General features: G+C 56.2%; 56 protein-coding genes (1 of these 56 only partly in view). 16 read left to right on the forward strand and 40 right to left on the reverse strand.

The features are described from left to right. From sseB to trmJ, 11 genes are all read right to left on the reverse strand, one after another. Window positions 1-211, reverse strand: the 5' portion of a protein-coding gene (gene sseB / locus AC22LX_RS09275) for an enhanced serine sensitivity protein SseB (RefSeq protein ID WP_045392737.1). 566 nt of this gene lie to the left of the window's left edge; only the first 211 of its 777 coding nucleotides appear in the window; its start codon is at window positions 209-211; the stop codon falls past the left edge of the window. 91 nt (window positions 212-302) lie between these two features. Further along, window positions 303-1,589, reverse strand: coding sequence for an aminopeptidase PepB (pepB, locus tag AC22LX_RS09280; protein ID WP_487333952.1), 1,287 nt, complete (start codon window positions 1,587-1,589; stop codon window positions 303-305). Window positions 1,590-1,660: 71 nt separating this feature from the next. After that, window positions 1,661-1,861, reverse strand: coding sequence for a Fe-S cluster assembly protein IscX (gene iscX, locus AC22LX_RS09285; protein ID WP_002913954.1), 201 nt, complete (start codon window positions 1,859-1,861; stop codon window positions 1,661-1,663). Between the two features lies 1 nt (window position 1,862). Then, window positions 1,863-2,198, reverse strand: coding sequence for an ISC system 2Fe-2S type ferredoxin (gene fdx, locus AC22LX_RS09290; RefSeq protein ID WP_012540871.1), 336 nt, complete (start codon window positions 2,196-2,198; stop codon window positions 1,863-1,865). Window position 2,199: 1 nt separating this feature from the next. Continuing rightward, the gene (gene hscA, locus AC22LX_RS09295) at window positions 2,200-4,050 is read right to left on the reverse strand and encodes a Fe-S protein assembly chaperone HscA (protein ID WP_487333953.1); all 1,851 of its coding nucleotides are present in this window, start codon (window positions 4,048-4,050) and stop codon (window positions 2,200-2,202) included. Between the two features lie 15 nt (window positions 4,051-4,065). After that, the gene (gene hscB / locus AC22LX_RS09300) at window positions 4,066-4,581 is read right to left on the reverse strand and encodes a co-chaperone HscB (protein ID WP_045392744.1); all 516 of its coding nucleotides are present in this window, start codon (window positions 4,579-4,581) and stop codon (window positions 4,066-4,068) included. A gap of 74 nt (window positions 4,582-4,655) precedes the next feature. Further along, on the reverse strand, window positions 4,656-4,979 hold the full coding sequence (gene iscA, locus AC22LX_RS09305) for an iron-sulfur cluster assembly protein IscA (protein WP_012540868.1): 324 nt from the start codon (window positions 4,977-4,979) through the stop codon (window positions 4,656-4,658). A gap of 19 nt (window positions 4,980-4,998) precedes the next feature. After that, window positions 4,999-5,385, reverse strand: coding sequence for a Fe-S cluster assembly scaffold IscU (iscU, locus tag AC22LX_RS09310; RefSeq protein ID WP_004866383.1), 387 nt, complete (start codon window positions 5,383-5,385; stop codon window positions 4,999-5,001). 26 nt (window positions 5,386-5,411) lie between these two features. Beyond that, entirely contained in the window at window positions 5,412-6,626 is a 1,215-nt protein-coding gene (gene iscS / locus AC22LX_RS09315; RefSeq protein ID WP_015703173.1) for a cysteine desulfurase, read from the reverse strand. Between the two features lie 177 nt (window positions 6,627-6,803). Continuing rightward, window positions 6,804-7,295: a Fe-S cluster assembly transcriptional regulator IscR gene (gene iscR, locus AC22LX_RS09320; protein WP_015370314.1), complete on the reverse strand. Its 492-nt coding sequence runs from the start codon at window positions 7,293-7,295 to the stop codon at window positions 6,804-6,806. 229 nt (window positions 7,296-7,524) lie between these two features. Further along, window positions 7,525-8,259: a tRNA (cytosine(32)/uridine(32)-2'-O)-methyltransferase TrmJ gene (gene trmJ, locus AC22LX_RS09325; RefSeq protein ID WP_015370313.1), complete on the reverse strand. Its 735-nt coding sequence runs from the start codon at window positions 8,257-8,259 to the stop codon at window positions 7,525-7,527. Between the two features lie 120 nt (window positions 8,260-8,379). On the opposite strand from trmJ, the gene suhB reads away from it, so the two are divergent. After that, complete coding sequence (gene suhB, locus AC22LX_RS09330; protein ID WP_015370312.1) at window positions 8,380-9,183, forward strand: inositol-1-monophosphatase; 804 nt, start codon at window positions 8,380-8,382, stop codon at window positions 9,181-9,183. A gap of 48 nt (window positions 9,184-9,231) precedes the next feature. Here suhB and AC22LX_RS09335 read toward each other — a convergent pair whose 3' ends face one another. Both AC22LX_RS09335 and AC22LX_RS09340 read right to left on the reverse strand, forming a co-directional pair. Further along, on the reverse strand, window positions 9,232-10,212 hold the full coding sequence (locus AC22LX_RS09335) for a nickel/cobalt transporter (protein ID WP_045392746.1): 981 nt from the start codon (window positions 10,210-10,212) through the stop codon (window positions 9,232-9,234). Next, window positions 10,203-10,841, reverse strand: a complete 639-nt coding sequence (locus AC22LX_RS09340; protein WP_045392748.1) for a DUF1007 family protein — start codon at window positions 10,839-10,841, stop codon at window positions 10,203-10,205. The genes AC22LX_RS09335 and AC22LX_RS09340 overlap by 10 nt, the downstream gene beginning before the upstream one ends. A 124-nt stretch (window positions 10,842-10,965) precedes the next feature. On the opposite strand from AC22LX_RS09340, the gene csiE reads away from it, so the two are divergent. After that, complete coding sequence (gene csiE, locus AC22LX_RS09345; RefSeq protein ID WP_045392750.1) at window positions 10,966-12,243, forward strand: stationary phase inducible protein CsiE; 1,278 nt, start codon at window positions 10,966-10,968, stop codon at window positions 12,241-12,243. Here csiE and AC22LX_RS09350 read toward each other — a convergent pair. Beyond that, complete coding sequence (locus AC22LX_RS09350; protein WP_045392752.1) at window positions 12,240-13,376, reverse strand: 3-phenylpropionate MFS transporter; 1,137 nt, start codon at window positions 13,374-13,376, stop codon at window positions 12,240-12,242. The genes csiE and AC22LX_RS09350 overlap by 4 nt on opposite strands. A gap of 299 nt (window positions 13,377-13,675) precedes the next feature. Here AC22LX_RS09350 and AC22LX_RS09355 point away from each other — a divergent pair, with 299 nt between their 5' ends. After that, window positions 13,676-14,098 (forward strand): DoxX family protein, encoded by a 423-nt coding sequence (locus tag AC22LX_RS09355; RefSeq protein WP_045392754.1) that lies wholly within the window; start codon window positions 13,676-13,678, stop codon window positions 14,096-14,098. A 56-nt stretch (window positions 14,099-14,154) separates the two neighbouring features. Here AC22LX_RS09355 and glyA read toward each other — a convergent pair whose 3' ends face one another. Continuing rightward, window positions 14,155-15,408: a serine hydroxymethyltransferase gene (glyA, locus tag AC22LX_RS09360; protein ID WP_015370305.1), complete on the reverse strand. Its 1,254-nt coding sequence runs from the start codon at window positions 15,406-15,408 to the stop codon at window positions 14,155-14,157. 324 nt (window positions 15,409-15,732) lie between these two features. Between glyA and hmpA the strand changes: the two genes are divergently transcribed. Beyond that, a complete protein-coding gene (gene hmpA / locus AC22LX_RS09365; RefSeq protein ID WP_487333954.1) occupies window positions 15,733-16,923 on the forward strand; it encodes an NO-inducible flavohemoprotein in 1,191 nt (396 codons plus the stop codon). A gap of 73 nt (window positions 16,924-16,996) precedes the next feature. On the opposite strand, the gene glnB is transcribed toward hmpA, so the two are convergent. The 5 genes from glnB to purL all read right to left on the reverse strand — a co-directional run bounded on the left by glnB (window position 16,997) and on the right by purL (window position 25,328). Further along, the gene (gene glnB / locus AC22LX_RS09370) at window positions 16,997-17,335 is read right to left on the reverse strand and encodes a nitrogen regulatory protein P-II (RefSeq protein WP_002914032.1); all 339 of its coding nucleotides are present in this window, start codon (window positions 17,333-17,335) and stop codon (window positions 16,997-16,999) included. A gap of 65 nt (window positions 17,336-17,400) precedes the next feature. Next, window positions 17,401-18,738 carry a two-component system response regulator GlrR gene (gene glrR, locus AC22LX_RS09375; protein ID WP_042893091.1) on the reverse strand — a complete coding sequence of 446 codons (1,338 nt, stop codon included), beginning with the start codon at window positions 18,736-18,738 and terminating at the stop codon, window positions 17,401-17,403. Next, window positions 18,725-19,417: a two-component system QseEF-associated lipoprotein QseG gene (gene qseG, locus AC22LX_RS09380; protein WP_045392809.1), complete on the reverse strand. Its 693-nt coding sequence runs from the start codon at window positions 19,415-19,417 to the stop codon at window positions 18,725-18,727. The genes glrR and qseG overlap by 14 nt, the downstream gene beginning before the upstream one ends. Before the next feature lie 17 nt (window positions 19,418-19,434). Beyond that, entirely contained in the window at window positions 19,435-20,871 is a 1,437-nt protein-coding gene (locus AC22LX_RS09385) for a sensor histidine kinase (RefSeq protein ID WP_074165839.1), read from the reverse strand. Window positions 20,872-21,440: 569 nt separating this feature from the next. Then, entirely contained in the window at window positions 21,441-25,328 is a 3,888-nt protein-coding gene (gene purL / locus AC22LX_RS09390; protein WP_487333955.1) for a phosphoribosylformylglycinamidine synthase, read from the reverse strand. Window positions 25,329-25,501: 173 nt separating this feature from the next. Here purL and mltF point away from each other — a divergent pair, with 173 nt between their 5' ends. Beyond that, entirely contained in the window at window positions 25,502-27,121 is a 1,620-nt protein-coding gene (gene mltF / locus AC22LX_RS09395; protein ID WP_063447724.1) for a membrane-bound lytic murein transglycosylase MltF, read from the forward strand. On the opposite strand, the gene tadA is transcribed toward mltF, so the two are convergent. Together tadA and yfhb are read right to left on the reverse strand one after the other, a co-directional pair. Then, the gene (gene tadA / locus AC22LX_RS09400; RefSeq protein WP_045392764.1) at window positions 27,118-27,621 is read right to left on the reverse strand and encodes a tRNA adenosine(34) deaminase TadA; all 504 of its coding nucleotides are present in this window, start codon (window positions 27,619-27,621) and stop codon (window positions 27,118-27,120) included. The genes mltF and tadA overlap by 4 nt on opposite strands. A gap of 79 nt (window positions 27,622-27,700) precedes the next feature. Then, window positions 27,701-28,336, reverse strand: a complete 636-nt coding sequence (gene yfhb / locus AC22LX_RS09405; protein WP_045392766.1) for a phosphatidylglycerophosphatase C — start codon at window positions 28,334-28,336, stop codon at window positions 27,701-27,703. Between the two features lie 214 nt (window positions 28,337-28,550). Here yfhb and AC22LX_RS09410 point away from each other — a divergent pair, with 214 nt between their 5' ends. Then, complete coding sequence (locus tag AC22LX_RS09410) at window positions 28,551-29,399, forward strand: MurR/RpiR family transcriptional regulator (protein ID WP_487333956.1); 849 nt, start codon at window positions 28,551-28,553, stop codon at window positions 29,397-29,399. Window positions 29,400-29,433: 34 nt separating this feature from the next. Here the strand turns inward: AC22LX_RS09410 and nadS are convergent, their stop codons facing one another. Both nadS and AC22LX_RS09420 read right to left on the reverse strand, forming a co-directional pair. After that, complete coding sequence (nadS, locus tag AC22LX_RS09415; RefSeq protein ID WP_045392770.1) at window positions 29,434-29,730, reverse strand: NadS family protein; 297 nt, start codon at window positions 29,728-29,730, stop codon at window positions 29,434-29,436. Between the two features lie 66 nt (window positions 29,731-29,796). Then, the gene (locus AC22LX_RS09420) at window positions 29,797-30,114 is read right to left on the reverse strand and encodes a type II toxin-antitoxin system RelE/ParE family toxin (protein WP_045392772.1); all 318 of its coding nucleotides are present in this window, start codon (window positions 30,112-30,114) and stop codon (window positions 29,797-29,799) included. Window positions 30,115-30,317: 203 nt separating this feature from the next. Between AC22LX_RS09420 and AC22LX_RS09425 the strand changes: the two genes are divergently transcribed. Next, entirely contained in the window at window positions 30,318-30,578 is a 261-nt protein-coding gene (locus AC22LX_RS09425) for a YfhL family 4Fe-4S dicluster ferredoxin (protein WP_015370294.1), read from the forward strand. Window positions 30,579-30,586: 8 nt separating this feature from the next. Here the strand turns inward: AC22LX_RS09425 and acpS are convergent, their stop codons facing one another. The 12 genes from acpS to rseD form a co-directional block, all read right to left on the reverse strand. Next, window positions 30,587-30,967 carry a holo-ACP synthase gene (gene acpS / locus AC22LX_RS09430; protein ID WP_045392774.1) on the reverse strand — a complete coding sequence of 127 codons (381 nt, stop codon included), beginning with the start codon at window positions 30,965-30,967 and terminating at the stop codon, window positions 30,587-30,589. After that, window positions 30,967-31,698: a pyridoxine 5'-phosphate synthase gene (gene pdxJ / locus AC22LX_RS09435; RefSeq protein ID WP_045392776.1), complete on the reverse strand. Its 732-nt coding sequence runs from the start codon at window positions 31,696-31,698 to the stop codon at window positions 30,967-30,969. Before pdxJ ends, acpS begins: the two co-directional genes overlap by 1 nt. Before the next feature lie 11 nt (window positions 31,699-31,709). Continuing rightward, window positions 31,710-32,447, reverse strand: coding sequence for a DNA repair protein RecO (gene recO, locus AC22LX_RS09440; RefSeq protein WP_015370291.1), 738 nt, complete (start codon window positions 32,445-32,447; stop codon window positions 31,710-31,712). An 11-nt stretch (window positions 32,448-32,458) separates the two neighbouring features. Beyond that, the gene (era, locus tag AC22LX_RS09445; RefSeq protein ID WP_015370290.1) at window positions 32,459-33,364 is read right to left on the reverse strand and encodes a GTPase Era; all 906 of its coding nucleotides are present in this window, start codon (window positions 33,362-33,364) and stop codon (window positions 32,459-32,461) included. Next, window positions 33,361-34,041 carry a ribonuclease III gene (gene rnc, locus AC22LX_RS09450; protein ID WP_020078171.1) on the reverse strand — a complete coding sequence of 227 codons (681 nt, stop codon included), beginning with the start codon at window positions 34,039-34,041 and terminating at the stop codon, window positions 33,361-33,363. The genes era and rnc overlap by 4 nt, the downstream gene beginning before the upstream one ends. Window positions 34,042-34,294: 253 nt before the next feature. Continuing rightward, window positions 34,295-35,269, reverse strand: a complete 975-nt coding sequence (gene lepB, locus AC22LX_RS09455; RefSeq protein WP_045392778.1) for a signal peptidase I — start codon at window positions 35,267-35,269, stop codon at window positions 34,295-34,297. Window positions 35,270-35,283: 14 nt separating this feature from the next. Then, on the reverse strand, window positions 35,284-37,083 hold the full coding sequence (lepA, locus tag AC22LX_RS09460; RefSeq protein WP_008803765.1) for a translation elongation factor 4: 1,800 nt from the start codon (window positions 37,081-37,083) through the stop codon (window positions 35,284-35,286). A 184-nt stretch (window positions 37,084-37,267) separates the two neighbouring features. Next, entirely contained in the window at window positions 37,268-37,747 is a 480-nt protein-coding gene (rseC, locus tag AC22LX_RS09465; RefSeq protein WP_045392781.1) for a SoxR-reducing system protein RseC, read from the reverse strand. Continuing rightward, complete coding sequence (gene rseB / locus AC22LX_RS09470; protein WP_045392783.1) at window positions 37,744-38,700, reverse strand: sigma-E factor regulatory protein RseB; 957 nt, start codon at window positions 38,698-38,700, stop codon at window positions 37,744-37,746. The genes rseC and rseB overlap by 4 nt, the downstream gene beginning before the upstream one ends. After that, on the reverse strand, window positions 38,700-39,350 hold the full coding sequence (gene rseA / locus AC22LX_RS09475; protein ID WP_015370285.1) for an anti-sigma-E factor RseA: 651 nt from the start codon (window positions 39,348-39,350) through the stop codon (window positions 38,700-38,702). The genes rseB and rseA overlap by 1 nt, the downstream gene beginning before the upstream one ends. Before the next feature lie 32 nt (window positions 39,351-39,382). After that, window positions 39,383-39,958, reverse strand: coding sequence for an RNA polymerase sigma factor RpoE (gene rpoE / locus AC22LX_RS09480; protein WP_002914074.1), 576 nt, complete (start codon window positions 39,956-39,958; stop codon window positions 39,383-39,385). Next, window positions 39,955-40,056 carry a rpoE leader peptide RseD gene (rseD, locus tag AC22LX_RS09485; protein ID WP_157195214.1) on the reverse strand — a complete coding sequence of 34 codons (102 nt, stop codon included), beginning with the start codon at window positions 40,054-40,056 and terminating at the stop codon, window positions 39,955-39,957. Before rseD ends, rpoE begins: the two co-directional genes overlap by 4 nt. Before the next feature lie 324 nt (window positions 40,057-40,380). On the opposite strand from rseD, the gene nadB reads away from it, so the two are divergent. Beyond that, on the forward strand, window positions 40,381-42,000 hold the full coding sequence (gene nadB / locus AC22LX_RS09490; protein ID WP_047078048.1) for an L-aspartate oxidase: 1,620 nt from the start codon (window positions 40,381-40,383) through the stop codon (window positions 41,998-42,000). On the opposite strand, the gene trmN is transcribed toward nadB, so the two are convergent. Beyond that, window positions 41,985-42,722 carry a tRNA(1)(Val) (adenine(37)-N(6))-methyltransferase TrmN gene (trmN, locus tag AC22LX_RS09495; RefSeq protein ID WP_045392787.1) on the reverse strand — a complete coding sequence of 246 codons (738 nt, stop codon included), beginning with the start codon at window positions 42,720-42,722 and terminating at the stop codon, window positions 41,985-41,987. The genes nadB and trmN overlap by 16 nt on opposite strands. A 130-nt stretch (window positions 42,723-42,852) precedes the next feature. Between trmN and srmB the strand changes: the two genes are divergently transcribed. Continuing rightward, a complete protein-coding gene (gene srmB / locus AC22LX_RS09500) occupies window positions 42,853-44,184 on the forward strand; it encodes an ATP-dependent RNA helicase SrmB (RefSeq protein WP_045392789.1) in 1,332 nt (443 codons plus the stop codon). A 45-nt stretch (window positions 44,185-44,229) separates the two neighbouring features. Here srmB and grcA read toward each other — a convergent pair whose 3' ends face one another. After that, the gene (gene grcA / locus AC22LX_RS09505; protein WP_002914084.1) at window positions 44,230-44,613 is read right to left on the reverse strand and encodes an autonomous glycyl radical cofactor GrcA; all 384 of its coding nucleotides are present in this window, start codon (window positions 44,611-44,613) and stop codon (window positions 44,230-44,232) included. 312 nt (window positions 44,614-44,925) lie between these two features. Between grcA and ung the strand changes: the two genes are divergently transcribed. Further along, window positions 44,926-45,615 (forward strand): uracil-DNA glycosylase, encoded by a 690-nt coding sequence (gene ung / locus AC22LX_RS09510; protein ID WP_045392791.1) that lies wholly within the window; start codon window positions 44,926-44,928, stop codon window positions 45,613-45,615. Window positions 45,616-45,670: 55 nt separating this feature from the next. Here the strand turns inward: ung and AC22LX_RS09515 are convergent, their stop codons facing one another. Next, a complete protein-coding gene (locus AC22LX_RS09515) occupies window positions 45,671-46,741 on the reverse strand; it encodes a tRNA/rRNA methyltransferase (RefSeq protein ID WP_015703188.1) in 1,071 nt (356 codons plus the stop codon). 204 nt (window positions 46,742-46,945) lie between these two features. On the opposite strand from AC22LX_RS09515, the gene trxC reads away from it, so the two are divergent. The 5 genes from trxC to AC22LX_RS09540 all read left to right on the forward strand — a co-directional run bounded on the left by trxC (window position 46,946) and on the right by AC22LX_RS09540 (window position 52,666). Further along, a complete protein-coding gene (trxC, locus tag AC22LX_RS09520; protein ID WP_487333957.1) occupies window positions 46,946-47,371 on the forward strand; it encodes a thioredoxin TrxC in 426 nt (141 codons plus the stop codon). A gap of 69 nt (window positions 47,372-47,440) precedes the next feature. After that, the gene (tapT, locus tag AC22LX_RS09525; protein WP_045392793.1) at window positions 47,441-48,139 is read left to right on the forward strand and encodes a tRNA-uridine aminocarboxypropyltransferase; all 699 of its coding nucleotides are present in this window, start codon (window positions 47,441-47,443) and stop codon (window positions 48,137-48,139) included. Window positions 48,140-48,174: 35 nt separating this feature from the next. Further along, window positions 48,175-50,850, forward strand: a complete 2,676-nt coding sequence (locus AC22LX_RS09530; protein WP_063447722.1) for a bifunctional acetate--CoA ligase family protein/GNAT family N-acetyltransferase — start codon at window positions 48,175-48,177, stop codon at window positions 50,848-50,850. Between the two features lie 96 nt (window positions 50,851-50,946). Next, complete coding sequence (gene pssA, locus AC22LX_RS09535) at window positions 50,947-52,302, forward strand: CDP-diacylglycerol--serine O-phosphatidyltransferase (RefSeq protein ID WP_045392797.1); 1,356 nt, start codon at window positions 50,947-50,949, stop codon at window positions 52,300-52,302. A gap of 40 nt (window positions 52,303-52,342) precedes the next feature. Further along, complete coding sequence (locus AC22LX_RS09540) at window positions 52,343-52,666, forward strand: YfiM family lipoprotein (RefSeq protein ID WP_045392800.1); 324 nt, start codon at window positions 52,343-52,345, stop codon at window positions 52,664-52,666. 2 nt (window positions 52,667-52,668) lie between these two features. On the opposite strand, the gene AC22LX_RS09545 is transcribed toward AC22LX_RS09540, so the two are convergent. Continuing rightward, window positions 52,669-53,967, reverse strand: a complete 1,299-nt coding sequence (locus AC22LX_RS09545) for an MFS transporter (RefSeq protein WP_045392803.1) — start codon at window positions 53,965-53,967, stop codon at window positions 52,669-52,671. Window positions 53,968-54,131: 164 nt separating this feature from the next. Between AC22LX_RS09545 and AC22LX_RS09550 the strand changes: the two genes are divergently transcribed. After that, on the forward strand, window positions 54,132-54,338 hold the full coding sequence (locus AC22LX_RS09550; protein WP_213293157.1) for a hypothetical protein: 207 nt from the start codon (window positions 54,132-54,134) through the stop codon (window positions 54,336-54,338). Window positions 54,339-54,818: the final 480 nt, after the last annotated feature.

The raw sequence follows: 54,818 nt of genomic DNA on the forward strand, positions 1-54,818 counted from the left end.
AGGTGAAGAACGGAATGACCGACGTGCCGTCATCTTTTTCCCAATGCTGGAGATCGAGGGCGCTATCTTCGACAACCTGCTCACTGTCCGCCGCGCTACCCGGCACCCACACGGTTGCCTCAAGCAGTGCGGTGAAAAATGCCGGACGATGAGCAGGCTCGGTCGCCGCCTTCTCCAGCAATGTTTCTAATTCATTTTTAGTATCAGACATAGATTCGCTACTTCAAAATCGCCCGGCGGCGCTACGTCCGCGCGGGCCTACGGTTTTCCAGGCCGGGTAAGCGTAACGCCCGGCAAGGCCATCACTCAGCCGTCAGCAGATTAGCGATAGTACGCACGCCAAGACCCGTCGCGCCCGCCGACCACTGCTCTACCGCGGCTTTGCGGTACGTCGCGGAGCAGTCGATGTGCAGCCAGCCCTGGTGGTAGTTTTCCACGAAGTGGGACAGGAAGCCCGCCGCAGTGCTGGCGCCGGCCGGATACGCCGCGCTACCGGTGTTGTTCAGTTCCGCGAAGTTAGACAGCAGCTGGTTGCGGTGAAATTCGGCCAGCGGCAGACGCCAGAAGGCTTCATTTTCCGCCTGCGCGCTCGCCAGCAGGCGATTCGCCAACGCGTCGTCAAAACTGAACAGCGCGTGGTAGTCGTTACCCAACGCGGTTTTCGCCGCGCCGGTCAGGGTGGCGGCATCGATGATCAGCTGCGGCTTCTGCGCCGAGGCATCGATCAGGCCATCCGCCAGCACCAGGCGGCCTTCGGCGTCGGTATTCATGATTTCAACGGTTTTACCGTTGCGGTAATGAATGATATCGCCAAGCTTGAAGGCGTTGCCGCTAATCAGGTTATCCGCGCAGCACAGATACAGCTTCACACGTTTGTTCAGACCGCGGGTAATAGCGAAAGCCAGCGCGCCGGTCACGGTGGCCGCGCCGCCCATGTCGGATTTCATCGAGTCCATAAAGGCGCTTTGCTTGATGCTGTAGCCGCCGGAGTCGAAGGTGATGCCCTTGCCAACCAGACAGGCGTATACCGGCGCGTCTTTATCGCCGGTCGGGTTATAGTCCAGCGCCAGCAGGACCGGCGGGCGCTCGGAGCCGCGGCCAACGGTATGCAGGCCAAGATAGTTCTGCTCACGCAGATCTTCGCCTTTGGTGATGCGATAGCTGACCTTTTCGCCCGCCACGCCGCACAGCAGATCGACGGCGCGCTGGGCCAGCTGTTCTGGCCCCAGCTCTTCTGCCGGCGCGTTGATGGTGTCGCGAACCCAATCGATAATCGTCAGGCGGTTATCCAGCTCGCTGCGCTGCGCATCGTCAAGGGTTGGCCATTCGACCTGGCGCTGACCTTTCGGCCCTTTATAGCCGGCCCAAAAGGCCCAGGCGCGATCGGTATTCCAGCCTTCGCCGCTCAGGGCGACGTGCTTGATACCCATGCCGTCAATTTTGCGCGCCGCGCGCTGGATTAATCCCAGGTCGTCTTTACCGTTGAGATGTAAGGCGATACCGTCGTTATTGATACTCCAGGTCGCTTTTTCTCCCCAGCGCGCATCGGCAGGCAGAGTAGAAAGCGTAATCTTCATGGCTTCGGTCATTATCTTTATCCTTATTAACAAACGGGCCACCCTATGGCAGCCCGTTAAAATTTTTCCGCTTGAGGCGAAAATTATTCTGCTTCGTCTAACCAGACTAGCAGAATCGCCTCCAGAATTTTTTCATTGGATGCGTTTGGGTCGTCATCGAACTCTTCCAGATCGCAAATCCACTGATGCATATCGGTAAAGCGAACGGTTTTCGGGTCGAGGTCCGGGTAAGCGTCATACAAGGCTTCGCCGATTTCGCGACTGTCGGTCCATTTCAGTGCCATATTAGTGCTCGCGTGCGTGGTTGATGGTATAACGCGGGATCTCAACGACCAGATCTTCGTCAGTGACGCGCGCCTGGCAGCTCAGACGGCTGTCAGGTTCCAGCCCCCAGGCTTTGTCCAGCATGTCGTCTTCATCTTCGCTACTTTCCGCCAGCGAGTCAAAACCTTCACGCACGATGCAGTGGCAGGTGGTGCAGGCACAGGATTTTTCACAGGCGTGTTCAATCTCGATACCGCTACGCAGCGCCGCATCCAGAATGGTTTCACCGCTCTCAGCTTCCACAACTACGCCATCCGGACATAGGTCCTGGTGGGGCAGAAAAACAATTTTTGGCATTTTAAACCTCGTCCACGGATTGGCCTTTCAGCGCAGCGCGGACCGACTGGTCCATGCGGCGTGCGGCGAATTCCTGGGTTTGTGTGTCGATATTTTTAATGGCTTCTTTAATCGCGTCTGCATCTTCGCCTGCCGCGGCGGCGCGAACTTGCTCCGCGGCGGCATCGATAGCCTGACGCTCTGCGGCGCTTAACAGCGCGGCGTCGGCGGCCAGCGCGCTTTCCAGGCTCTCCAGTACGCGAGCGGCTTCGACTTTCTGTTCAGCCAGCATACGCGCCTGGATATCCTGTTCGGCGTAGCTCATCGAATCTTTAATCATGTTGGCGATTTCGCCGTCCGTCAGGCCATAAGACGGTTTCACCTGGATTGAGGCTTCCACGCCGGTCGATTTTTCCATCGCCGTGACGCTCAGCAGACCGTCGGCATCAACCTGGAAGGTCACGCGAATATGCGCCCCGCCCGCCGGCAGCGCCGGGATACCGCGCAGCGCAAAACGCGCCAGCGAGCGGCAATCCTGCACCAGCTCACGCTCGCCCTGCATCACGTGAATAGACATCGCCGTTTGACCATCTTTGAAAGTGGTAAACTCCTGCGCGCGGGCCACCGGAATGGTGGTATTACGCGGGATCACTTTCTCTACCAGGCCGCCCATGGTTTCCAGCCCAAGCGACAGCGGGATAACATCAAGCAGCAGCAGTTCGCTGTCCGGTTTGTTGCCGACCAGAATATCCGCCTGTATCGCCGCGCCGATGGCGACAACTTTGTCCGGGTCGATAGAGGTCAGCGGGGTACGGCCAAAAAATTCGCCAACGCGCTCACGCACCAGCGGCACGCGGGTGGAGCCGCCGACCATTACCACTTCCAGCACCTCTTGCGCTTCAACGCCGGCGTCTTTCAGCGCGCGACGGCAGGCCATCAGGGTACGTTTTACCAGTGGGGCAATCAGATCGTTAAACTGGCTACGGCTGATATCGCCCCGCCAGCCGCCTACCGCAACGTGCGCCACATCGGCATCGCTCAGGGCGATTTTCGCCGCAATGGCGGCATCCAGCAGCTCACGCTGCAGACGGTTATCGCTACGGTCGCTGAGGCCCGCCCGCTCACGCAGATAGTCGGCCAGCAGATGGTCGAAATCATCGCCGCCGAGAGCGGAATCACCGCCGGTCGCCAGCACTTCAAACACCCCGCGGCTTAAGCGCAGAATGGAGATATCAAAGGTGCCGCCGCCGAGATCGTAGACCGCAATCACCCCTTCCTGACCGGAATCGAGGCCGTAGGCGATAGCCGCCGCGGTCGGCTCATTGAGCAAACGCAGCACGTGCAGGCCCGCCAGACGCGCCGCGTCTTTGGTTCCCTGACGCTGAGCATCATCGAAATAGGCCGGAACGGTAATGACCACGCCGTCGAGATCGCCTGCCAGCGCTTCAGTGGCGCGAGCGGCAAGGGCTTTCAGGATATCGGCGGAGACCCGTACCGGGTTCAGCAGGCCGCCGGCGGTTTGAATCATCGGCAGTCCATTTTCACTGGCCTGCAGCTGGTACGGTAGATGCGGATAGCGGGTTTGAATATCGGCGAGGGAACGCCCCATCATTCGCTTCACCGAGCTGATGGTGTTCACCGGATCCTGAGCGGCATTGAGCCGGGCTTCATAGCCGACGGTCAGCCCCGAGGCGTGGTAGTTCACGACCGACGGCAGCAGGTAGCGGCCTTGATGATCGGGCAGAGTTTCGGCCTGGCCGCTACGCACGGTAGCAACCAGAGAATTGGTGGTGCCAAGGTCGATACCTGCCGCCAATCGACGCTGATGCGGCGCGGCGCTCAGACCAGGCTCACTAATTTGTAATAGGGCCATAATTGCTTCCGAAAATTAAAAATCGAGCAGTTTTTCTTCGAGTTCTTCAGCACTGCTGCGCAGTTTATCGAGAAAACGGAGCTTGCGTACAGTATCAGCCGCCGCATCCCAGGTCTCGTTTTGCAATTGTTCAACCATCAGTTGATGGCGGGTATCAAACAGCGCTTTTACCCCTTTGATAAAGGTTTCCAGCCGCGCTTCGTCTTTCGCCTGGCCGATATCATCGAGCTCTTCGCGCAGTTCCAGCTGTTCCATCAGGAACGCGGTGTCGCGTACGGTGTGCTGCTCGCTGGCGAGGTCAAAGCCGTGTAGCGAGAGGAGATATTCCGCACGGGTCAGCGGATGGCGCAGAGTCTGCCATGCCTGGTTAATGGTGGCGGAGTGCTGAACCGCAGCCAGCTGTTCCGCAGCGGGCGCGCTGGCGAATTTATCCGGATGGTACTGGCGCTGCAGATCCTGATACCGGACAGCCAGTTGTTCGAGCGAGAGGGTATAGCTGGCTGGTAACCCGAAGAGGGTGAAATAGTCCATAGTAACCTCAGGGTCATGCATCTAAACTAAAACCCCACGCGCGGCGTAACCGCGGTGGGGTTGGGGATTACCGATTATACGTTAAAGCTTTCGCCGCAACCGCACTCATCTTTCACGTTCGGGTTGGTAAATTTGAACCCTTCGTTGAGACCTTCTTTGACGAAGTCCAGTTGAGTGCCATCGAGGAATTGCAGGCTCTTGCCGTCGATCACGACTTTCACGCCTTTGTCTTCAAACACGGTGTCTTCTGCCGCCGGCTCGTCAACAAATTCCAGTACATAAGCCATGCCTGAACAGCCGGAGGTTCTTACCCCCAGACGCAGGCCAAAGCCTTTACCGCGGTTCGCCAGGAAGGAATTGACTCGCGCTGCTGCACTGTCGCTTAAGGTAATCGACATAACAAACCTCAACTCTTAATTATTTTGCTTCACGTTTGCTTTTGTAATCCGCAATCGCGGCTTTAATCGCGTCTTCCGCCAGGATAGAGCAGTGAATTTTCACCGGCGGCAGTTCCAGTTCATCGGCGATATCGGTGTTCTTGATAGCCTGCGCTTCGTCCAGCGATTTACCTTTCACCCACTCGGTGACCAGGGAGCTGGAAGCGATAGCGGAACCGCAGCCATAGGTCTTGAAGCGCGCGTCTTCAATGATACCTTCATTGTTGACTTTAATCTGCAACTTCATGACGTCGCCGCACGCCGGCGCGCCAACCATACCGCTACCGACGCTGTCGTCGCTGTTGTCGAAAGAGCCGACGTTGCGCGGGTTTTCGTAATGATCGATGACTTTTTCGCTGTATGCCATGATGAATTCTCCTTATCGGTGCCGAATTAGTGATGTGACCATTCAATGCTGTTCAGATCCACGCCCTGCTTGAACATTTCCCACAGCGGAGAAAGGTCGCGCAGACGGCCGATGGAGTTACGAACCAGCTTGATGGTGTAGTCAATCTCTTCTTCGGTAGTGAAACGACCTAAAGAGAAACGAATAGAACTGTGCGCCAGTTCATCAGTCATGCCTAATGCGCGCAGCACGTAGGATGGCTCAAGGCTCGCGGAAGTACAGGCTGAACCGGAGGAAACCGCCAGGTCTTTCAGAGCCATAATCAGCGACTCGCCTTCAACATAGTTGAAGCTGACGTTGAGAATGTTCGGCGCGCCCTGCTCGAGGTCGCCATTCAGATAGACTTCTTCCATATCTTTCACGCCGTTCCACAGACGGTCACGCAGGCCGCGCAGGCGCGCCATTTCGCTTTCCATCTCTTCTTTCGCGATACGATAAGCTTCGCCCATACCGACGATCTGGTGGACAGGCAGGGTACCAGAACGCATGCCGCGCTCGTGACCGCCGCCGTGCATCTGCGCTTCGATGCGAATACGCGGCTTACGGCGTACATACAGCGCGCCGATACCTTTCGGGCCGTAAATTTTGTGACCGGAGAAGGACATCAGGTCAACTTTCAGCTGGCTCAGATCGATAGGCAGCTTGCCCACGCTCTGGGTGGCGTCAACGTGGTAAATGATACCGCGGGCGCGGCACATCTCGCCGATGGTAGCGATATCCTGCACCACGCCGATTTCGTTGTTTACGTGCATGATGGAAACCAAGATGGTGTCGTCACGCATCGCCGCTTCCAGTTCTTTCAGATCGATAATACCGTTGCTCTGCGGAGCAAGGTAGGTCACTTCAAAACCTTCGCGTTCGAGCTGACGGCAGGTATCCAGTACCGCTTTATGCTCGGTTTTGCTGGTGATGATGTGCTTGCCTTTTTTCTGATAAAAGTTGGCTGCACCTTTAATCGCCAGGTTATCGGATTCCGTTGCGCCGGAGGTAAAGACGATTTCGCGCGGATCGGCGCCGACCAGTTCGGCAATCTGATTACGGGCGATATCTACCGCCTCTTCAGCCTGCCAACCGAAACGGTGAGAACGTGAGGCCGGGTTACCAAAGGTCCCGTCCAGGGTCAGGAACTGCATCATTTTCTCGGCAACACGCGGGTCCACCGGCGTTGTTGCGGAGTAATCGAGGTAAATCGGTAATTTCATTGCTCTTAAACTCCGTACATCACTCAATGCAAGGAACCAGGCAACCGGCTTGATGTACGACCGAGTACACGAGATGTCTTAACATCCCGGCCTGATTCTGAAAATCTTTATTATTGCTATCTACCCTGCCGTTTCACCTTGCAGCCCGTAAGCCGCAAGCTGAAACTAAGCCTCGTGCTAGGCGCGCAGTTTTACGTCAATGGCGTCCTGAGAACGCGTAGTACGCTGAGATTCATGATTGTGCTGACGACCGGAAACATCGAGGATTTCCTGGTTATTCACCAGTTCGCCCAGGGTGATGTTGTTCAGGAAACCGGTCAAACGTTCGCTCAGATCGCGCCACAGCGCGTGAGTCAGACACTTATCGCCACCCTGGCAGCCGCCTTTACCCTGACAACGGGTGGCGTCAACGGATTCGTCTACGGCGCTGATCACTTCGCCTACGGCGATGCTGCCAGCTTCTTTACCTAACAGGTAACCGCCGCCTGGTCCACGAACGCTGGATACCAGACCATTTTTACGCAGGCGAGAGAACAGCTGTTCCAGATAGGAAAGCGAAATTCCCTGACGCTCTGAAATATCTGCCAACGGAACCGGACCCGTTTCAGAGTTGAGCGCAACGTCAAGCATTGCGGTCACGGCATAACGCCCTTTAGATGTCAGTCTCATGTCTTACTTAACCTCAAACTCGCCCCTGCCCGGGCTTTTTATTAATATGGGTATTGCATAGCAGGGCCAAGTCTGACATTCCCGAGTAAATTGGTCAACTATTTACTTGACTGTTTTAGTCAGGTATTTGGCTTTCCGTGCCGTTATTGATTTCGAGCCGCTCCCGGGCTACAGCAGAGATGTCGATTCGTAGGCCGGATAAGCGAAGCGCCATCCGGCGTTAACACGCTTACTTACCTTTATTCTGCTGCTCAATAGACGCCAGCATCCCGCGCAGAATGTTCAGCTCCTGGCTTTCCGGACGCGCGCGGGTGAACAGACGACGCAGCTTGTTCATCACCTGCCCCGGATGATTCGGACGGATAAAACCGGTCGCCAGCAGCGTCTGCTCAAGGTGGCCGTAAAAACGTTCTAAATCATCGACCAGCGGATACGGCGTCTCTTCATGTTCAACCGCCGGCTGCGCCTGCTCCTGCGTCGCCAGCCAGGCCATTCGCACTTCATAGGCGATAACCTGCACCGCCATTGCCAGGTTCAGCGAGCTGTACTCCGGGTTGGCGGCGATCGCCACGTGATAGTGGCACTTCTGCAGTTCGTCGTTGGTCAGGCCAACGCGCTCGCGGCCAAAGACCAGCGCGACCGGCGCATGCTGTCCTTCGGCGACGCTTTTCAGACCGCATTCGCGCGGATCCAGCATCGGCCACGGCAGCGTGCGGGAGCGCGCGCTGGTGCCAACCACCAGGCTACAGCCCGCCAGCGCTTCATCAAGGGTATCGACGATCTGCGCGTTGCCAATCACATCGCTGGCGCCAGCGGCCAGCGCGATGGCCTGGGAATCAGGTTTCACCAGCGGGTTGACCAGCCACAGGTTAGTTAAGCCCATGGTTTTCATCGCGCGGGCAACGGAGCCCATATTGCCGGTGTGTGAGGTTTCTACCAGTACGATTCGAATATTTTGCAGCATTATGGTTCTTCGGCTAAAGATTATTCGTGCATGCTAACATAAAACGGAGACATAAGCAGAATTCGCTGTTACTATATGCGCCGTTTTTTCCCGTTCTTTAACATCCAGTGAGAGATACCGATGCATCCGATGCTGAACATTGCCGTGCGCGCAGCGCGCAAGGCGGGTAATTTAATTGCCAAGCACTACGAAACGCCAGATTCCGTAGAAACCAGCCAGAAAGGCAGCAATGACTTTGTGACTAACGTCGATAAAGCCGCAGAAGCGATTATTATCGAAACCATTCGCAAGTCTTACCCACAGCACACCATCATCACCGAAGAAAGCGGCGAGCACGCTGGTGAAGATCAGGATATTCAATGGGTTATCGATCCACTGGATGGCACCACCAACTTCGTTAAACGTCTGCCACACTTCTCCGTTTCCATCGCCGTACGCATTAAAGGCCGTACTGAAGTCGCGGTGGTTTACGATCCGATGCGTAATGAACTGTTCACCGCCACCCGCGGTCAGGGCGCGCAGCTGAACGGCTACCGTCTGCGCGGCAGCAACGCTCGCGATCTCGACGGCACCATCATCGCCACCGGTTTCCCGTTCAAAGCCAAGCAGCACGCTACCGCTTACATGAACATCCTCGGCAATATGTTCACCGAGTGCGCTGACTTCCGTCGCACCGGTTCCGCCGCACTGGATCTGGCCTACGTTGCCGCTGGCCGCGTTGATGGTTACTTTGAAATCGCCCTCAAACCGTGGGATTTCGCCGCAGGCGAGCTGATCGCTCGTGAAGCAGGCGCCATCGTTTGCGACTTCACCGGTGGTCATAACTATATGCTGACCGGCAACATCGTAGCCGGTAACCCGCGCGTCGTGAAAGCGATGCTGGCGAACATGCGCGAGCAGCTGAGCGAAGCGCTGAAGCGTTAATTTCTCACTGAATGTAAAAAGGAAGCCGCGGCTTCCTTTTTTTATCCCCTAAAACGGCCGCAAGCCGCCGCCCGGCGGGATCGCGCTACTCCACATCACGACGGCCGCCGTCAACAGCGCCACGCCGCCGGCCAGCGCCAGCGTCGCCCAGCCAACCTGTTTCCACATCGCTGGTGCCTGATGGCGACTCAGGCGGATAGCCAACTGGCGGAATCCATGCACCAACAGCGCCAGCCCGCTTATGGTCAGCGACGTTCCCGCCGCCATCACCAGCGCGGCTGCCATGCCCCAGCCAAAGACGTCGATCACCTTACTGAACAGCAGCACCATAATCGCTCCCGAGCAGGGACGCATGCCCATCGACAGCACAATCGCCAGCCTGGCGCGCCAGTCGTCGCCACTCTGTAGTTGATCCGGCGCCGGAAGGTGCTGATGGCCGCAGCCGCAATGTTCATCATGGACGTGCTGCAGGGTAAAAGCGGTAAACGTTGGCCGCCGTAGCAAGACTCGCAGTTTTTTCAATGCCCGCCAGCACAGTAAAAGCCCCAATGCGCCGACCAGCAGATAACTGCCCTTCTCCAGCCAGAAGCTGCTGAGATGCAGTTGACGCGCCGGGAGCTGCAGCAGCGTCAATACCACCACCACCAGCGCTATCGCCACCATTCCCTGCAACAGCGATGCCGCCAGCGTCAGCGTAATACTCGATTTCAGCTTTGAGGGATGGGTGGCAAGCCAGGTGGTAATCACGATTTTACCGTGGCCAGGGCCTAAGGCATGTAGCACACCGTAGACAAAGCTGAACCCGAGCAGCGATAGCCCCGCCGCTGAAGGGTTATCCGCCACCGCCTGCAGCAGTTGGCTGAGCTCAAGATTCAGTGAACGCTGCCAGACCGCGCTTTGCAACAGTACCTGCGGCCAGGCGAGCCACAACCAGATACCGCCCACGACGGTCAGCATCAGAAACAGCGCCAGCGGCCAGAGTGATTTCCAGCGCGGCGCCCGCGCTCGCGGCGTAAAGACTACTGACATGTCAAGGTCACCTTCTGGGCGAAGTAGTTACCCAGTTCCATGTCTTCCGGCGGCGCGTCCTCTTTATCGAGCGACTGCGCATAAGACAGCATTTTGTCGTTGGGTTTCGGCGTCATTACCGTGGTCTTACAGGAGGCCCGCAGCGCGGCAGGCAGTGAAAAATCGCTATCCTGCTCATAAAACATATCGACATAGTAGGTCGGATCGAAGGTGGATAAAGTGAAGGTTTGTCCGGCAATGGGCTGCGGCGTCGCCAGCGGCAAGGTGAAGGTAAGTACCGCCTGCATCCCGCTACGCGCAAGGCCGTAACCATCCGGGCGGTTAGCAAACTTCACCCGCTGGCCGTTATGCCACAGCTCGCTGAAGTAGTGCTGGCCGAGCACATTGGCCATCACCTCCGCTGCCAGTTTTTTCCATACTTCGCTGCCCGGCTTGGCATTTCCGGCATCATAGAGCAGATCCGCTGAGGTTATTTCGTCCATCGTCCAGCGCATATTGAAACCGGTCAACTGACCGTCTTTCACCACGGCCTCACTCTGCAAATTAATGAAGCTGTGCGGATGCGCAACGGCTGACAATGATAAAACCATGAAAAATGCCGCACTGACGCAGTGTTTCACTCTCTTCATCTGTTCCTCGCGTGAAAAATTCTGTGAACCTCGCCAGCAATCCTGATCTAAAGGCCGCGGCCCGTCCTGCTCAACCCGCATCCTTTGGCTATTCTTAGCTGAAACCCTAACTGGAACTTACCAGATGATGACAGTGATTGAACCACCATCTGCGCTTTCCAGTCCACAGCGCCGTAGCCAGGTGCTCCTGATGTTCTATCTTCCGGGACAATCCGTCACGCCGCAACAGCTGGTCAGGCTCAACCAGGTGGATGAGGCGACGGCCCAACAGGATATCGCGGAGACGGGGCGCGAAATTCAGCGTTATCATCGACTGACTCTCGCGTCGCAGATGGACGGCAGCTATCGGATTGAAGGCGCCGCGCTCGATCAACGCCTGTGCCTGCTGCACGCTCTCCGGCGCGGGCTGCGCCTGTGCCCGCATTTCGTTCACCACCATTTTACCCCGGCGTTAAAAACGCAGCTTAAACAGCAGGGTATCGCGCGAACCTTATATGATGATACCAATCTTCAGGCGCTGGTGAATCGCTGCGCGCGCGCGCTCAATCGGCAGTTTGACTGTCGGGACGGGCAGTTCCTGCGCCTGTATCTTCAGTACTGCCTGCTACAACATCATCTGGGCCAGTCGCCGGATTTCACCCACCAGCAGCGCAGCTGGGCCCAGGCGGCGGCGGAATTTGACCTCGCCGCCGAAATCGTTCGCCACTGGCAGCGTCGGGTCAGCGCCACGCCCCACGCCGGCGAACAACATTTCCTGACCCTGCTTTTTATGTTGCTGAAAACGCCGGATCCGATTCATGACGGCCATCAACAGGACAGACGCCTGCATCTGGCGATCTCCCGCTTGATCCATCGTTTCCAGGATCTGGCGGGACGGCCGTTTAGCGATGAACAGGGGTTAAGCGACCAGCTCTATATTCATCTTTCGCAGGCGTTGAACCGCAGCGTATTCGCTATCGGTATCGATAACGCCTTACCTGAGGAGATCGGACGCCTGTATCCGCGCCTGATGCGTACCACTCAGGACGCATTGCGCGATTTCGAAACGGCCTATCATATTCAATTTAATCAGGAAGAGGTCAGTTTAATTGCGGTGATTTTCGGCGCATGGTTGATGCAAAAAGCCGACCTGCATGAAAAGCAGGTGGTGTTGCTGACGCGGGAAAATAGCGAGCTGGAACAGGCGCTGGAAATGCAATTGCGGGAATTGACGCTGCTGCCGCTGAATATTAAATACTTAAGCGTGACGCAGTTTCAGCAACAAGGCGCGCCGAAGGATGTGACCTTAGTAGTCACGCCTTACACCACCGCGCTACCACTGTTTTCGCCACCGCTGTTTCATGCTGAAGAGAATTTCAGCGATCACCAGCGGCAGCAGATTTGCAAAATGCTTGAGAGCTAGGCGGTTACCGCCTTCGGCCGCACGATCAGCGCCGGAAGCGCTACCAGCGCCATCACCCAGAAGACGCCCTGATGCAGGTGCTGATAGAGGAAGCCGGCAAATACCGTCATCACCGCAATGCTGCCGCCCATCGCCACCGCCGAGTAAACGGCCTGCAGGCGGATGACCTCACTTCCCTGCCGCGCGGCGATATAGCGCATGGCCGCCAGGTGGCAGACGGTGAACGTTCCACAATGCAAGATCTGCGCAACCAGTAGCCATGGCAACGCGGTCGTCCAGCCCATAATCGTCCAGCGCGCCACGCCGCACACCGCCGAAAGCAGCAGTAGGTCGCGGGCGCTAAAGCGACGGAAGACTTTTTTACTCAGGGCAAAAATCACTACTTCGGCGACGACGCCGAGCGACCACAAATAGCCGACGGCGGAAGCTGAATAACCGGCCTGCTGCCAGTACAGCGCGCTGAAACCGTAGTAGGCGGCGTGCGCCCCCTGCAACAGACAGACGCAGGCAAGAAAACGCCAGCTTTGCCGCACCAGGCTAAGCCACGCCGATAGTCCGGCCGCCTCCTGATGTCGGCTCTCCCCCTGCGGCATCACTGAAGGTTTCAGTAACATGCCCAACAGCATCGAAGCGGTGCCCAGGCTTAACAACAGCAGGATCGCCCGGTAATCATACAAACTCACCAGTTTGCCGGTCAGCGCAGAACCGATGACGAAAGCAATCGATCCCCACAACCGCACCCGACCGTAATCCATGGTGATCTGCTTTTGCCAGGTGTTGGCCAGTGCATCGGTTAGCGGCACCAGCGGCGAGAAAAAGAGGTTGAATCCGACGATGACTACCATCAGCCAGGCCACCTGCCCGCCGGCCCAGAAGGCGAGAGCAAACAGCAGCGTCAGTAATGCCAGGATTCGCAAGGCGCTAATCAAACGAGAAGGATCGCTAACCCGCGGCGCAATCAGCAGACTGCCCAGAAAACGCGCCACCAGCCCGGCGCCGAGCAGCACGCCGATGGTTTCCGGCGTCAGGCCAACGCCTGCCAGCCAGACGCTCCAGAATGGCAGAAAAATACCGTAGCTAAAAAAATAGGTGAAGTAACTTAGCGCCAGCCAGCGCGTGGAGTGCAAGACCATGATTCCCTCCCGAATGGAAGCTCTAGTCTGGCGATAAAGCGCATACTGAGCAAACCCATGTCTCACTATCTGCATGGTCATTAACTACATTTCTCTTAAAATCGTGAGCATCGTCACGCAAGGGTTTTACGAAATGGCAGGCAGTATGAAAAAAAATCCGATAACCGGGCATCAAAGCGCTTTCTGCATATCGACTCAATCGCCGCTAAACGAAGCGCAACAATATTAGTTTCCCAGCGTGGCGGGGAGTAAAAATGTGTATTACGTTTAGATCACACGCCTGTGATAAAGGACTGATTATGAACACGCTACGCTATTTTGACTTTGGCTCTTCCCGCCCTGTTCTGCTGTTAATCGCACGTATTGCGATCGTGCTGCTGTTCATTATTTTTGGTTATCCGAAACTGATGGGATTTAGCGGAACGGTACAATATATGGCTTCTTCCGGCGCGCCGCTGCCGACGCTGGCGGCGATTATCGCGGTCATCATGGAGGTTCCCGCCGCTATTCTGATTATTTTAGGTTTCTTTACCCGCCCGCTGGCGGTGATCTTTATTTTTTACACCCTGGGTACCGCGGTTATCGGCCACCATTACTGGGATATGACCGGCGATGCGGTATTGCCGAATATGATTAACTTCTATAAGAACGTCAGTATTGCCGGGGCCTTCCTGCTGCTGGCAATAACCGGACCGGGTTCAATTTCGCTGGACCGCCGCTAATCATCAGACACAAAAAAGGCCGCAATCGCGGCCTTTTTTATCTTAACGCGGCAAGATTATGCGTAAACCGGGAAACGTGCGCAGATATCCAGCACTTTTCCTTTGACGCGCTCAATAACAGCTTCGTCGTTGATATTGTCGAGAACGTCGCACATCCAGCCAGCCAGCTCCTTCACTTCCGCTTCTTTAAAGCCGCGGCGAGTCACAGCCGGAGAACCGATACGGATACCGGAAGTCACGAACGGGCTCTTCGGATCGTTCGGCACGCTGTTTTTGTTAACGGTGATGTTGGCGCGGCCCAGGGCGGCGTCAGCTTCTTTACCGGTCAGGTTTTTATCAACCAGATCCAGCAGGAACAGGTGGTTTTCAGTACCGCCAGAAACCACTTTGTAACCGCGGTTCAGGAACACTTCCACCATCGCTTTGGCGTTTTTAGCAACCTGCTGCTGGTAAACTTTGAACTCTGGCTCCATCGCTTCTTTCAGCGCCACCGCTTTCGCGGCGATAACGTGCATCAGCGGGCCGCCCTGCGCGCTTGGGAACACGGCGGAGTTCAGTTTCTTGTACAGCTCTTCGCTACCGCCTTTCGCCAGGATCAGGCCGCCGCGCGGACCCGCCAGGGTTTTGTGGGTGGTAGTAGTAACAACGTGGGCATGCGGAACCGGGTTCGGATAAACGCCGGCAGCAATCAGGCCCGCTACGTGCGCCATATCGACGAACAGGTAAGCGCCGATGCTGTCAGCGATTTCACGCATTTTCGCCCAGTCAACGATACCGGAGTAAGCGGAGAAGCCACCGATGATCATCTTCGGTTTGTGCTCCTGAGCCTGCTTCGCCATGTCTTCGTAGTCAATTTTACCGGACTCATCGATACCGTAAGGAATGATGTTGTACAGTTTACCGGAGAAGTTAACCGGGGAACCGTGGGTCAGGTGGCCGCCTTGCGCCAGGTTCATACCCAGCACGGTATCGCCTGGCTGCAGCAGAGCGGTGTAGACGGCAAAGTTAGCCTGCGAGCCGGAGTGCGGCTGCACGTTAGCGTAGTCGGCGCCGAACAGTTCTTTCGCGCGGTCGATAGCCAGTTGCTCAACGATATCCACGTACTCGCAGCCACCGTAGTAGCGCTTGCCCGGATAACCTTCAGCATATTTGTTAGTCAGCTGGGAACCCTGAGCCTGCATCACGCGCGGACTGGTGTAGTTCTCGGAGGCGATCAGTTCGATGTGCTCTTCCTGACGTACTTTTTCCTGCTCCATAGCCTGCCACAGTTCGGCATCATAATCGGCAATGTTCATTTCACGCTTTAACATCCGCATCTCCTGACTCAGCTAACGATAAAATTTTGGCCTAAAAAGGCGGTCCTGATGGACAACGGCCCACAGTATAACCGAATCATTCTGTGATAACAGGTCTTGACAAAGGATTTTACGCAAACGATTGGCTCCACAGCACACAAGGCTTTGAGCAATAACGCATCAAACATTATCAACGGATTTCTTTTCAGGTTTGTGATGCAAATTCTTCATGTTGTAACGGCTTTGCGGCAAAGTGATAAAGAACCATTTACATAGCAGGGTTATTTATATAAGATGCATTTGAAATGCATCAATAGGATAATATTTAAGGAAGCTGCTATGCTCGACGCTCAAACCATCGCCACGGTCAAAGCTACCATTCCCCTGCTTGTAGAGACCGGCCCAAAGTTAACCGCACATTTTTATGACCGCATGTTTACTCATAATCCGGAGCTCAAAGAGATCTTCAATATGAGTAACCAGCGTAACGGCGATCAGCGCGAAGCGCTGTTCAACGCTATTGCCGCCTACGCCAGCAATATCGACAACCTGCCGGCCCTGCTGCCGGCGGTCGAAAAAATCGCCCAGAAACATACCAGCTTCCAGATTAAACCGGAGCAGTACAATATCGTCGGCAGCCATCTGCTGGCGACCCTCGACGAAATGTTTAGCCCGGGCCAGGAAGTACTCGACGCCTGGGGCAAAGCCTATGGCGTGCTGGCGAACGTCTTCATCAATCGCGAAGCGGAAATCTATCAGGATAACGCCAGTAAAAATGGCGGTTGGGAAGGTACCCGTGCGTTTCGCATTGTTAAGAAGACCCCGCGCAGCCAGCTTATTACCAGCTTTGAACTGGAGCCTGTCGACGGTCAGCCGGTCGCCGATTACCTGCCGGGACAGTATCTGGCTATCTGGCTGAAGCCGGAAGCCTTCGAATATCAGGAAATTCGTCAATACTCTCTGACCCGCAAAGCGGACGGTAAGGGCTATCGCATCGCGGTGAAGCGCGAGAATGGCGGCCAGGTGTCCAACTGGCTGCATAACCACGCCAGCGAAGGCGACGTGGTCTATTTAGCCGCACCGGCAGGCGACTTCTTCCTTAACGTGGAAGCGCAGACGCCGGTGACCCTGCTCTCCGGCGGCGTCGGCCAAACGCCAATGCTGGCGATGCTGGATACGCTGGCGAAAAGCCATCATCAGGGCCAGGTGAACTGGTTCCACGCGGCGGAAAACGGTGACGTTCACGCTTTTGCGGACGAAGTGAAGGCGCTTGGCGCGACGCTACCGAAATTTACCTCACACGTCTGGTACCGCAGCCCGAGCGAAGCCGACCGTCAGGCAGGACGTTTTAATAGCGAAGGTTTGATGGATTTAGCGCCGCTGGCGGAAAATATTCGCGACCCGCAGATGCAATTCTATCTCTGCGGCCCGGTAGCGTTTATGCAATTTGCAGCGAAGCAGCTGGTAGAATTAGGGGTCAATAAAGACAACATTCATTACGAATGTTTCGGCCCGCATAAGGTTCTGTAAGCCCAACGACGCGGGGATTTGTAGGCCGGGTAAGCGCAGCGCCACCCGGCAATACTGCAGCGAGCGGCGAGGATTAAATCGCCGCGTCGTCTTCTTCACCGGTACGGATACGAATCACCCGCGCCACGTCGAAGACAAAGATTTTACCGTCGCCGATTTTACCGGTCTGGGCGGTACGAATGATGGTATCGACGCAGGTATCGACGATATCGTCAGTCACCACGATTTCGATTTTCACCTTCGGCAGAAAGTCCACCATATATTCCGCGCCGCGGTACAGCTCGGTATGCCCTTTCTGACGACCAAACCCTTTGACTTCCGTCACCGTCATGCCGGTGATCCCGACTTCCGCCAGCGCTTCACGCACGTCATCCAATTTGAACGGTTTAATAATCGCATCAATCTTTTTCATGGTTTTCCTGTCTTTGTCGCGTAACCGGTTGCTTACCGTATCATAGCTTGCGCTATGCCGCGGGGCTACTCTTTAAAGTCGTTGGCGTCGAGCTCGTGGCGCGACAGCAGTTTGTAAAATTCGGTGCGGTTGCGCCCGGCCATCCGCGCGGCATGCGTCACGTTACCTTTGGTTATCTGTAAAAGCTTACGCAGGTAGTTGAGCTCAAACTGATTACGCGCCTCAACGAAGGTCGGTAGCGCGGTATTCTCACCCTCCAGCGCCTGCTCCACCAGCGCATCGCTGATCACCGGCGATGAGGTCAGCGCCACGCACTGTTCAATCACGTTAACCAGCTGGCGCACGTTGCCCGGCCATTTGGCGGCCATCAGCCGCTTCATCGCATCGGTGGAGAAGGCGCGCACGAAAGGTTTGTGACGGTCGGCGGACTGGCGCAATAGATGATTGGCCAGTAGCGGGATATCCTCCGCGCGCTCGGAAAGCGGCGGGATCTTCAGGTTAACCACATTGAGCCGATAGAACAGATCTTCACGGAATTCGCCGCGCGCCATCGCCTTCGGCAGATCGCGGTGGGTCGCCGAAACAATGCGCACGTCGATGTCGATATCACGGTTGCTGCCCAGCGGGCGCACCTTACGCTCCTGCAGGACGCGCAGTAGTTTCACCTGCAGCGCGACGGGCATATCGCCGATTTCATCAAGAAATAGCGTACCGCCCTCGGCGGCCTGAAAAAGCCCTTCGCGGTTGCTGACCGCGCCGGTAAAGGCGCCGCGCGCGTGGCCGAACAGTTCGGATTCCAGTAATTGTTCCGGCAACGCGCCGCAGTTAATCGCGATAAACGGTTTTTCGTGGCGCGGACTGGCGTTGTGGATCGCCTGGGCGACAATCTCTTTCCCGGTACCGCTCTGGCCGATAATCAGCACGCTAACGTCCGACTGCGCCACCATCCCGGCCTGCTCCAGCAGCCGCAGCATCTGTGGGCTACGGGTGACAATCGCCTGTCGCCAGCGCTCGTCGGTGGCCGGCGAGCTCTGCTCGAGAGCATCATCAATCGCTTTATACAGCGCGTCTTTATCGACCGGTTTAGTCAGAAAACTAAACACCCCTTGCTGGGTAGCGGCAACGGCGTCAGGAATGGAGCCGTGGGCGGTCAGGATGATGACCGGCATACCGGGCTGCGCCTTCTGGATTTCAGCAAACAGCTGCAGGCCGTCCATTTCATCCATGCGTAAATCGCTCACCACCAGGTCCACCCGTTCGCGCGTCAGCACGCGTAGCGCCTCGGGCCCGCTTTCCGCCGTGACCACGCTGTAGCCTTCGCTGACCAGACGCATCCCCAGCAGCTTTAACAACCCCGGATCGTCGTCCACCAGCAGCAGGTGGGCGGGCTTACGGATCGTCATGGATCACCTCCGGTACCTTGTCGCTACCGCTATTAAAATTGCCGCCGGGCTTACGGCTGGAGAGCTGACGCTCAATATCGGTAAGGTTTTCCAGCTTGCGGGTGGTCAAATCCAGCTGGCTACGCAGCTGTTGCTCCTGCTGGCGCAAGGTTTCCAGTTCAGCATCGCTCGATTGCTGAAGTTTGCCGTAGCGGGAGCGCTCCTCAAATAACTGCAATTGCCGGGCCTGGCCGTCGCGCCACAGCCGGTACAGCGGGCGGACCTGCGCGGCGATTTGCGGGCTAAAGCTGTCGATGCGGGCAACCATTTCGCGACGCTCGTCGGGGGTGATTTTGGCGTCGGCCAGCAGAATGCCGCGTTTGAAAGCATCCTGCCAGTTATCATCGGTATGCAATTTGGCTTCGGCGCGGGCCTGTACCGGCGCCAGGCGATCCGCACAGTCAATACCACGCAGCCAGTACAGCGGGTTTTTATCACTGGCATCGTTTTCCAGCGACCAGATATTGGCGCAATCTACGGAGAGAAAATCCGCCACCTGATGTTCCGGCAGCTCGGGCGGCGCATTGCCGTCAGCGGCGCGCGGCGACATAGCGGCGGAACAGCCCGCCAGCGTCAGGCAGCATAGGCCCGACAGCAGCCATCCCCGTAAAGGACGGCGCAATGCGAAAAAGTGGGACATATTCACCCAATGTTGATTCATGTGTTGGTTTTTCCCGGCTCAGCGGCGGGGAGCGAGATGCGAAAACAGATGAACCCGGGATTGTCATCGACCAGGCTCAGCTCTCCCTGCATTTGCCGTACGCAGTCGCGGGCGATACTCAGCCCCAGACCACTGCCTTTTACTGCCCCTTTACGCAGGTGGCTTCCCTGATAAAAAGGCTCGAAAATCATGTTTCTTTCGGCGGCGGGGATCGGCTCGCCGCTATTGGCGACATCGATACGAACCTGCTCGCCGTGGCGGTAACTATGAATACGAATGTTACCGGATTCAGCGCCATAGTGCACCGCATTGGAGTACAGATTATCAAGCACGCTGGTCAGCAACGTCGGCTCCGCCAGGCAGAAGCGTTCATCCAGCGCTAGCTCGGTAGACATCATCTTGGCCCTTGCCGGTAAACTATGCGCGGAAACGACGGTCTGCGCCAGTTCGGCAATATCCACCTTCTGCCGCTCGACCGGGCCATCGGCCAGTTTACGGTTATAGTCGAGCAGTTGTTCGATTAGCTTTTGCAGATTACGGCTGCTGTTATCGAGGATCTCAACGATTTCTTGCTGCTCCGTCGTCAGCGGCCCCGCTACCCGGTCCGCCAGCAGTTCCGTTCCTTCACGCATGCTGGCGAGCGGTGTTTTCAGTTCATGTGACAGATGACGAAGAAACTGGTGGCGTTGGGACTCCAGCCACGCCAGACGTTCGCTCAACCAGATAATCCGTTTACCGACCGATCGCAGTTCGCGCGGGCCGGTGAACAGCGCCGCATCATCCAGCGACTTCCCCTCCCCCAGGCGGTTAATCATCTTCTCGATGCCCTTCACCGGGCCGATGATCATGCGGGTAAACAGCAAGACCAGCGTCAGGCTCAGCAGAAACAGAACCAGCGCCTGCCAGCCGAAAAACTGCCCGCGCTCGGCAATCTCCTGCTGTAGCTGCTGGCCGCGGGAGAAGATTACCGTTCGGGTCGCCTGTACCATTTCATTGTTAGCATCGGCAAAGGCTTCGAGGCTCGCCGCGGCTTTGGCGTCCGGCGCGCTATTATGGCAACGTAGTTGGGCCAGGTCGGCGAGGTTTTGCCGCAGGGTCTGCCAGATGTCAGCATCCGGCAACACGCCAGAGAGCGCCTCAAGCATTTCGCTATAACGCTTACGTTGATTTTGATAGACCCGCTCAAGGGTAGGATCGTCCAGCACGCAATACTGGAGATAGCTACGCTCCATTTCCAGCGAGGCGTTGACCATCGCTTCGCTACGCCGCGCATCCGTCAAGGTGGTGCGGTTAATATGCGCGGCCTGGGCGCTGAGCGCGTTCAGGCTTTGCCAGGCCTGCCATGCCAGGACAAGCAGCGGCAACATGATCAGCACAAAGGAAAGCGTCACCAGTTGGCGCAAGGAACGGGGGAAAAGAGAGAATCGCTTCAAAGATATAGCCTCAACCATTAGCTCCTGAAGATGCTAACTGAGGATGGCGGAAACATCCACGGCAGAAACAATAAAGGCAGGCTCTAAAGCCTGCCTTTATTAAGGAATGAGGCGGTGCCTTACTCGACGTTTCGCCCGATGACTGATAAAGCAGAGCTGTTATCAGGAGTTGGACGGCAGGCACCTGTTTGTGCGTCATTCGAAGTTTATGTAGCGCTTCCCGAAGGGGCTGACATAAGAAGGTGAATGAGCCACTGCCAATTATTATGCATGAAGTGTGCCACCTTTCAAAACAAATTATTAACAGCATGATATATAAAGAATTACATGTAATTCCGCTTCAAAAGCCTATCGCACAACATTCGGCCTTGGTGTCGCTAATTAGCAACACCAAATAAGCATATATATAGAATCTTTTAAAATCAGTATATTAAGTGTCGCCTTTTGGAGACACCCCAAAACCGCGTTTGTCGGTAATTCCCGACACCGTCACGCGGCCCCGATCACAAATAAAAAAGCCCCCTGATGACCAGGGGGCTCATTATCAACAACGCGTTACGTAAACGGTATTAACCCAGTTGCTTACGCGCGTTGCGGAAGATGCGCATCCATGGGCTGTCTTCACCCCAGTTTTCCGGGTGCCAGGAGTTGCTGACGGTACGGAAGACGCGTTCCGGGTGCGGCATCATGATCGTCGCGCGACCGCTTTCGCTGGTCACTGCGGTAATGCCGTTCACCGAGCCGTTCGGGTTCGCCGGATAGGTTTGCGTCACTTTGCCGAAGTTATCGACGAAGCGCAGCGCCACCAGGCCTTTGCTTTCAAGCTGAGCCAGATGCGCGCTATCACGAACTTCCACCTGCCCTTCGCCGTGCGAAACGGCAATCGGCATCATCGAACCGGCCATCCCCTGCAACAGCAGCGATGGGCTTTGGGTAACTTCAACCAGGCTGAAACGCGCTTCAAAGCGGTCAGAGTGGTTGCGTACGAAGCGCGGCCACAGGTCGCTGCCAGGGATCAGTTCACGCAGATTGGACATCATCTGACAACCGTTACACACGCCCAGCGCCAGCGTCTGCGGGCGGTGGAAGAAAGTGGCGAACTCATCGCGTACGCGTTCGTTGAACAGAATCGATTTTGCCCAACCTTCACCTGCCCCCAGTACGTCACCGTAGGAGAAGCCGCCGCAGGCCACCAGCGCATGGAAGTCGCCAAGACCGGTACGACCCGCCAGTAGATCGCTCATATGCACGTCAATGGCGTCGAAGCCGGCGCGATGGAAAGCGGCGGCCATTTCAACATGGGAGTTAACCCCCTGCTCGCGCAGCACGGCCACTTTCGGGCGCGCGCCGGTCGCAATATACGGCGCGGCAACATCTTCATTGATATCAAACGACAGCTTAACGTTAAGACCCGGGTCGCTATCGTTAGACTTCGCCTGGTGCTCCTGATCGGCGCACTCCGGATTATCGCGCAGACGCTGCATCTGCCAGGTGGTTTCCGCCCACCACATACGCAGCGTGGTGCGGCTTTCGCTGAACAGCGGCTGACCGTCGGCGGTGATAACAAAACGATCCCCCGCCGTCGCCTGGCCTAAGTAGTGCACGCAATCTGCCAGACCATTCATCGCCAGCAGCGCTTCTACCGCTTCGCGATCCGCGGCGCGAACCTGAATCACCGCGCCCAATTCTTCGTTGAACAACGCAGCCAGACGGTCGTCGCCCAGCGCGGCGATATCGGCAGTTACGCCGCAGTGACCGGCAAAAGCCATTTCCGCCAGCGTCACTAACAAGCCGCCATCGGAGCGGTCGTGGTAAGCCAGCAGCTTACGCTGCGCCACCAGCGCCTGCATCGCGTCCCAGAAGCCTTTCAGCTGCACGACATCACGCACGTCGGCCGGCTGGTCGCCTAACTGACGATAGACCTGCGCCAGCGCGGTGGCGCCCAGCGCGTTACGCCCTTTGCCGAGATCGATCAGCAGCAGGGCGTTATCTTCCGTAGAGAGCTGCGGGGTCACGGTGCCGCGCACGTCTTCAACGCGGGCAAACGCGGAGATCACCAGCGACAACGGCGAGGTCATTTCGCGCTGCTCGCTGCCTTCCTGCCAGCGGGTTTTCATCGACATTGAGTCTTTACCCACCGGGATAGTCAGGCCCAGCGCTGGACACAGCTCTTCACCGACCGCTTTTACCGCCTCATACAGACCGGCGTCTTCACCCGGGTGACCGGCTGCCGCCATCCAGTTTGCCGACAGTTTGACGCGGTTGAGTTCGCCAATCTGCGTAGCGGCGATGTTTGTCAACGCCTCGCCGACCGCCAGACGGGCCGAGGCGGCAAAGTCGAGCAGCGCAACCGGCGCGCGTTCGCCCATCGCCATCGCTTCGCCGTAGTAGCTATCGAGGCTGGCAGTGGTCACCGCGCAGTTAGCGACCGGGATCTGCCACGGTCCTACCATCTGATCGCGCGCTACCATACCGGTCACGGTGCGGTCGCCGATGGTCACGAGGAAGGTTTTCTCGGCCACCGTCGGCAGATGCAGCACGCGGTTAACCGCATCGGCAATCGTCATTGGTTGACGATCCAGCTCACTGCCCTGTGCTTTCAGCGTTTGCACGTCACGTGTCATTTTCGGCGTTTTGCCGAGCAGGACGTCCAGCGGCAGGTCGATCGGCCGATCGTTAAAGTGGCTGTCGCTCAGGCTAAGGTGTTGCTCCGCCGTGGCTTCGCCGATCACCGCGTAAGGCGCGCGCTCGCGGCGGCACAGCTCTTCAAACAGCGGCAGCTGTTCCGGCGCGACCGCCAGAACATAACGTTCCTGGGATTCGTTACACCAGATCTCCAGCGGACTCATTCCCGGCTCATCGCTGAGGATATCGCGCAGCTGGAAATTCCCGCCGCGGCCGCCATCGCTCACCAGCTCCGGCATGGCGTTAGAGAGACCGCCCGCGCCAACGTCGTGGATAAACAGAATCGGGTTCGCATCGCCCAGCTGCCAGCAGCGGTCGATCACTTCCTGACAGCGGCGCTCCATTTCCGGGTTGTCGCGCTGTACGGAGGCAAAATCCAGATCGGCATCAGACTGGCCGGAAGCCATGGATGACGCCGCGCCGCCGCCGAGACCGATATTCATCGCCGGGCCACCCAGCACGATAAGCTTGGCGCCAACGGTGATTTCGCCCTTCTGGACGTGCTCGCCGCGGATGTTGCCAATGCCGCCCGCCAGCATGATCGGTTTGTGATAGCCGCGCAGCTCTTCGCCATTGTGGCTGGTCACTTTCTCTTCATAGGTACGGAAGTAGCCATTCAGCGCCGGACGACCAAATTCGTTGTTAAACGCCGCGCCGCCTAGTGGGCCTTCGGTCATGATATCCAGCGCGGTCACGATACGCTCAGGTTTACCGAAATCCTCTTCCCACGGCTGCTCAAAGCCCGGAATACGCAGGTTAGAAACCGAGAAGCCGACCAGACCCGCTTTCGGCTTCGCGCCGCGTCCGGTTGCGCCTTCGTCGCGGATCTCGCCGCCGGAACCGGTCGCGGCCCCTGGCCACGGCGAAATTGCCGTCGGGTGGTTGTGGGTTTCAACTTTCATCAGAATGTGCGCCGGCTCCTGATGGAAGTCATAGCGCCCGGTCTGATAGTCGGCGAAATAGCGGCCGACTTCGGAACCTTCCATTACCGCAGCGTTGTCTTTATAGGCAGACAGCACATATTCCGGGTTTTTCTCGAAGGTGTTTTTGATCATTTTAAACAGCGACTTCGGCTGTTTTTGGCCGTCGATAATCCAGTCGGCGTTAAAAATTTTGTGGCGGCAATGTTCCGAGTTGGCCTGCGCGAACATATACAGCTCGATGTCGTTCGGATTGCGGCCAAGTTTAACGAATGCGTCCTGCAGGTAGTCGATTTCGTCATCGGCCAGCGCCAGCCCCAGACGGAGGTTGGCGTCAATCAGCGCCTGACGTCCCTGGCCCAGCAGGTCGACGCTGGTCACTGGCGTCGGCTGATGGTGAACAAACAGCTTCTCTCCCTCTTCCAGCTCAGTGAAAACGCTCTCCATCATGCGATCGTGCAGTTCCGCCGCAACGGCGTCCCACTGCGCATCGCTCAGACCCTGTGCTTCAACGTAGTACGCCACGCCGCGTTCCAAACGCACGACCTGCGATAAACCGCAGTTATGGGCGATGTCGGTAGCTTTGGAGGACCAGGGAGAGATAGTGCCGGGGCGAGGGGTGACGAGCAGTAATTTACCGGTTGGCGTATGGCTGCTGAGGCTTGGGCCATATTTGAGCAGTCTGACCAGTCTTTCGCGCTCCTCATCGCTTAGCGGGGCGCTCAGGTCGGCAAAGTGAACATACTCCGCGTATAAGGTGCTAACCGGCAGGTTGGCCGCCTGAAAACGTGCCAGCAGTTTGTTGATACGGAATGCCGACAGTGCAGGTGAACCACGCAAAATATCCATCATAAGTCTCTCGTCTTCGAAGCTTTCAAGGTGAGCCAGGGGGAAACGGCCGCCATTATAGAGAATCCTGAGCCCCGACGAAACCGTTTGCGTAGAAATAAAATGATTCATCAGTTTTATCAATAAATGTGACATGAATCGCGAATAAGTTGCCAACTGGCGCATTCTTAAGCAAAATGCCGCTCAACTTACGGCAACCTTTTACTTTTTCCGGATATACCCAGCTGAGGAACTCCACGCTGCAGAAAATTAACTATTTGAAAAAATTAAAGATTAATTATCTGCTGATCGGCGTCGTCACCCTTTTGTTGGCGGCGGCGCTGTGGCCGTCTTTGCCGTGGATGGGAAAACCGGAGAACCGCGTGGCCGGGATCATTGCCCGCGGCGAACTGCGCGTGAGTACCATTAACTCGCCGCTGACCTATGCCGCCATCAACAACAAAGACTACGGTCTCGATTACGAGCTGGCGAAACGCTTCGCCGATTACCTTGGGGTGAAGCTGAAAGTCACCGTGCGGCAGAATATCAGCCAGCTGTTCGACGATCTCGATGCCGGTAAAACCGATATGCTGGCCGCCGGGCTGGTCTATAACACCGAGCGGGTGAAGAACTATCAGGCAGGCCCTACCTATTATTCCGTTTCGCAGCAGCTGGTCTATCGCGTTGGCGGTAATCGCCCGCGCACGCTGGCCGGGATTAACGCCGAACAGCTCGCCATCGCCCCAGGCCACGTCGCCCTCAACGACCTGCAGGCGCTGAAGGAGAGCAAATACCCGGACCTCAACTGGCGCGTCGATGAAAAACGCGGCACCACCGCCCTGATGCAGGCGGTCATCGACGGTACGCTGGAATATACCGTCGCCGATTCCGTCGCCGTCAGCCTGTTCCAGCGCGTGCATCCGGAGCTGGCTGTGGCGCTCGATATCAGCGATGAACAGCCGGTCACCTGGTTTAGCGAAAAAAGCGAAGACAATTCACTATCGGCAGCCATGCTCGATTTCTTTAATAGTATGAACGAAGACGGCACTCTCGCCCGCCTGGAAGAGAAGTATCTCGGCCACGGCAACGACTTCGACTATGTTGATACCCGCACCTTCCTGCGCGCGGTGCAAAATACGCTGCCGGATCTGAAGCCGCTGTTTGAGAAATACGCCCGGCAGATCGACTGGCGACTGCTGGCGGCGATTGCCTGGCAGGAGTCGCACTGGGACCCGCAGGCCACCTCGCCGACCGGGGTGCGCGGCATGATGATGCTAACCCGCAATACCGCCCAGAGTTTAGGTCTGACCGACCGTACCGATGCCGAACAGAGCCTAGACGGCGGTATGCGCTATCTGCAGGATATGATGGCCAAAGTGCCGGAGGCGATCCCGAAAGACGAGCGGATCTGGTTTGCGCTGGCGGCCTATAATATGGGCTACGCGCATATGCTTGACGCAATGGCGCTGACTAAAAAACAAAAAGGCAACCCGAACAGCTGGTCCGATGTTAAGCAGCGTCTGCCATTGCTGAGCCAGAAGCCCTACTACAGCCGCTTAAAATATGGCTACGCCCGCGGCCATGAGGCTTACGCCTACGTGGAAAATATTCGTAAGTACCATATCAGCCTGGTTGGATATTTGTCTGAACAGGAAAGGAAAGCGGCGCAGGAGATGGCGATTGCTGAAGATTATCCAGCCGTCACGCCGGAAGAACTCGATGGCGAGCATAAAGAGTATGCGATGCCCTTCTTTAGATTCCGCGGCGAAAAGCTTGTCGACAACGTTAAACTAAAGTTGCCGACAGCAGGACGTTAGCCCTCGTCCTGCCGCGCTCTTTTCAACGCTTTTTTCTCTTCCCGCCGCCAGCGGAAGAAATCGCTCAGCATCGTAGAGCAAGATTCAGCCAGAATTCCCTCGGTAATTTCAACCCGGTGGTTCATCCCCGGATGATGCAGCACATCGATTAACGACCCGGCCGCGCCGGTTTTAGCATCGCGGGCGCCGAACACCAGCCGCGAGATGCGGCTATGCACCATCGCCCCGGCGCACATCACACAGGGCTCCAGCGTGACGTACAGCGTGGCATCAATTAAACGATAGTTCTGCAGAACCAGTCCACCCTGACGCAGCGCCATTATTTCGGCATGGGCTGTGGGGTCGTGACGGCCAATCGGCCGGTTCCATCCCTCGCCGATGACCTGATTGTTATGTACCAGCACGGCGCCCACCGGCACCTCGCCCTCTTCCCAGGCGCGTTTCGCCAGCGTCAGCGCATGGCGCATCCAGTATTCATCGTTAAATTCGTGGTCAGACACAGCGGCACTCCTGCAGAAAAAGCGGGGCGCATTATACATGGGCGCTATATATCGCCCAAATAATTCGCCTGCAGCAGAATTATTCGAGCTGCTGGAGATCGCCCTGCGGCGTCACCCGCCAGCGGTGCTGGCAAAAACAGAGTAGCGGGTTATCCTGCTCGCTATCGCTATAGCCGCTGTATAAACGTAGCGGCGCGCCGATCCGCTGTTCCAGCTGCGCTACTTTCTCATGGCCCAGGCAACGCAGCGTCAGCACCCAGCCGCCGCGACGGCGGCTCATACGGCTGGCGATAAGTTTTACGCGCGGCAGCCAAAGCGTATCGGCATAGACCTGTTCCACCAGCGACTGCGGTGAGCCGGTAATCAGCCAGACGTCGGCATCAGTACTGGTTAAATAGTCGTTTAGCCGGCCCTGCACCACCGGAAAGGCGGTCACGTGCTGGCGAAACCAGCTAACGAACGCCGCCTCCAGACGCTTAAGATGGCTTTCACGCCGCCCGCAGGTAGCAGCCCACAGCAGCAGGCTCATCGGCCAGCGCGCCGCGCGACCGTTAACCAACAGCCCCAGCAGTACTACTGGCGACAAGGCCGCCACTGCCAGCACGTTGAGCGGCTGACGACGTAAAAGATAACGAATAAAGCTGCCAAACATATCCTGCTGGTGCAAGGTGCCATCAAGATCGAAAAACACGACTCGTCGCGCGTTACTGTTCAAACCGAACTCCTTTCTGGTACGGATTTTCCTGGCGATGTCGATAGCTTAACAGGCTTGCCGCGACGAGCGCGAAATTGTCTGCCGTGGTTGAGGTAAGATTCAGAATCTGACCCGTTCGCATAATTCTTCACAGCAGAATTTTTAATTCGTATTATTCCACTTATAATCGAATACAAAATTCTTTCAGCCGCTAACGCCCTCCTTCGGAGAAGCCATGAACTGTTTAATCCGCATCCGCCAACGTTACCCGTCGCTGGCGGCGAGCGACAAAAAACTTGCCGACTTTATTCTGGCTCAGCCGGACCAAACCCGCCATCTCAGCTCGCAGCAGCTGGCGGGCGAAGCGGGTGTAAGCCAGTCCAGCGTGGTGAAGTTCGCGCAAAAAATGGGGTTCAAAGGCTTTCCGGCATTAAAACTGGCGCTCAGCGAAGCGCTGGCTAGCAGCCCGGATCCGCACTCTGTACCGGTACATAACCAAATTCGCGGCGACGATCCGCTGCGTCTGGTGGGCGAAAAGTTGATCAAAGATAACATCGCGGCGATGCACGCCTCGCTGGACGTCAACAGCGAAGAGAAACTCCTGGAGGCGGTGACTCTGCTGCGCGATGCTCGCCGGATAATCATTACCGGTATCGGCGCCTCCGGACTGGTGGCGCGCAATTTTAGCTGGAAGTTGATGAAAATTGGCATCAACGCCGTCGCCGAGCAAGATATGCATGCGCTGCTGGCAACGGTGCAAGCGATGTCGGCGGACGATCTGCTGCTGGCTATCTCCTACTCCGGCGAACGCCGCGAGATCAATATGGCGACCGCTGAAGCGCTACGCGTCGGCAGCAAGATCCTCGCGATCACCGGGTTTACTCCCAATGCCTTACAGCAGCAGGCCTCGCAGTGTCTCTACACTATTGCTGAAGAGCAGGCGACGCGCAGCGCGGCGATCTCCTCCACCAGCGCGCAAATGATGCTCACCGATCTCCTCTTTATGGCGCTGGTGCAGCAAGATCTCGAACACGCGCCGGAACGGATACGACATAGCGAAGCGCTGGTGAAAAAGCTGGTCTGAGTAGAAAATGGGCATCTGGCGATGCCCACAAACATTAGATTGTTTTGAGCTGATTGATAATAAAAGGATTGAGCTGTAATAAAAGCAGCAATTTTCGCGGCGCCCCGGTTGGCTGACGCCGTTTAGTTTCCCAGCTTTTAACTAAGTCATAGCTAACGCCTACGGCGAGAGCAAAATCCTGCTGTTTTAACCCCGTCGCTTCGCGAATCGCTTTCACATCGATCGGGCTAAAAGTGTGAACATGCTGCGGCTCAGGGGTTTGCTCACCTTTTTCAATTCTCACCATTTCTTCTGCACTGGCCAGCAGATCGGCAAATAATTCGTCTTTCATCTGTACCTCATCGCCCTCGTGGGCACCACTGACAACGTGGTCCCGTGGAGTGATAGAAACTCAGCGTTATTCCAGCATAGCGGATAACTGTTTCAGCATCTTCTTTTGTTCTTCCGTTAAATCATCCAGCTCATTTTTGGGATAGACCAATGCCAGGTAAATTCGCCCTTTACGCGTCACATTGTAATAAATAATTCTCACCCCGCCACGCTTGCCCATCCCCGGTCGGCTCCAGCGAATTTTTCGAAATCCCCCTGTCCCTGCGATGGTATCGCCAGCCTCAGGATCCTCAATCAACACCTCCTGAAAAACGCGAAACTCGTCATCCGGTAGAAGCGCCTGACGCCGTTTACTGAAACCCTGCAGCTCAATAAAAGTGTACATACCGCATCCTGCGTATCATGATTATAAAATCATCATAAGTGTACGGGGTACAACAAGCAAGTTAATAAATGTACCAGGTACATATTCAGGCTCAACGTGGTTATAAATATAGACGCTAGCGAAGCGCTGGTGAAAAAGCTGGTCTGAGTAGAAAATGGGCGTATAATGCCCGCCCTGTTTGTGTTGTTTCTGAGATTTTCCTGATGGCGCTGTTAATCACCAAAAAATGCATCAATTGCGATATGTGCGAGCCGGAGTGCCCGAATGAGGCCATTTCGATGGGCGAGAGCATTTATGAGATTAACAGCGACCGCTGCACCGAGTGCGTGGGTCACTACGACACGCCAACCTGCCAGAAAGTGTGCCCGATCCCGAATACTATTCTCAAAGATCCGGCGCACGTCGAGAATGAAGAACAGTTGTGGGATAAATTCGTGCTCATGCATCACGCGGATAAGCTTTAACCGCGGGTTTAGCTTTCGACGATCACCGTGGCGCAGGCATAGTGGCGTTCATCGGCGAGAGTGACGTGAATAACGCTTACCCCCATCCGTTCAGCCAATAGCTTTGCTTCGCCCCATAGCCGCAGTTTCGGCTTGCCTAATTCATCGTTGAAAACTTCGAACTGATTAAACGCCAGGCCGTTGCGAATACCGGTTCCGAGCGCTTTCGCCGCCGCTTCTTTGACCGCAAAGCGTTTTGCCAGAAAACGCACCGGCTGCTGATGCTGCTCCCAAATGCTCCATTCGTGATCGCTCAGCACCCGGCGCGCCAGGCGATCGCCGCTACGGGCGATCACCGCTTCGATGCGGGCGATTTCGACGATGTCGGTACCCAGCCCGAGAATCGCCATTAGCCGCGCGCTTCCAGCATCAGGCGTTTCATTTCCGCGACAGCCTCTTTCAGACCGCTCATCACTGCGCGACCAATAATGGCATGGCCGATATTCAGTTCGTGCATTTCCGGCAAGGCGGCAATGGCTTTCACGTTGTGATAGGTCAGACCGTGACCGGCGTTCACCTTCAGTCCAAGGGTGGCGGCATAGGTCGCCGCTTTGGCGATACGCTCAAGCTCTTTAGCCTGTTCGGCATCGGTTTTGGCATCGGCATAGCAGCCGGTATGGATTTCAATATACGGCGCGCCCACGTCGGCAGCCGCTTTGATCTGCTCATCATCGGCGTCAATAAACAGGGAGACCAGAATACCGGCATCCGCCAGGCGCTTACAGGCATCGCGCATCTTATCGCGCTGCCCGGCAACATCCAGTCCACCCTCGGTGGTCACTTCCTGACGCTTCTCCGGCACCAGACAGCAAAAGTGCGGTTTTGTCTCGCAGGCAATCGCCAGCATCTCTTCGGTGACCGCCATTTCGAGATTCATTCGGGTGTGCAACGTCTGGCGCAGAATGCGCACGTCACGATCGGTGATATGGCGGCGGTCTTCGCGCAGGTGCACGGTAATACCATCGGCGCCGGCCTGTTCTGCAATAAAAGCCGCCTGCACCGGATCCGGATAAGCGGTACCGCGCGCGTTACGCAATGTCGCAATGTGGTCAATATTGACCCCTAACAGTAATTCAGCCATGACAATCCTCGTTAATCATTATTCGTATTATCGGCTCGCGCCTTTCGCGCGGGCATAAACTGGCGAAACAATTCCCGGCTCTTGAGCGGTTTCCCTCCAAGATACGGCTTCAGGGCGATGCGGGTAAAGCGCTTCGCGGCGCGCAGCGTATCTACATCCGGAAACTCGCGGCTAGCCAACGCTTTCAAATGGTGCCCGGTAAACGTGCTGTTATCAATCACCAGGCTGGCGATAAAGCCTTTTTCTTCGCGATAGCGGTAGGTCATGGTGTCATCCACCGGGTCGCCGCTGCCGGCACAGTGGAGGAAATCCACGCCATAGCCCAGGTGCCCGAGCAGCGCCAGCTCAAAGCGCCGCAGCGCGGGCTCCGGCGAACCGCTGGCCCCGGCAAGCGCCTGGATGCAGTGCAGGTAGTCGAAAAAGAGTTCGGAGAAGCGCGTTTCGTGCTCAAGCACGCGGGAGATGAGCTCGTTTACGTAAAGACCGCTGTAGAGCGTGATGCCGCTAAGCGGCAGCGCCAGCGAGACGGCTTCCGCACTGCGAAGGGTTTTGACTTCGCCGCGGCCGCCGAAGCGAACCAGTAAGGGGGTGAAGGGCTGTAAAGCGCCCTTGAGATTAGAACGTTTGGAGCGTGCGCCTTTGGCAACCAGGCGCACGCGACCGGACTCTTCCGTGAAGACGTCCAGCATCAGACTGGTTTCGCTCCACGGTCGGCTATGCAGGACAAAGGCGCGCTGCCATCCATCCACGTTGCGTTAACTCAGAGGTCGTCAACGTAACCGAGACTGCGCAGCGCGCGCTCGTCATCGGCCCAGCCGGATTTCACTTTGACCCACAGTTCGAGGTGCACCGGCGCTTCAAACATCTCTTGCATGTCTTTACGCGCTTCGATGCCGATGGTTTTGATTTTGGCGCCTTTGTTGCCAATTACCATCTTCTTCTGCCCTTCACGCTCGACGAGGATCAGGCCGTTGATGTCGTAGCCGCCGCGTTCGTTGCTCACGAAACGTTCAATTTCGACGGTCACGGAGTACGGCAGTTCAGCGCCCAGGAAACGCATCAGCTTTTCGCGGATGATCTCGGAAGCCATGAAACGCTGGGAACGGTCGGTAATGTAATCTTCCGGGAAGTGATGAATCGCTTCCGGCAGATGTTTACGTACGATCGACGCGATAGTATCAACGTTGGTGCCGGTTTCCGCAGAAATCGGCACGATGTCGAGGAAGTTCATCTGGCTGGCAAGGAACTGCAAATGCGGCAGCAGATCCGCTTTTTCCTGCACGTTATCAACTTTGTTGACGGCCAGAATCACCGGCGCGCGCGCATCGCGCAGCTTGTTCAGCACCATCTCGTCATCTTGCGTCCAGCGGGTACCTTCAACGACAAAGATAACCAGTTCCACGTCGCCAATCGAGCTGCTGGCCGCTTTGTTCATTAAGCGGTTAATCGCGCGCTTCTCTTCCATATGCAGGCCCGGGGTATCAACATAAATCGCCTGATACGGCCCTTCGGTATGGATACCGACGATGCGGTGACGGGTAGTCTGCGCTTTACGGGAAGTGATCGAAATCTTCTGCCCAAGCAGCTTGTTCAACAGCGTGGATTTGCCAACGTTTGGACGACCAACGATGGCGACAAATCCGCAATAACTTTTTTCTTCGCTCATTCCAGCTCCAGTTTTTTCAGCGCCTGTTCGGCGGCAGCCTGCTCCGCCTTGCGACGGCTGGAACCTGTGCCAACCACCGGTTCACTCAGGCCACTGACCTGGCAGTGGATAGTAAATTCCTGATCGTGCGCTTCGCCGCGAACCTGGACGACCAGGTAGGACGGCAGCGGCAGATGACGCCCCTGCAGATACTCCTGCAGACGAGTCTTCGGATCCTTTTGCTTATCGCCCGGGCTGATTTCATCCAGACGAGTCTGGTACCAGGAGAGGATTAAGCGTTCAACATTTTGAATATCGCTGTCGAGGAAAACCCCGCCGATTAAGGCTTCTACGGTGTCAGCCAGAATCGATTCGCGACGAAAACCGCCGCTCTTCAGCTCGCCAGGCCCAAGGCGCAGGCACTCGCCCAGTTCAAATTCGCGGGCGATTTCCGCCAGCGTATTGCCTCGCACCAGCGTCGCGCGCATACGGCTCATATCCCCTTCGTCTACCCGCGGGAAACGATGATAGAGCGCATTGGCGATCACGAAACTTAAAATAGAGTCGCCTAAAAACTCGAGACGCTCGTTGTGTTTGCTGCTGGCACTGCGGTGAGTTAATGCCTGTTGCAACAGCTCCTGATGAACAAAAGTGTAGCCCAGCTTTCGTTGAAGCCGATTAATTACGATGGGGTTCATGCGTTACCAATAAATGAATGCGTCAAAGATGCAGCACACGAAACCGACCTGAGCATACATACCCTTGATATATAAGGGCAGAAACTAACCAACGCGGTTTCGTGTGCAGTGTCACTCTTTCGAGAGACAACCAAAAACTTCGGGGGGATATTCTATACGCAACGACAAGGGATGTCGTTAGTTTGGATGGATTTAAATACTAAATAATTCGCGCTGCCATTATTGCACCGGCAGCGCGAATTAAGACGAGGAATTAGTGGATGCCGCCGATGCGCGATAAACGTACGCCGGTTGGCCACTCACCTTCCTGTTTTTCGAAGCTCATCCAGATGGCGGTGGCTTTACCCACCAGGTTCGCTTCCGGCACGAAGCCCCAGTAACGGCTGTCGGCGCTGTTGTCGCGGTTGTCGCCCATCATGAAGTATTCACCCGGCGGAACGACCCATGTCGCCAGCGGCTGACCGGACTGACGATAGTACATCCCCACCTGATCCTGAGCGATAGGTACCGTCAGAATACGGTGGGTCACTTCGCCCAGCGTCTCTTTGCGCTCGGTCAGACGAATACCGTCGGCTTTGGTTTCGCCTTTCGGCAGCTGCCAGAAACCGCTGGTGGCTTCACCGCCGTTGCGACGGGAGAAGGTCTGAACGAAATCGCTCGGCTCAACGTTTGAGTAGGTGATCGGCAAGGCGCTCCCGCATGCCTGGCCCGACGCGCAGCCAGGCTCAATCGTCACCTGTTTAGCCACCGGATCGTAAGTGACTTTATCCCCCGGCAGACCAACCGCACGCTTGATGTAGTCAAGGCGCGGATCTTCCGGATATTTAAACACCACGATGTCGCCACGCTTCGGATGGCCGGTTTCGATCAGCGTTTTCTGGTAGATCGGATCTTTAATACCGTAGGCGAATTTCTCCACCAGGATAAAATCGCCAATCAGCAGGGTCGGCATCATCGAACCTGACGGGATCTGGAACGGCTCATAGATAAACGAACGCACAATCAGCACAATCGCCAGCACCGGGAAGATCGAGGCGCCGGTTTCCAGCCAGCCCGGCTTTGGGCCAACCTTCTTCAGCGTTTTCTTGTCCAGCTGATCGCCAGTCGCTGCCTGAGCAGCGGCCTGACGTTCACGACGTTTTGGTGCGAATATGAACTTATCCAGACACCACAACAGCCCTGTCACAAGGGTCGCAATGACCAGAATCAGGGCAAACATGTTCGCCATGCCAACTCCTTAGATTATTTGCCGTCTTTACCAACGTGCAGAATGGCGAGGAACGCTTCCTGCGGCAGTTCAACGTTACCAACCTGTTTCATACGCTTCTTACCTTCTTTCTGCTTCTGCAGCAGCTTTTTCTTACGGCTGACGTCGCCGCCGTAGCATTTCGCCAGGACGTTTTTACGCAGCTGTTTCACGGTAGAGCGCGCGATGATGTGGTTACCGATGGCCGCCTGAATCGCGATATCGAACTGCTGACGCGGGATCAGCTCTTTCATCTTCTCGACCAGCTCGCGGCCACGATACGGCGCGTTGTCGTTGTGCGTAATTAACGCCAGCGCATCGACGCGCTCACCGTTGATCAGCACATCGACACGCACCATGTTGGAAGCCTGGAAGCGCTTGAAGTTGTAATCCAGCGACGCATAGCCGCGGGAGGTGGACTTCAGACGGTCGAAGAAATCGAGGACCACTTCCGCCATCGGGATTTCATAGGTCAGCGCAACCTGTTTGCCGTGGTAAACCATGTTGGTTTGCACGCCGCGTTTCTCGATACACAAGGTAATCACGTTGCCGAGGAACTCTTGCGGCAGCAGCATGTGACATTCGGCGATCGGCTCACGCAGTTCCTGAATATTATTCAGCGGCGGCAGCTTCGATGGACTATCGACGTAGATAACCTCTTTAGAGGTGGTTTCTACTTCATAGACTACCGTCGGCGCGGTGGTAATCAGATCCAGATCGTATTCACGCTCCAGACGCTCCTGAATGATTTCCATGTGCAGCAGACCGAGGAAGCCGCAGCGGAAGCCAAAGCCCAGTGCCGTTGAACTTTCCGGCTCGTAGAACAAGGAAGCATCGTTCAGACTCAGTTTACCCAGCGCATCGCGGAAGTTCTCATAGTCATCAGAGCTCACCGGGAACAGACCGGCATAGACCTGCGGCTTCACTTTTTTGAAGCCCGGCAGCGCTTTATCCGCTGGATTACGCGCCGCGGTCAGGGTATCGCCCACCGGCGCGCCGAGGATGTCTTTAATGGCGCAAACCAACCAGCCCACCTCGCCGCATTTCAGTTCGGTACGGTCAACCTGTTTCGGGGTGAAGATGCCCAGACGGTCGGCGTTATAGACCTGACCGGTGCTCATCACCTTAATTTTGTCGCCTTTGCGCATGGTGCCGTTTTTAATACGCACCAGCGACACGACGCCTAAATAGTTATCGAACCAGGAGTCGATAATCAGCGCCTGCAGCGGCGCGTCCGGATCGCCTTCCGGCGGCGGAATATCGCGTACCAGACGTTCCAGCACATCCGGCACGCCAACACCGGTTTTCGCCGAGCAGCGAACCGCGTCGTGAGCGTCGATACCGACGATATCTTCAATCTCGTCCGCTACGCGCTCAGGGTCGGCGGCAGGCAGGTCGATCTTGTTAAGAACCGGGACGACTTCGAGGTCCATTTCCATCGCGGTATAGCAGTTCGCCAGAGTCTGGGCTTCTACGCCCTGCCCGGCGTCAACCACCAGCAGCGCGCCTTCGCACGCCGCCAGGGAGCGCGATACTTCATAGGAGAAGTCAACGTGGCCCGGGGTGTCGATAAAGTTGAGCTGATAGGTTTCGCCATCGCTGGCTTTGTAATCCAGGGTGACGCTCTGCGCCTTGATGGTAATGCCACGCTCACGTTCAAGGTCCATGGAGTCCAGAACCTGGGCCGCCATTTCGCGATCAGAAAGGCCACCGCAAATCTGGATGATACGGTCAGACAGCGTCGACTTACCGTGGTCGATGTGAGCGATGATCGAAAAGTTACGTATATTCTTCATATTTAGAGTTAATTATGCCTTACGAGTCTCATGAGGCCGCTGTTCTGTGCCTGACGTTTTTTAATCCGAAAACGCCGCATTCTACACTACATCCGCGAAACCAGGAAATGCTGTTAGATCCAGCATAACGGCAGAATTGTGGCGTTGTATCAGGAAGCGTAAATAAAGATGAGGGACAGTGAAATCACTGCCCCATTTCAGAGGAAGGCGTATCAACGCGCAGCAGATCCGGTGGTAAACCGACGCTTAAAATCACCGGCTGCCACGACTGGCGAGCAGCCAGCTTTGGCGACAGCCCGCGCGCCACCAGGAACCCGCCGACGCCGCCAAGCAACGCGCCGCACAGCGAAGCAATGTCGCTGGCAAACAGCACCTGGAAAATCGACGCCATCACAAACAGCCCGAACAGCGGCGCCATGTATACCAGCAGCGCCGAACCCAGCAGGCTGCTTTCAGCAATGCCCAGTTCCACTTTTTGCCCGGCCGTCAGCGGCTGGTCGCAGGGAACGCTTATGGTATGGCTGGTTTGCGGCCCCAGTTTATTGAGCACCCGGCTACCGCAGCCAGCGCGCGAGGCGCAGCTGCTGCAAGAGGCTTTAACATCGCAGTGAACCTGCGCCACGCCGTTGTGCCAGGAGACGACAGTCGCCCACTCTTTGATCATTGCGCGGCCCTGAACTTAATGCTGTCTGAGATACGTTTTGCCGTTTGCGGCGGTAATTCGCCAACCACCGAGATTTCGGCGTTATCGCGTACCGAAGTGCTGACGGTACGGCGACCGGTGCGCAGCAGCTGATCGCTGCTGTTAGCCGTCGCGCGATTAACGTTAACGGAGAAGCTAAACAGACCGTCGGAATAGAGACGAGACTCGACCGGACCGTCGAAGGTCGGTAAACGACGCTGGCTGCTGGAAACTTCCGTCACGCCCTGCGGCAGCCAGGTTGGCGCCCAGTTAAAGTTGGCTTTATTGCCGCTTTCCGGAACCGACAGCTGCGGCGGCAGGCTGGCTTTCGACAGCGCTTCCATACTCGAGCTTACGTTATCACCGATATTGAATGAGACCACCCGAAACTGCTCCAGGGTTTCACCATCACGGTCGAGCAAGTCGACGCGCAGCGGCAGCTTGGTCTCGGCATCCAGCCACGCAATGTAGCTGTAGCGCGTGCCGTCGCGGGCCACCACGCGCACTACATCGCACAGGCGATCGGCGATACGCGTCCGGCCAACGGAGATGAAATCATAATACGAGGCCAGCTTTTTGAAATCGGTGTACACCAGAGACGGCAAGGAATCGACGATATAGTCGCCGTTCAGGGTGAAGGGATCGAGACCGGGTTCAAAATAGCTGATTTCAGTACCGCGCAGCACCACTTCCCGACGCGGACCGTCGAGCTGCAGCAACTGAGCAAGGGGCTGGTTGTTCAACCGCACGTGACGATAGCGCAGCGACTCAACGCCCTGTTTGTTGATACTGACAAAAGACAGCTCGTAATTGAGGGACTGGCTGGCCAGGTTCATCTGCTGCAACAACGCCCCGGACGATGTATCAGCCGAGGCGTTGGTGGAGAAGAACAGGCTGCCTGCCATGAGCGACATGGCACACCAAAGTTGCTTCATTACTGCGATTGCGTTCCTAAAGTTTGATAACCCGGCACCTGAACAGCGGCTTGCTGAGTCTGGGCCTGGCCAAACTGAAGCTGCTCAGCGTGCAGGCGACGCTGCAATTCATAGTCCTGCAGCATAGCATTAATACGACGACGTTGCTCCTGAACCTGCGCCTGCTGACCGCTACCGGCGGAGGCATCGGCCGGAACGCCCAGGCTAACCGGGCTGGCTTTGCCCATCATCGGCATGGTGTTGAAGACTGGCGCTTCCGGCTGCTGGGAAGCATCGGAGTGCCCATTGTATTGTTGAACACCGACGATCACCGCCAGAGACACGCACGCTGCCACGCCCATTTGGGTAAGCGAGCTGGCCCACGGGCGCACTTTCTGCCAGAAAGGCATCTGACGCCACTGGTGTGGAGCGGGTTGAGATTCAGGAATAAGCGGCGCAACCTGACGAGCAGGTTCGTTCTCGATGGCGGCCATTACGCGAGCTGAGATATCGAATTGGAGCATCTCGGCGGTATCGCCTCGCAGCGTGTCGCGGATGAGATGGTAGCTCTCCCAGGTTTTTTGCATTTCAGAAGAACGACTCAGCTCATTGAGCAGCTCGTTATCCAGCGTTTCACCATCCATTAAGGCCGAAAGTTTTTCTTTCTGCATGCCTGATACCCTTTTCCAGTATTCCGCTATCGTCAACGCCTGATTAGCGGTTGAACTTTATTATCAATAGCTTCACGTGCCCGGAAGATACGCGAACGTACCGTGCCAACCGGACAATCCATGATGGCGGCTATTTCTTCATAGCTCAGGCCATCCAGCTCCCGTAACGTAATTGCCATGCGTAAATCTTCCGGGAGCGATTCAATGGTACGAAAAACTATTTGTCTCAGCTCTTCTGACAACATTAAGTTCTCAGGGTTCGAAATTTCTTTCAATGCCCCGCCGCTTTCGAAATTTTCCGCCTCGTTGGCGTCTACATCGCTTGATGGCGGACGGCGTCCCTGAGCAACCAGATAATTCTTTGCCGTGTTTACGGCGATACGATACAACCAGGTATAAAAAGCGCTATCCCCCCGGAAAGAATCCAGCGCACGCCACGCCTTCACGAACGATTCCTGAACAACGTCAGCGATATCGCCCGGCGGTACATAGCGGGAGACCAGGCTTGCCACCTTGTGCTGATAGCGTACTACCAGTAGGTTAAAGGCTTTCTGATCTCCTTTCTGGACCCGTTCAACAAGGACCTGATCCGTTAACTGCTCGCTCATCCGAGGTAATGTCTCCCCAAACCCAATTCCCATGCGTATTCAGAACACCACCCAAGCACTGCATTATGAGCAAGCAGTCGTTTGGAGTGTCTGAACACAATAAAGTTCCGTTACGCTTTTGATTTTTGTCTGACAACGGTGGACTGATTGTTATCTCTCATTATAAGTCCCGTTGTTCAACGCCAGGTAAGCTAATGAAGAAAAAGCGCAAGGCCCGCCTGAAGGGTAACGTAACCCAACTTATTTTTCACTATAAAATCTGAAGGTAACGGCCTGCTTCGCAAATATTTTCTTTCGTTTACATATTTTCTTTTCCGCCAGCTTTGTTTAGCCCGCACAACTATTCACGAAAATAATTGTACGATTTGGCCCCATCAGGTGCTATGGTGACGCCATTGTGTTTAGTAAATTAAACAGAAGCTATGAAGACGACTCCTGACTTTTCCTGTGATGTGTTGATTATCGGCAGCGGCGCTGCCGGATTGTCTCTGGCGCTGCGCCTGGCGGAACGCCACGCGGTAACCGTACTAAGCAAAGGGCCGGTTAGCGAAGGCTCGACGTTCTACGCCCAGGGTGGGATTGCCGCCGTTTTCGATGAAACCGATAGCATTGAATCCCACGTCGAAGATACGCTCATCGCCGGGGCCGGTCTTTGTGACCGCCATGCCGTCTCCTTTGTCGCCAGCAACGCCAAACCCTGCGTACAGTGGCTTATCGATCAAGGGGTACTGTTTGATACCCAGGTTCAGGCCAACGGTGAAGAGAGCTACCATCTGACGCGTGAAGGCGGCCATAGCCATCGGCGGATCCTGCATGCCGCCGATGCCACCGGTAAAGAGGTTGAGACGACGCTGGTCGGCAAAGCGCTGGCGCATCCGAATATCACCATTCTGGAGCGTAGCAACGCGGTTGACCTGATTATCTCCGATAAGATTGGTCTGCCGGGTACCCGGCGGGTCGTCGGCGCATGGATCTGGAATCGTAATAAGGAAAAGGTAGAAACCTGCAGCGCAAAAGCCGTGGTGCTGGCGACCGGCGGCGCCGCGAAAGTCTATCAATACACCACCAACCCTGATGTCTCCTCCGGCGACGGCATCGCCATGGCCTGGCGCGCGGGGTGCCGTGTGGCCAATCTCGAATTTAACCAGTTCCACCCTACCGCGCTGTTTCATCCACAGGCGCGAAACTTCCTCTTAACGGAAGCCCTACGCGGTGAAGGCGCGCTGCTAAAACGGCCCGACGGTAGCCGCTTTATGCCGGACTTCGACGAGCGTGGCGAACTGGCTCCGCGCGATATCGTCGCCCGCGCCATCGACCATGAGATGAAACGCCTCGGCGTCGACTGCATGTATCTGGATATTAGCCATAAGCCCGAAGCGTTTATTCGCCAGCATTTCCCGATGATTTATGAAAAGCTACTCGGCCTTGGTATTGATTTAACCAAAGAGCCGGTGCCTATCGTCCCCGCCGCCCACTACACCTGCGGCGGCGTGATGGTGGATGATAACGGACGTACCGACGTCGACGGTCTGTACGCCATCGGCGAGGTAAGCTACACCGGGCTGCACGGCGCCAACCGCATGGCCTCGAACTCATTGTTGGAGTGTCTGGTGTACGGCTGGTCGGCAGCCGAGGACATAGCGAAACGCCTGCCGCTGGCGCAAGCGGCGGAACAACTGCCGCCGTGGGATGAAAGCCAGGTTGAGATCCCGGATGAACTGGTGGTGATTCAACATAACTGGCACGAACTGCGCCTGCTGATGTGGGATTATGTCGGAATCGTGCGTACCACCCGCCGGCTGGAAAGGGCCCTGCGGCGCATTACTATGCTGCAGCAGGAGCTGGATGAGTATTACGCGCGTTTTCGCGTCTCCAATAATTTACTGGAGCTGCGCAATCTGGTGCAGGTGGCCGAGCTTATCGTGCGTTGCGCCATGCAGCGTAAAGAGAGCCGCGGCCTGCACTATACGCTCGACTACCCGGACACGCTGGCCGAGAGCGGCCCGTCAATCCTCTCGCCGCTCACTCACATAAAAAGATAGAAGTCGCGGGTCAGCGCGGTAAAGCCTTCAGAGTACTGCTGCTCTGGCCCACGAACCACCAGCCGATCGCTGAAACACTCGCCGGAGCTGGGAGAGAATGCCAGCAGGACGCGATGCGGCGGACGCATTTCTGTTTCCGCCACGTCGGTGCGTAAGCGCAAATGCCATCCCATCGCTTTTGCCCGTTCGACAAACGCATTACCAATATCCACCGGCAGCACTACGCAGAAAAAGCCCTCCTCGGTAATCAGATCCGCAGCGCAGGCGAGCAGCGTCGTATGATCGAGCGAGGTGGTGTAACGCGCCTGTTCGCGCTGCGACGTCGCGCAAGGGACGCCTTCGGCAAAAAACGGCGGATTGCTGACAATGAGCTCATAGCGCCGCGGCGGCTGCGGCTGCCACTGCTGAATCGGCGCCTGAAATACCGCGATACGTCCAGACCAGCTGCTGGCCGCCACGTTATCCCGCGCCTGCGCCGCGGCCTCTTCATCCAACTCCACCGCATCCAGTTGTACCGGCTCCGCGGTACGCTGGGCTAACATTAATGCCAGTAAACCGCTACCGGCGCCGATATCCAGCACGTGCTTCACCTGAGCAATCGGCGCCCAGGCGCCCAGCAGAATACCGTCGGTACCGACTTTCATGGCGCAGCGATCGTGGGCGACGAAAAATTGTTTAAAGGTAAAACCATTGCGCGGCAGCGCAAACTTCGACTGAGACATCCTCAAAACCTTGCTGGCGAAAACGGCTGTGCTTAAGGCTATGCACAATACCGGAGAACAGATAGCCTTACAAACAGATGAACATTACGTCAGTAACGTCTATAATCGGCGGCCCACTCAGAGGTAGAACATGACTGTAACGACTTTTTCCGAACTTGAACTCGACGAAAACCTACTGGAAGCGCTCCAGGATAAAGGTTTCACACGCCCGACAGCCATTCAGGCCGCCGCTATTCCGCCTGCGCTTGATGGCCGTGATATTCTCGGTTCTGCGCCGACAGGCACCGGTAAAACTGCGGCATATTTGCTGCCAGCGTTGCAGCATCTGCTTGATTTCCCGCGTAAGAAATCGGGGCCGCCGCGGATCCTTATCCTGACGCCGACCCGCGAGCTGGCGATGCAGGTTGCCGATCACGCCCGCGAACTGGCGAAGCATACCCATCTGGATATTGCCACCATTACCGGCGGCGTTGCGTACATGAACCACGCGGAAGTGTTCAGCGAAAACCAGGATATCGTGGTCGCCACCACCGGTCGCCTGCTGCAGTATATTAAAGAAGAGAACTTCGACTGCCGCGCGGTAGAAACGCTGATCCTTGATGAAGCGGACCGCATGCTGGACATGGGCTTTGCCCAGGATATCGAAACCATCGCCGGTGAAACCCGCTGGCGCAAGCAGACCATGCTGTTTTCCGCCACGCTGGAAGGCGATGCGATTAAAGACTTTGCCGAACGCCTGCTGGAAGAGCCGGTTGAGGTTTCCGCGAATCCGTCGACCCGCGAACGTAAAAAAATCCACCAGTGGTACTATCGCGCCGATGATATCGAGCATAAAACCGCGCTGCTGGTTAATCTGCTGAAGCAGCCGGAAGCAACCCGCTCTATCGTGTTCGTGCGTAAACGCGAGCGCGTTCATGAACTGGCGGCCAAGCTGCACGAAGCAGGCATCACCACCTGCTGGCTGGAAGGCGAAATGGTGCAGATCAAACGTAACGAAGCGATTAAACGCCTGACCGATGGTCGCGTGAACGTGCTGATTGCCACCGACGTCGCCGCGCGCGGTATTGATATTCCGGATGTCAGCCACGTGTTTAACTTCGATATGCCGCGCACCGCCGATATCTATCTGCACCGTATTGGCCGTACCGGCCGTGCTGGTAAGAAAGGCACCGCTATTTCGCTGGTTGAAGCGCACGATCATCTGCTGCTGGGCAAAATCGGCCGCTACGTTGAAGAACCGCTGAAAGCTCGCGTGATTGATGAATTGCGACCGAAAACCCGCGCGCCGAGCGAGAAGTTAACCGGTAAGCCATCGAAGAAAGTGCTGGCGAAACGCGCCGAGAAAAAAGAGAAAGAAAAAGAGAAGCCGCGGGTGAAGAAACGCCACCGCGATACAAAAAACATCGGTAAGCGCCGTAAGCCAAGCGCTGCCGGGACGCCGTCAACGTCCAACGAAGAGTAAAAAAAACGCCGGGATATCCCGGCGTTTTCACATCTGGCTTTAGCCTTACAGGCTTTCGGTAAAGGTACGAGCGATAACGTCGCGCTGCTGTTCCGGAGTCAGAGAGTTAAAACGTACCGCGTAGCCGGAAACACGAATGGTCAGCTGCGGGTATTTTTCCGGGTGCTCAACGGCATCCAGCAGGGTTTCGCGACGCAGCACGTTCACGTTCAGGTGCTGACCGCCTTCCACACGGACTTCCGGTTTCACGTCTACCGGGATTTCACGGTATTCGATTTCACCCAGTTTGCTCACCGCAACCACGTCATCTTCCGCAAAACCACCTTTGGCGCACAGGCAGCGCGCTTCGCCTTTTTCGCTATCCAGCAGCCAGAAAGAGTTCAGCAGGTCGTCGTTTGCCGCTTTAGTAATTTGGATACCAGTAATCATTTGATGCCTCCCAGGCAGTGTTTATTCGATTTTGGCCTCTTTGCGGCCAATTGGTAAAACCATTGTTGTATGAGTGTATATATATCAGCCACACACCCGGCATTCATTGATTTAAATCAACAAAAACCACTCACTCAAAGTGGGTATATGAGGATAGTATTGTTTTACATCAAGTTACGCCAGTAGGTGCCATAAAAAATTTTGTAAATTTTCAATTTTTTTTATGTACAACCAGTCAGGAATGACGTCGCGATTTTGTTATGCAGAAAGAAGCAGTTAAGCTATGGGCATGACACTTTGCAGGAGAGCGAGATGACCACCCCATTAACCTGGCACGACGTGCTGGCGGAAGAGAAGCAGCAGCCCTATTTTCTCAACACCCTCAAGACCGTCGCCGAAGAGCGTCAGTCCGGCATGACTATCTATCCGCCGCAGAAAGATGTCTTTAACGCCTTTCGCTATACCGAACTGAGCGAGGTCAAAGTGGTCATCTTAGGTCAGGATCCCTATCACGGCCCGGGACAGGCGCACGGTCTGGCCTTTTCTGTTTTACCGGGAGTACAGATACCGCCGTCGCTGCTGAACATGTATAAAGAGCTGGAAGGCACCATCCCCGGCTTTCAGCGCCCGGCGCATGGTTATCTGAAAAGCTGGGCGCGCCAGGGCGTGCTCCTGCTTAATACCGTGTTAACGGTGCGCGCCGGTCAGGCGCATTCACACGCCAGTCTCGGCTGGGAAACCTTTACCGATAAAGTGATAGCGCTGATTAACCAGCATTGTGAAGGAGTGGTATTTCTGCTGTGGGGTGCGCACGCGCAGAAGAAAGGCGCCATTATCGATCGCCAGCGCCATTGCGTCCTGAAGGCGCCGCACCCGTCACCGCTGTCGGCGCACCGCGGTTTCTTCGGCTGCAATCACTTTGTGCAAACCAACCAGTGGCTGGCAGAACGCGGCGAGGCGCCCATTGACTGGATGCCGGTGCTGCCCGCTGAAAGCGAGTGAGCGACGACAATAAAAAAGCCAGCATCAGCTGGCTTTTTGCATTCAGAGACCGTTATCAGGCCTTATTCTGACGCCACCATTCCGCCAGCAGCACGCCGGTCGCCACGGAGACGTTAAGACTTTCGACATTGCCGGTGCCGTCGATGGCGACGTTGAGGTCAGAGCTGGAGATCGCCGCATCGGACAGACCGTCACGCTCCTGGCCTAATACCAGCACCATTTTTTTCGGCAGCTCGGCCTTAAACAGCGGCGTACCGTTATGGCTGGAGGTCGAGACGATGGCGTAGCCAGCCTGACGGAACTGCGTCAGGGTATCGATAAAGCTGTCGCCGGTGATCGGCTCAACATGTTCCGCGCCGCCTTCTGCAGTGCGGATCGCCGCGCCAGACTCCAGCACGCCGGCATCCTGTACTACCACGCCTTTCACGCCAAAGTGCGCGCAGCTACGCATAATCGCGCCGAGGTTGTGCGGGTTGCCAACATCTTCCAGCGCCAGTACGCAATCTTCGGCTTCTGCTTTCGCCACCCACTGGGCCACGGAAGTACCATGACGTTTTTTGATCAGGAAGCAGACGCCGCCGTGGTGTTCGGTACCAGACGCTTTCGCCAGCTCGGCTTCGTCCACTACGTGGTAGGCCTTACGGTTGGCTGCCATCCAGCGCAGCGCCTCTTTAAAGCGCGGGGTAACGCTCTGGATAAACCAGGCGCGTACGATGGCTTCCGGACGGCTCTGGAACAGCGCCTGACAGGCGTTCTCGCCGTAGACGCGGGTCTCTTCCGCGCGCTGACGACGCAGCACTTCCGGATCGATAAAGCTCTTACCGCTAATGCCGCCGTGATCTTCTTTTACCGGCGTCTCATCGCCCGGAGCGCGGGAAACGGTGCGCCACGGGGACGCATCATCGCGATTAAAATCATTACGCTTGCGATCGTCGCGTTTGCGATCGTCGCCGCGGCTGTTACGTTCATCGCGCGCAGGGCGGCTGCGGCCGTCAACACGTGATTTTCCTGGACGCCCTCCCCCTTTCCCGGTACGCGGGTTATGGGTACGTTTGTCAGAATCATCATCACTGCGGACATACATCACTTTGACCTTGCCGCTTTTATTTTTCAGTTCGTCGCTCATCTATTTTCTCCACCTGCGCTGCGCGAAGCGCGAAGATTACCCGATGTATCTTCACTTAGCCATTATTTCATTTAAAAGCCTTGGTCTATTGTAACCATCGAACAAAAGACATTGTCCTTTATTCGCGCCTAATCGATAATATGTAACATTACAGAAACAAATCGGCCACGTGCCGCGCTGCAACCCCATAACCAGAGGTTAGTTATGAATACCGTTTGTGCCAGTTGTCAGGCTCTTAACCGCATCCCCGAAGACCGTAGCGCCGATGGCGCCAAGTGCGGACGCTGCGGCCACGATCTCTTTGACGGCGATGTCATCAACGCGACCGGGGCAACGCTGGATAAACTATTAAAGGACGATCTGCCAGTCGTGATTGATTTCTGGGCCCCGTGGTGCGGTCCATGCCGTAGCTTCGCGCCGATCTTTGAAGATGTGGCTGAAGAGCGCAGCGGCGAAATGCGTTTTGTGAAAGTGAACACCGAAGCCGAACGCGAACTGAGCACTCGCTTCCGCATCCGTAGCATTCCAACCATTATGATGTTCAAAAATGGTGAAATGGTCGACATGCTGAATGGCGCCGTCCCCAAAGCGCCGTTCGATAGCTGGTTGAACGAAGCCAACCAACAGTAAAGCCGCCGGGGCACCGCTTGTGCCCCGATTTCTCCTCTGCGACAATAGCGTTTTTCATTAGCGACTCCCATGATTGATAACGCTGTCCTTCGGCTACGCGCCGAACGCCTCGCGCGCGCAACCCGGCCTTTTCTTGCTCGCGGCAACCGCATCCGCCGCTGTCAGCGCTGCCTGCTCCCCCTAAAACAGTGTCTGTGCGTAACGCTGGCACCAGTGCCCGCCGACAGCCGCTTTTGCCTGGTGATGTTCGACACCGAGCCGATGAAGCCCAGCAATACCGGACGTCTTATCGCCGATATTCTGCCCAATACCGAAGCGTTTCAGTGGTCGCGTACCGAGCCGCCGCAGGCGTTGCTCGATCTGGTCGCCAACCCTGATTATCAGCCCATGGTCGTCTTTCCGGCCTCTTATGCCGGAGCGGATCGTCAGGTACTGAGCGCCCCGCCGGAAGGTAAGCCGCCGCTGTTCATTATGCTCGACGGCACCTGGACGGAAGCACGGAAAATGTTTCGCAAAAGTCCGTATCTCGATGCGCTGCCGGTAATCTCAGTCGACCTGTCGCGCATCTCCGCCTATCACCTGCGCGAGGCCCACGCCGACGGCCAGTACTGTACAGCGGAAGTCGCCATTGCTCTGCTGGATTTAGCCGGCGACGCACAGGCGGCGGCCGCGCTTGGCGATCACTTTAGCCTGTTCAGAAGCCGCTATCTGGCGGGAAAAACGCAGCATAAGGGCAGTATCACAGCACAACAGGCTGAAAGCGTTTAAAATCATTCGGTCACTGGGGATTAAAGGAGACCGGTATGAGCCAACGAGGCCTGGAAGCACTGCTGCGGCCAAAATCGATCGCCGTCATTGGCGCATCGATGAAACCGCAGCGCGCTGGCTATTTAATGATGCGCAATCTGTTGGCCGGCGGTTTTAATGGCCCGGTCCTGCCGGTGACGCCCGCCTGGAAAGCGGTGCTTGGCGTACTGGCGTGGCCGACTATCGACAGCCTGCCTTTTACTCCGGATCTGGCGGTGCTCTGTACTAATGCCCGGCGCAACCTCGAGTTGCTCGAGGCCTTAGGGCGGAAAGGGTGTAAAACCTGCATTATCCTCTCTTCACAGCCGGACCAGTACCCGGCGCTGCTCGAATGCGCCGCCCGTTATCAAATGCGTCTACTCGGCCCCAACAGCCTGGGGCTCCTGGCGCCGTGGCAGGGCCTCAACGCCAGCTTCTCGCCGGTGCCTATCCAGCGCGGCAAGCTGGCGTTTATCTCGCAATCCGCCGCCGTCTCCAACACCATTCTGGACTGGGCGCAGCAGCGTGAAATGGGCTTCTCGTACTTTATTGCGCTGGGCGATAGTCTTGATATCGACGTCGACGACCTGCTCGATTTTCTCGCCCGTGATAGCAAGACCAGCGCCATTCTGCTCTATCTGGAGCATCTCAGCGATGCGCGGCGTTTTGTCTCCGCCGCCCGTAGCGCCTCGCGTAATAAACCCATTCTGGTCATCAAAAGCGGCCGCAGCCCGGCGGCGCAGAAATTGCTGCATGTAAACTCAGGAATGGATCCCGCCTGGGACGCCGCTATTCAGCGGGCGGGGCTACTGCGCGTGCAGGACACCCACGAGCTCTTTTCCGCCGTTGAAACCCTGAGCCATATGCGCCCATTGCGCGGCGAAAAACTGATGATCATCAGTAATGGCGCGGCGCCGGCGGCGCTGGCGTTGGACGAACTGTGGCTGCGTAACGGTAAGCTCGCCACGCTTAGCGAGGCAACCAGCAACCAGCTCAAACAGACGTTACCGACAGGCGTCGAGGTTGCTAATCCTCTGGATCTGCGCGATGACGCCAGCAGCGAGCATTATCTCAAGGCGCTGAATGTGTTGCTGGATAGCCAGGATTATGATGCGCTGCTGGTGATCCACTCCCCCAGCGCCGCGGCGCCGGGTACCGAAAGCGCGCTGGCGTTGATTGATGCCCTTAAGCGTCATCCGCGCGGGAAATACGTTACGGTGCTGACGAACTGGTGCGGAGAGTTCTCCTCCCAGGAGGCGCGACGGCTATTTAGCGAAGCCGGCATTCCAACCTATCGCACGCCTGAGGGTACCATTACCGCCTTTATGCATATGGTGGAATACCGTCGCAACCAGAAACAGCTACGGGAAACGCCGGTATTGTCCGATACGTTGACCGCCAATACCGCCGAGGCCCACACGCTATTGCAGCGCGCGCTGAGCGAAGGCGCGACCTCACTGGACACCCATGAAGTCAGCCCGGTGCTGCGCGCCTACGGCATCCATACTCTGCCCACCTGGATTGCCGCCGACAGCGCCGAAGCGGTACATATCGCCGAGCAGATTGGCTACCCGGTGGCGTTGAAGTTACGTTCGCCGGATATTCCACATAAATCTGAAGTTCAGGGCGTTATGCTCTATTTACGAACCCCTGCTGAAGTCCAGCAGGCGGCGGACGCGATTATCGACAGGGTAAAAATGGCCTGGCCGCAGGCGCGTATTCATGGCCTGCTAGTCCAAAGCATGGCCAACCGCGCCGGGGCGCAGGAACTTCGGGTCGTCGTCGAGCATGACCCGCTTTTTGGCCCGTTGATCATGCTTGGCGAAGGCGGTGTCGAGTGGCGAGCGGAAAATCAGGCCGCGGTCGCCCTGCCGCCGCTGAATATGAACCTGGCTCGTTATCTGGTGATCCAGGCCATTAAGAGCAAAAAAATCCGCGGACGCAGCGCGCTACGCCCGTTAGATATTCCCGGTCTTAGCCAGTTGCTGGTGCAGGTCTCTAATCTGATCGTCGATTGCCCCGAGATCCAGCGGTTGGATATTCACCCCTTGCTTGCTTCCGGCAACGAGTTTACCGCCCTCGACGTCACCCTCAGCCTGGCGCCATTTAGCGGCGACAGCGAAAGCCGGCTGGCAGTCAGACCCTATCCGCAACAGTTAGAAGAATGGGTGGTGATGAAAAACGGTGAACGCTGCCTGTTCCGGCCGATCCTGCCTGAGGATGAACCTCTGCTATTGGCTTTTATCGAACAGGTCACCAAAGAAGATCTCTATTACCGCTACTTCAGCGAGATCAACGAATTCACCCATGACGACTTAGCCAATATGACCCAGATCGACTACGATCGTGAAATGGCCTTTGTTGCGGTACGCGCTACGGAGCAAGGAAGCGAGATCCTTGGCGTGACCAGAGCGATTTCCGATCCTGATAACATTGATGCCGAGTTTGCCGTACTGGTACGCTCGGATCTGAAAGGTTTAGGTCTGGGGCGACAGCTCCTTGAAAAGCTTATCGCCTATACGCATGGACACGGATTACAGCGCTTAAATGGCATCACCATGCCAAATAACCGCGGCATGATAAGCCTTGCCAGAAAACTTGGCTTTGCCGTAGATATCCAGCTAGAAGACGGAATTGTGAGCCTGTCTCTTGCGCTGAATACGTTACATTCGGTGACAAGCGACAGCAATTAATGACCACATTCGCGGGTAGTGATGTTATTATTGCCCGCTTACGTCGTCTGCATGGTACAGAAGACCCTTCAATAAACAGAGAAGAAACGCACTGTGATGTTGTCAAAATTTAAGCGTAATAAACATCAACAACACCTTGCCCAACTCCCTAAGCTCTCTCAGTCAGTTGATGATATCGAGTTCTTTTACGCGCCGGCTGATTTCCGCCAGGCGCTACTGGCAAAGATAGCCCACGCCACCCAGCGTATTTGCATTATTGCGCTCTACCTTGAGCAAGATGATGGCGGAAAAGGAATACTGCAAGCCCTGTACGACGCCAAACGTCAACGTCCGGAACTGGACGTGCGCGTGCTGGTTGACTGGCATCGCGCCCAGCGCGGCCGCATCGGCGCTGCAGCCTCCAATACCAATGCCGACTGGTACTGTCGTATGGCCCAGGAAAATCCTGGGATTGATATCCCGGTCTATGGCGTCCCGGTCAATACCCGTGAAGCGCTCGGCGTGCTCCATTTTAAAGGCTTCATCATCGACGATAGCGTCATCTATAGCGGCGCCAGCCTGAACGATGTGTACCTGCATCAGCATGATAAATATCGCTACGATCGCTATCAGTGCATCCGCAACGGCAAGATGGCCGATGTCATGTTCGACTGGGTCGAGCACAACCTGGTAGAGGGTCGCGGCGTGAATCGTCTCGATCGCCCGGATCGGCCGAAAAGCCCGGAAATCAAAAATGATATTCGCCTGTATCGCCAGGATCTGCGCGAAAGCGGCTATCACTTCACCGGCAATGCCGATGAAGATCAACTATCAGTCACACCGCTGGTCGGGCTCGGTAAATCGAGCCTGCTCAACAAGACTATCTTCCACCTGATGCCGTGTGCGGAACATAAGCTGACAATCTGCACCCCGTATTTCAACCTGCCCGCCGTACTGGTCAGAAATATTATTTCTCTGCTACGCAGCGGCAAAAAAGTGGAAATCATCGTCGGCGATAAGACCGCGAACGACTTCTATATCCCGGAAGATCAGCCGTTTAAAATCATCGGCGCACTGCCTTATTTGTACGAAATTAACCTGCGACGCTTCCTGAGCCGCCTGCAGTATTATGTGAATACCGATCAGCTCATCGTGCGTTTATGGAAAGATGACGATAACAGCTACCATCTAAAGGGTATGTGGGTTGATAACGAATGGATGCTGTTAACCGGCAATAACCTCAATCCGCGCGCCTGGCGGCTGGACTTGGAAAATGCCGTGCTTATCCACGATCCTAAACATCAACTGCGCGAAATGCGGGAAAAGGAGCTTCAGCTCATCCGTACGCATACGACGGTAGTGAAGCATTATCGCGATCTGCAAAGCATCGCCGACTATCCGGTGAAGGTGAAAAAGCTCATTCGCCGTCTGCGACGTATCCGCATCGACCGTCTTATTAGCCGCATTCTTTAAATCAATGCCCCGTTTACGGGGCTTTTTTTCAGGAAGCACTATGCGTCATCTTGTTATTTTTGCCCCTTTACTGCTTGGCGGCTGCAGCCATATGGCCAATGATGCCTGGAGTGGTCAGGACAAAGCCCAACACTTTCTCGCGTCGGCAATGCTCTCCGCGGCCGGCAATGAATATGCGCAGCATCAGGGATACAGCCGCGATCGCAGCGCCGCCATCGGTCTGATGTTTTCCGTTAGTCTGGGGGCATCAAAAGAGTTATGGGACAGCCGCCCGGCAGGGAGCGGCTGGAGCTGGAAAGATTTCGCCTGGGATGTCGCCGGCGCCACTACCGGCTATGCGGTGTGGCAACTGGCGCATCAATAAGGTTACAAACGCAGACCCTTCCCTTTACCGTGCAGCATCAGAGACACCAGGAAGGCAATCGCCGCCATCGCCGTCACGTACCAGTAGAAGGCATTCTCCATTCCCGCAGATTTAAGCGACAGCGCGACGTATTCCGCTGAACCGCCGAACAACGCGTTTGCTACCGCATAGGACAAGCCCACGCCCAGCGCGCGAACCTGTGCCGGAAACATTTCCGCCTTAAGGATCCCGCTGATGGAAGTGTAGAAGCTGACAATCAGCAACGCACAAATCACCAGGGCAAATGCGGCATACGGCGAGCTAACATTCTGCAGCGCACTCAAGATTGGAACGGTAAACAGCGTCGCCAGCACGCCGAAACACAGCATTGAAGTGCGGCGACCCACCTTATCCGAGAAGGCGCCAAACAGCGGTTGTACCAGCATATACACAAAAAGCGCCGCCGTCATAATCATACTGGCGGTGCTGGCCGACATGCCGGCGGTATTCACCAGATATTTTTGCATGTAGGTGGTGAAGGTGTAAAAAGTCAGCGAGCCGGCGGCGGTAAAGCCCAGCACCATGACAAAAGCCCGGCGATTACGCCACAAACCTTTAAAGGAACCGGCCTCTTTCAGCGCTCGGGTTTCCTGTTTCGAGGTTTCATCCAACTGACGGCGCAGCCACAGCGCGACGATGGCCAGTACGGCGCCCAGAGCAAAAGGTATACGCCATCCCCAGGCATGCAAGTCTTCATCACTGAGGATTTGTTGTAGCGCGACAACGACCAGTACCGCCAGCAGTTGACCGCCAATTAACGTAACGTACTGGAAGGAGGCGTAGAATCCTTTCTTTCCTTCTACTGCCACTTCACTCATGTAGGTCGCGCTGGTGCCATATTCCCCGCCAACGGACAGGCCCTGGAACAGACGTGCCAGCAGGAGCAAAGCCGGTGCCCAGGTGCCGATAGTGGCGTATCCCGGTAGACAAGCAATTACCAGCGAGCCGAAGCACATCATGCATACCGAAATAAGCATTGAGGCTTTACGTCCGCGACGGTCAGCAATGCGGCCAAACAGCCAGCCGCCGATGGGGCGCATCAGGAAGCCAGCGGCAAAAACTCCGGCGGTTTGTAACAATTGAGTAGTGGTATTTCCTGAAGGGAAAAAGATGTGCGCAAAATAGAGTGAGCAAAATGAATAGACATAAAAATCAAACCATTCCACCAGGTTCCCTGAAGATGCGCCCACAATTGCCCATACTCGGCGCCGGGTATCTCCCTGTTCCAGGGCCCCCTGCTCGTTAATACTGCTTTCTGTCATTGTAATTTTGCTCCAGCAAAGACCGTAATCTGTCTCATCGGGCGTGACACGTCACTTCGACAAATTAATTAGTGAACCAAATGTTATATAATTGTTATTTATTTATATGTGATTGTATTCACATTTTTTTTCGTAACACCGCTTTTCGCGATTAACGTCAGTACATGCGCAATGAAAAAGAGAATTATGGCGAAGTGGGTACAACGACGGGGTTTTATATGGCTTTGAATGAAGGTGAGCGTGTGGATATGGCGCGATCTTCCCCGCAGGAAGTGCGGATCTGTAGCCCCGGTAAGCGCAGCGCCACCGGGGGAGACGGCGGCGCGTCTGGCCGCAAAACACAAAAACAAAAGGCCCAGTCTTCCGACTGAGCCTTTCGTTTACGTTGCTATGGCAGCGGCTTTCCCCGGAGGCGGTGCTGCGCACCTTTTCCGGGCTACGGGTTGGTAGCCCCGGTAAGCGCAGCGCCACCGGGGGAGATGGCGGCGTGTCTGGCCGCAAAACACAAAAGCAGAAAGCCCGATCTTCCGACGGAGCCTTTCGTTTACGTTGCTATGGCAGCGGCTTTCCCCGGAGGCGGTGCTGCGCACCTTTTCCGGGCTACGGAGTCTGTCGCCCCGGTAAGCGCAGCGCCACCGGGGGAGACGGCGGCGCGTCTGGCCGCAAAACACCAAAACAAAAGGCCCGGCCTTCCGACTGAGCCTTTCGTTTACGTCGATATGGCAGCGGCTTTCCCCGGAGGCGGTGCTGCGCACCTTTTCCGGGCTACGGGTTGGTAGCCACGGTAAGCGCAGCGCCACCGGGGGAGACGGCGGCGCGTCTGGCCGCAAAACACAAAAACAAAAGGCCCG

Source organism: Klebsiella sp. PK01 (assembly GCF_057624675.1).

Bases quoted from the DNA above. Each gene is read 5' to 3' on its own strand.
- tapT (WP_045392793.1), top strand. From the start codon at position 47,441: ATGATTGATAACGCTGTCCTTCGGCTACGCGCCGAACGCCTCGCGCGC.
- pssA (WP_045392797.1), top strand. From the start codon at position 50,947: ATGTTGTCAAAATTTAAGCGTAATAAACATCAACAACACCTTGCCCAA.
- AC22LX_RS09425 (WP_015370294.1), top strand. From the start codon at position 30,318: ATGGCGCTGTTAATCACCAAAAAATGCATCAATTGCGATATGTGCGAG.
- suhB (WP_015370312.1), top strand. From the start codon at position 8,380: ATGCATCCGATGCTGAACATTGCCGTGCGCGCAGCGCGCAAGGCGGGT.
- rpoE (WP_002914074.1), bottom strand. From the start codon at position 39,958: ATGAGCGAGCAGTTAACGGATCAGGTCCTTGTTGAACGGGTCCAGAAA.
- lepA (WP_008803765.1), bottom strand. From the start codon at position 37,083: ATGAAGAATATACGTAACTTTTCGATCATCGCTCACATCGACCACGGT.
- rseC (WP_045392781.1), bottom strand. From the start codon at position 37,747: ATGATCAAAGAGTGGGCGACTGTCGTCTCCTGGCACAACGGCGTGGCG.
- AC22LX_RS09420 (WP_045392772.1), bottom strand. From the start codon at position 30,114: ATGTACACTTTTATTGAGCTGCAGGGTTTCAGTAAACGGCGTCAGGCG.
- glrR (WP_042893091.1), bottom strand. From the start codon at position 18,738: ATGACGATCCGTAAGCCCGCCCACCTGCTGCTGGTGGACGACGATCCG.
- mltF (WP_063447724.1), top strand. From the start codon at position 25,502: ATGCCGCTCAACTTACGGCAACCTTTTACTTTTTCCGGATATACCCAG.
- glyA (WP_015370305.1), bottom strand. From the start codon at position 15,408: ATGTTAAAGCGTGAAATGAACATTGCCGATTATGATGCCGAACTGTGG.
- rseA (WP_015370285.1), bottom strand. From the start codon at position 39,350: ATGCAGAAAGAAAAACTTTCGGCCTTAATGGATGGTGAAACGCTGGAT.
- hmpA (WP_487333954.1), top strand. From the start codon at position 15,733: ATGCTCGACGCTCAAACCATCGCCACGGTCAAAGCTACCATTCCCCTG.
- ung (WP_045392791.1), top strand. From the start codon at position 44,926: ATGACCACCCCATTAACCTGGCACGACGTGCTGGCGGAAGAGAAGCAG.
- AC22LX_RS09545 (WP_045392803.1), bottom strand. From the start codon at position 53,967: ATGACAGAAAGCAGTATTAACGAGCAGGGGGCCCTGGAACAGGGAGAT.
- AC22LX_RS09355 (WP_045392754.1), top strand. From the start codon at position 13,676: ATGAACACGCTACGCTATTTTGACTTTGGCTCTTCCCGCCCTGTTCTG.
- era (WP_015370290.1), bottom strand. From the start codon at position 33,364: ATGAGCGAAGAAAAAAGTTATTGCGGATTTGTCGCCATCGTTGGTCGT.
- srmB (WP_045392789.1), top strand. From the start codon at position 42,853: ATGACTGTAACGACTTTTTCCGAACTTGAACTCGACGAAAACCTACTG.
- trmJ (WP_015370313.1), bottom strand. From the start codon at position 8,259: ATGCTGCAAAATATTCGAATCGTACTGGTAGAAACCTCACACACCGGC.
- iscX (WP_002913954.1), bottom strand. From the start codon at position 1,861: ATGGCACTGAAATGGACCGACAGTCGCGAAATCGGCGAAGCCTTGTAT.
- AC22LX_RS09550 (WP_213293157.1), top strand. From the start codon at position 54,132: ATGCGCAATGAAAAAGAGAATTATGGCGAAGTGGGTACAACGACGGGG.
- iscU (WP_004866383.1), bottom strand. From the start codon at position 5,385: ATGGCATACAGCGAAAAAGTCATCGATCATTACGAAAACCCGCGCAAC.
- qseG (WP_045392809.1), bottom strand. From the start codon at position 19,417: ATGTCCCACTTTTTCGCATTGCGCCGTCCTTTACGGGGATGGCTGCTG.
- grcA (WP_002914084.1), bottom strand. From the start codon at position 44,613: ATGATTACTGGTATCCAAATTACTAAAGCGGCAAACGACGACCTGCTG.
- csiE (WP_045392750.1), top strand. From the start codon at position 10,966: ATGATGACAGTGATTGAACCACCATCTGCGCTTTCCAGTCCACAGCGC.
- nadB (WP_047078048.1), top strand. From the start codon at position 40,381: ATGAAGACGACTCCTGACTTTTCCTGTGATGTGTTGATTATCGGCAGC.
- pepB (WP_487333952.1), bottom strand. From the start codon at position 1,589: ATGACCGAAGCCATGAAGATTACGCTTTCTACTCTGCCTGCCGATGCG.
- iscR (WP_015370314.1), bottom strand. From the start codon at position 7,295: ATGAGACTGACATCTAAAGGGCGTTATGCCGTGACCGCAATGCTTGAC.
- trmN (WP_045392787.1), bottom strand. From the start codon at position 42,722: ATGTCTCAGTCGAAGTTTGCGCTGCCGCGCAATGGTTTTACCTTTAAA.
- AC22LX_RS09540 (WP_045392800.1), top strand. From the start codon at position 52,343: ATGCGTCATCTTGTTATTTTTGCCCCTTTACTGCTTGGCGGCTGCAGC.
- AC22LX_RS09350 (WP_045392752.1), bottom strand. From the start codon at position 13,376: ATGGTCTTGCACTCCACGCGCTGGCTGGCGCTAAGTTACTTCACCTAT.
- AC22LX_RS09335 (WP_045392746.1), bottom strand. From the start codon at position 10,212: ATGTCAGTAGTCTTTACGCCGCGAGCGCGGGCGCCGCGCTGGAAATCA.
- nadS (WP_045392770.1), bottom strand. From the start codon at position 29,730: ATGAAAGACGAATTATTTGCCGATCTGCTGGCCAGTGCAGAAGAAATG.
- hscB (WP_045392744.1), bottom strand. From the start codon at position 4,581: ATGGACTATTTCACCCTCTTCGGGTTACCAGCCAGCTATACCCTCTCG.
- acpS (WP_045392774.1), bottom strand. From the start codon at position 30,967: ATGGCGATTCTCGGGCTGGGTACCGACATCGTCGAAATCGCCCGCATC.
- rseB (WP_045392783.1), bottom strand. From the start codon at position 38,700: ATGAAGCAACTTTGGTGTGCCATGTCGCTCATGGCAGGCAGCCTGTTC.
- lepB (WP_045392778.1), bottom strand. From the start codon at position 35,269: ATGGCGAACATGTTTGCCCTGATTCTGGTCATTGCGACCCTTGTGACA.
- AC22LX_RS09340 (WP_045392748.1), bottom strand. From the start codon at position 10,841: ATGAAGAGAGTGAAACACTGCGTCAGTGCGGCATTTTTCATGGTTTTA.
- iscS (WP_015703173.1), bottom strand. From the start codon at position 6,626: ATGAAATTACCGATTTACCTCGATTACTCCGCAACAACGCCGGTGGAC.
- purL (WP_487333955.1), bottom strand. From the start codon at position 25,328: ATGATGGATATTTTGCGTGGTTCACCTGCACTGTCGGCATTCCGTATC.
- trxC (WP_487333957.1), top strand. From the start codon at position 46,946: ATGAATACCGTTTGTGCCAGTTGTCAGGCTCTTAACCGCATCCCCGAA.
- AC22LX_RS09515 (WP_015703188.1), bottom strand. From the start codon at position 46,741: ATGAGCGACGAACTGAAAAATAAAAGCGGCAAGGTCAAAGTGATGTAT.
- AC22LX_RS09530 (WP_063447722.1), top strand. From the start codon at position 48,175: ATGAGCCAACGAGGCCTGGAAGCACTGCTGCGGCCAAAATCGATCGCC.
- glnB (WP_002914032.1), bottom strand. From the start codon at position 17,335: ATGAAAAAGATTGATGCGATTATTAAACCGTTCAAATTGGATGACGTG.
- hscA (WP_487333953.1), bottom strand. From the start codon at position 4,050: ATGGCCCTATTACAAATTAGTGAGCCTGGTCTGAGCGCCGCGCCGCAT.
- iscA (WP_012540868.1), bottom strand. From the start codon at position 4,979: ATGTCGATTACCTTAAGCGACAGTGCAGCAGCGCGAGTCAATTCCTTC.
- rnc (WP_020078171.1), bottom strand. From the start codon at position 34,041: ATGAACCCCATCGTAATTAATCGGCTTCAACGAAAGCTGGGCTACACT.
- fdx (WP_012540871.1), bottom strand. From the start codon at position 2,198: ATGCCAAAAATTGTTTTTCTGCCCCACCAGGACCTATGTCCGGATGGC.
- AC22LX_RS09410 (WP_487333956.1), top strand. From the start codon at position 28,551: ATGAACTGTTTAATCCGCATCCGCCAACGTTACCCGTCGCTGGCGGCG.
- pdxJ (WP_045392776.1), bottom strand. From the start codon at position 31,698: ATGGCTGAATTACTGTTAGGGGTCAATATTGACCACATTGCGACATTG.